Raw genomic sequence first — 57671 nt, forward strand, 5'->3', positions numbered from 1 at the left:
CGCGGCGCGCAGCTCGGTGCTCGAGCCGACGATCCGGCCGAACCGGAACAGTTCGTCCTCGACGTTGTCGAGTAGGCTCCGGCCCCGCACCACCCTTCCCGCTCCGGAGACCCCATGCGCACCCGCCCCCTGCTCCACGGACTGCTGCTCGGCGTACTGTTCCTGCTCGCCGCCGCGCTCATACCGGCCACCGACGCGCGGGCCGCCGACAACGGCAGCTGGGGCGTCTTCCCGACGCCGCCCGCGGGGGCGCAGATGCCCGACCGCGCCTACTTCTTCCACCAGGGCGCGGCCGGCACCACCGTCAGCGACAGCGTGACCGTGCACAACGCCTCCGACGAGGAACTGACCTTCAAGGTCTTCGCCACCGACGCCGTGAACACCCCGGTGGGCGGGGCCTTCGCACTGCTGCCGGTGGAGACGCGGCCGAAGGACCTCGGCACGTGGATCACCCTGGGACCGGAGGCCGCCGGCACGGTCACCGTCCCGGCCAAGGGCCGCAAGGACATCCCCTTCACCATGAAGGTTCCCGAGGACGCGACTCCCGGCGACCACGTGGGCGGGATCGTGGCCCTGGGCACCGCGGTGGAAGGGGTGCAGCAGGACAGCAAGGTGCAGGTGGGGGTGCGGCGCTCGGTCGGCGCCCGCATCTACTTCCGGGTGCCGGGCCCGGTGACGCCGGGGCTGAGCGTGGAGAACGTGACGGTGAAGCGGACCGCCCCGGTGGTTCCCTGGACCGGCAAGGCCCCCGCCACCCTCTCGTACTCGCTGGTCAACCGGGGCAACGTGGTGCTCTCGCCGCAGCTGTCGGTGCGGGCCGAGGGCCTGTTCGGACGTACGGTGCTGAACCGCCCGGCCCGCGACCTGAAGCTGGTCCTGCTCCCGGGCCGGCGGATCGACCTGACCGAACCGTGGCCGGACTCCCCCCAACTGGACCGGGTGACCGTCACCCTCACCGCAACCGCCGCCGACCACCCGGACCTCCGCTCCCAGGGCGGAGCCGCCTTCACGGCAGTCCCCTGGCCGGCAGCAGGCGCGACCCTCCTCCTGCTGGCCGCCGCCGCGACGGCGTGGTGGCTGCGGCGCCGCCGCGACCACCCCTCGCCCCCGGAACCGCAGCCCGCGGAACCCCACTTGACCGAAACCCGCTGAACACCGGAACCCGCTGAACGCGGACTCGCCCCCGCGTGAGGGTTGCGGGGGCGAGCGGTCCGGCGGGCGGGCAGGCGTCAGTGGTTGCGGGGGAAGCCCAGGTCGACGCCGAGGTGGCCCTCGGAGGGGTCCGGCCAGCGGGTGGTGACGACCTTGCCGCGGGTGTAGAAGTGGATGCCGTCGTTGCCGTAGATGTGGTGGTCGCCGAAGAGCGAGTCCTTCCAGCCGCCGAAGGAGTGGTAGCCCACCGGCACCGGGATCGGCACGTTCACGCCGACCATGCCCGCCTGGACCTCCAGCTGGAAGCGGCGCGCGGCACCGCCGTCGCGGGTGAAGATCGCCGTGCCGTTGCCGAACGGCGAGGCGTTGATCAGGGCCACGCCCTCCTCGTAGGTCTCCGTGCGCAGCACGCACAGGACCGGGCCGAAGATCTCGTCGCGGTAGGCGTCGGAGTCGGTCTTGACGTGGTCGAGGAGGGACAGGCCGATCCAGTGGCCGGCCTCGAAGCCGTCGACGGTGTAGCCGGTTCCGTCCAGGACGACGTCCGCGCCCTGGTCCGCCGCGCCCTTCACGTACGAGGCGACCTTGTCCCGGTGGGCGGCGGTGATCAGCGGGCCCATCTCGGAGGCCGGGTCGTTGCCGGGACCGATCTTGATCTTCTCGGCGCGCTCGCGGATCTTCTCGACCAGCTCGTCGGCGATGGAGCCGACCGCGACCACCGCGGAGATGGCCATGCAGCGCTCGCCGGCGCTGCCGTACGCGGCGGACACTGCGGCGTCGGCGGCCGCGTCGAGGTCCGCGTCCGGGAGGACCAGCATGTGGTTCTTGGCGCCGCCCAGCGCCTGGACCCGCTTGCCGTTGGCGGAGGCGGTGGTGTGGATGTGGCGGGCGATCGGGGTGGAGCCCACGAAGGAGACGGCGGAGATGTCCGGGTGCGCGAGCAGCGCGTCCACGGCGACCTTGTCACCGTGCACCACGTTCAGCACGCCGTCCGGCAGACCGGCCTCGCTCGCCAGCTCGGCCAGCTTGTTGGCGGCCGACGGGTCCTTCTCGCTCGGCTTGAGGATGAAGGTGTTTCCGCAGGCCACGGCCAGCGGGAACATCCACATCGGGACCATAGCCGGGAAGTTGAAGGGGGTGATGCCCGCGACGACGCCCAGCGGCTGGCGGATGGCGGCGACGTCCACGCGGTTCGACACGGAGGTGGACAGCTCGCCCTTGAGCTGGGTGGTGATCCCACAGGCCAGCTCGACGATCTCCAGGCCGCGGGCGACCTCGCCCAGCGCGTCCGAGTGCACCTTGCCGTGCTCGGCGGTGATCAGTTCGGCGATGGCGTCGCGGTTGGCGTCCAGCAGGGCGCGGTAGGCGAACAGCACCTTGGTGCGGGCGGCGAGCGAGGACTGGCCCCACGTCTCGAAGGCCTCCTTCGCGACCTGTACCGCCGCGTCGACCTCCGCGGCGGAGGCGAGCGCGACCTGCGTGGTGACCTCGCCGGTCGCCGGGTCGGTGACCGGGCCGTAGTTGCCCGACGCGCCCTCGACGGTCTTGCCACCGATCCAGTGGTTGACGGTCTTCATTGCTACTCCTTCAGCCTTCTGCCTTCACAGGTGGCGACGTCGATCAGCGGCTTGCCGGTCGTACTCTTCTCGGGCCTCGATCGCCGACGTGCGGGTCGCGGTCTCGGCCACAGGAACATCCCACCACGCCTGTGCAGGGGGTGGGCCCGACACAGTGTCGGGCGTTCGGGTCCGTGTGTAGACACATGTGGGACGGTCCGCTTCCCGCGCCTGTGCGAGGGCTTCCCGCAGGTCACGGACGGTGTGGGCGCGGATGACGGTCATCCCGAGGGAGGCCGCGTTTGCCGCCAGGTCGACCTCCGGCCAGCCGGGACGGCCGCCGTTCCGGAAGTCGGTGCCGAGGCGTTCGCCGCCCACCGCCTGGGACAGCCCCCCGATGGAGGCGTACCCCTGATTGTCCACGATGACCAGTTTGAGCGGGATGCCTTCCTGGACGGCGGTGACCAGCTCGGTGGGGTTCATCAGGTACGTGCCGTCGCCGACCAGCGCCCACACCGGCCGGCCGGGGTCGGCGAGGGCCACGCCGATCGCGGCCGGGATCTCGTATCCCATGCAGGAGTAGCCGTACTCCACGTGGTACTGGAGCGGCGACCTGGCCCGCCACAGCTTGTGCAGGTCCCCCGGAAGCGATCCGGCCGCGTTGATCAGTACGTCGTCCCCGGTCACCACCGCGTCGAGGGCACCCAGCAGCTGCGCCTGAGTGGGCGCGGCGTCCGGGTCGGCGGCGTGGAAGGCCAGGTCGACCTGCCGCTCCCAGTCCTCCTTTGCGCTCCGGTACGCGGCCGCGTACCCGGCGTCGACCCGATGCCCGGAGAGCAGCGCGGCCAGCTCCCGCAGCCCCTCGCGGGCGTCCGCGACCAGGGGCCGGGCGGCGAGCTTGTGGGCGTCGAAGGGGTCGAGGTTGAGGCCGGTGAACCGTACGTGCGGGTGCCGGAACAGGGTGGCGGAGGCGGTGGTGAAGTCGGTCAGCCGGGTCCCGGCGGCGATCACCAGGTCGGCGGTGCGGGCCAGCTCGTTGGCGGCGGCCGTCCCGGTGTGGCCGATGGCGCCGACGTCGGCGGGGTGGCCGTACGGCAGGGTGCCCTTGCCGGCCTGGGTGGCGGCCACCGGAATGCCGGTGGCCTCGGCGAACCCGGCGAGCTCGGCCTCGGCCGCGCTGTGCCGGATCCCGCCGCCGGCGATGATCAGCGGCCGGGCCGCCGCCCGTACGGCCCGCGCCGCCGCCTCCAGCTCCGCGTGGTCGGGGCGGGGCCTGCGCACCGTCCACACCCGCTCGGCGAAGAACTCCTCCGGCCAGTCGTACGCCTCGGCCTGCACGTCCTGCGGCAGTGCCAGGGTGACGGCGCCGGTCTGCACCGGGTCGGTGAGCACCCGCATGGCCTGGAGGGCGGCGGGGATCAGCGCCTCGGGGCGGGTGATCCGGTCGAAGTAGCGGGACACCGGGCGCAGGGTGTCGTTGACGGACACGTCGCCCGCGTAGGGGAGTTCGAGCTGTTGCAGCACCGGGTCGGCGGGCCGGGTCGCGAAGGTGTCGCCGGGCAGCAGGAGCACGGGCAGCCGGTTGACCGTGGCGAGGGCGGCGCCGGTGACGAGGTTGGTGGCACCGGGCCCGATGGAGGTGGTCACGGCGTGCGCGGACAGCCGCCCGGACTGCCGGGCGTACCCGACGGCGGCGTGCACCATCGCCTGCTCGTTCCGGCCCTGCAGGAAGGGCATCCGCTTGCCGCCGGTCTCCAGCAGGGCCTGCCCGATGCCGGCGACGTTGCCGTGCCCGAAGATCCCCCAGGTGGCGGCGATCAACCGGCGCCGGCGGCCGTCCCGCTCGGTGAACTGGCGGGCGAGGAAGCCGATCAGGGCCTGCGCGGTGGTGAGTCTCATCGGGGGGCGTCCTCCGCACGGTAGAAGGGCAGCCGGGGGTCGGTCTGCTGCGCCGGCCAGGTGTCCCGGATCCAGGCGTGGTCGGGATGGTCCCTGATCAGCCACTCCCGGGGGCCGTCCGGCCCGGCCATCACGTTCAGGTAGTACATGTCGTGGCCGGGGGCGGCGATGGAGGGCCCGTGCCAGCCGTCGGGAATGAGCACCGCGTCCCCGCTGCGGACCTCCGTGAGGACGTCCGTCTTCCCTGCCGGGGAGGGGGTGACCCGCTGGTAGCCGAGCCCGGGGGTGTCCCCGTGCGGGGCGATCTCGTAGTAGTAGATCTCCTCCAGCCGGGACTCCTCGCCCGGGTGGTGCTCGTCGTGCTTGTGCGGCGGGTACGAGGACCAGTTCCCGCCCGGGGTGAGCACCTCGACGGCGATCAGCCGATCGCACTCGAAGGCGTCGGCGGCGGCGAAGTTGTTGACCTGCCGCGAGCAGCTCCCGCTGCCACGCAACTCCACGGGCACATCCGCGGCCGCCCCGTACCGCGCGGTCAACCGCCGCTCACACCGCGCCCCGACGAGCGCGAACCGGCCCCCCTCGTCCGAGCTCACCTCGGCCCGCCCGTCCCGCGGCAGGTAGACGAAGTCGGTGACCCCGCCGAACACACTCACACGCCCCCGCAGAACCACCTCGTCCCCACCGCCGTTCGGGGCACTCCCGGCCCCGCCGGCGTTCGAGGCGCGGGGGTCCGGGGGCGGAGCCCCCCACGCGGCGGAGCCGCAGATCGGCACTGCGGGAAGGGGCGGGGTGGGGGAAGGCTCCGCGCAGCGGACCCGGCACCCCCCCTCCAGCGGCAGCACGATCCACTCGCAGTCCCCGCACTCGAACCCGTACGACTCCCCCGCCCCCAGCTCCAGCACCCTGAGCCGGGTCAACCCCATCCCCCACTCGCCGACGACCCCCATCAGGCCAGCACCTCCTCCACCTCGTCGGCGAACGGCATCGCACTGGAGCACGCCAACCGCGAAGCCACGATCGCCCCGGCCGCATTCGCGAACCGCATCACCCGCTCCAGCTCCCACCCCGCCAGCAGCCCGTGGCACAGCGCACCGCCGAACGCATCGCCCGCCCCCAGCCCGTTGACCACCTCGATCTTCACCGGCGGGACTTCCGCCACCGTGCCGTCCCGGTGGACGGCAAGTACCCCTTCGGGCCCCCGTTTCACCACCGCCAGCTCCACCCCGGCCGCCAGCAGGGCGCGGGCCGCCGCGTACGGTTCGCGCTCGCCCGTGGCGATCTCGCACTCCTCCGCGTTGCCGACGGCCACGGTCGCCAGCGCCAGAGCCCGGGCGTAGGCCTCGGCCGGGTCCGCCGACCACAGCACGGACCGCCAGTCCAGGTCGAACACGGTGGTCCCGCACTTCGCCCGCGCCTCCAGCGCGGCCAGGGTCGCGCCCCGGCTGGGTTCCGCGCTCAGCCCGGTGCCGGTCATCCAGAACACCCGGGCGGCCCGGACCGCTTCGAGGTCCAGCTCCTCCGGGTGGATCTCCAGGTCCGGGGCCTTGGGTTCGCGCCGGAAGTGGATCGGGAAGTGGTCCGGCGGGAAGATCTCGCAGAAGGTCAGCGGGGTGGGGTAGGCCGCGACCTCGCCCACCCACCGGTCGTCGACCCCGAATCCGCGCAGCTCGGCCCGCAGGTACACGCCGAACGGATCCGCTCCGGTCCGGGTGATCACCGCGGCACGCCGTCCGAGCCGGGCTGCCGCGACGGCCACATTGGCCGGCGAGCCGCCGAGGAACCGGCCGAAGGTGTCCGCTTCGGCGAGCGGTACTCCGCTGCGGAGCGGGTAGAGATCCACCCCGATACGGCCCATGGTGATCAGGTCGAACGGGTCCGCCGGGTCGGTCGTCACTGTCAAGTCCTCCAGTCTCCACGAGCGATGCAGCCTAAGGTGGCCGTTATGACGTCCTCCCCGCCCGCGTTGACCCGTATCCGTGTCGGTTCGGCACCGGACTCCTGGGGGGTGTGGTTTCCGGACGATCCGCAGCAGACCGGCTGGGCGCGCTTTCTCGACGAGGTTGCCGACGCCGGTTACGAGTGGATCGAGCTCGGCCCGTACGGCTATCTCCCCACCGAACCGGCCCGGCTGGTGGAGGAGACGGCGAAGCGCGGGCTGAAGGTGTCGGCCGGCACCGTCTTCACCGGACTCCATCACGGTCCCGCCGTCTGGGAGCAGACCTGGGAGCACGTGTCGCGTGTGGCGGCCCTCACCCGGGCGGCGGGTGCGGGTCATCTGGTGGTGATCCCGTCGTTCTGGCGGGACGACAAGACCGGCGCGGTGCTGGAGGACCGCGAGCTGACCGCGGATCAGTGGCGTGAACTGACCCGGCAGACCGAGCGGCTGGGCCGGGAGGTGCAGGACCGCTACGGGCTGCGGATCGTGGTCCATCCGCATGCGGACACGCATGTCGACACCCCCGCGAACGTGACCCGGTTCCTGGACGGGACCGATCCGGAGCTGGTCTCGCTCTGCCTGGACACCGGCCACTACGCCTACTGCGGCGGGGACAGCGTGGAGCTGATCGAGACGTTCGGGGAGCGGATCGGCTACCTGCACCTCAAGCAGGTGGATCCGCGGATCCTGGCCGAGGTCGTGGCGGAGCAGCTGCCCTTCGGTCCGGCGGTGGCCCGCGGGGTGATGTGCGAGCCGCCCGCCGGGGTGCCGGCGCTGGAGCCCGTGCTGGCCGCCGCCCAGAAGCTGGGCACCGAGCTGTTCGCGATCGTGGAGCAGGACATGTATCCCTGCCCGCCGGACCGGCCGCTGCCCATTGCCCGGCGCACCCGCGCCTATCTGCGCTCCTGTGGCGCCCGTTGAGGAGGATTCGGTGGTGACCAGCACACTCGGCATAGCCGTGATCGGTACCGGGCGGATGGGCGCCGATCATGTGCGGCGGATCGGGCATACGGTCGGCGGGGCCCGGGTGGTGGCCGTGGCCGACCCGGACGGCGACCGGGTCAAGGAGGTCGCCCGGGGCCTGGAGGGTGTGAGCGCCCATACCGATCCGGCGGCCGCGCTGGCCGCGCCCGGGGTGCAGGCCGTACTGATCGCGTCTCCGGGGCCGGCTCACGAGGAAGCCCTCCTGGCGGCGCTGGAGCGGGATCTTCCGGTGCTGTGCGAGAAGCCGCTGACCCCGGATGCGGCGGGCGCGCTGCGGATCCTGGAGGCGGAGCAGCGGCTGGGCCGGCGACGGATCCAGGTGGGGTTCATGCGCCGGTTCGACGCCGAGTACGAGCGGCTGAAGGAGCTGTTGGACGCGGGCGGGATCGGGCGGCCGCTGTTCCTGCACTGCCGTCACCGCAACGTCTCCACCCCGTCGTTCTTCACCAGCGACATGCTGATCAGCGACTCGGTGGTGCACGAGGTGGATGCGGCCCGCTGGCTGCTCGGGCAGGAGATCACGGCGGTGTCCGTGCTGTCTCCGGCCCCGTCCTCGGCCGCCCCCGAGGGGCTGGGCGATCCGCAGTTGGTGCTGCTGGAGACTTCCGGCGGTGCCGTGGTCGATGTGGAGATCTTCGTCAACTGCGGGTTCGGCTACCAGGTTCAGTGCGAGGCGGTCGGCGAGGCGGGCAGCGCCCGGATCGGTGACGGGCACGCGATGGTCGTGCAGTCCGCGGGCCGCCGGTACGGGGAGATCGCCCAGGACTTCACGGTGCGCTTCGCCGACGCCTACGACCGCCAGTTGCGGCGGTGGGTGGCCGCGGCCGCCCGGGGGGAGGTGGCGGGCCCGGACGCCTGGGACGGTTACGCGGCGGCGGCCGTGTCCGAGGCGGGCCTGACGGCCCGGCGGACCGGCACCCGCACCCCGGTGGACCTGGCCGAACGGCCCCCGCTGTACCGCTGAGGCCCCGCCCGGCTCCTGTGCCGCTTCTGTCACAGGGGTCGGGTATTCGTCACGCTTGTCCGCATGACGCGGGTCTTCCGTCACAGACGTTCGACAGCCCCTCCCCTGCCTTCACCGAGGGTCGTTCTCCGGGCAACAACTCGAGTGATCGTCAGCGTCCGCGCTCCGGCTCCCCCGACGGCCTCCCGGCCGCCCCTGGGGCGTGGACCAGGAGGTGTGCCATGACCGACCGGAAGCTGTGGTCGTACAAGGAGATCGCCGCCCACATCCGGGTCCAGCCCGACACCGTGCGTTCCTACCGCAAGCACGGGCTGCTGCCGCCGCCGGACCATGTGGAGGGCGGCAAGCCCTACTGGTACGCCGACACGATCCGCGCCTGGGTGGCGCGGCGGCCCGGCAACCGGGGCCGCCGCGAGGACTGACCCGGTCGGCCGGGCTGCGGCCGGACCTCGGCCCCTCGGCCCCCGGACCCTCCGGCCCCCGCCTGGCCCGCCCCCCCGGCCGGCGGGCCGCGCTCCCGGCTAGCCGACCCCGGCCGGGACCCGCTCCGGCTCCGCGGGTGCCGCCGCCGGTTCGCCCTCGCTCAGTCCGAAGCGTTCGTGCAGCCGGCGCAGCGGCCCCGGGGCCCACCAGGTGGCCCGCCCGGTCAGCTTCATCACGGCCGGCACCAGCAGGCTGCGGACCACCATCGCGTCCATGAGGACGGCCAACGCGATGCCGAGCCCCAGCATCTTGGTGTTGGTCACCCGCGAGGTGCCGATGGCCACCATCACCACCGCCAGGATCACGGCGGCCGCGGTGATCAGCCCGCCCGTCCGGGCCAGTCCGGTCCGGACCGCGCCCTCGTGGTCGCCGGTGCGGTCGTACTCCTCCTTGATCCGGGATATGAGGAACACCCCGTAGTCCATGGAGAGTCCGAACGCGATGCAGAACATCAGCACCGGCAGGGTGGTCTCTATGTCTCCGGTGGCGGTGAAGGCGAGGAGGCCGGAGAGATTGCCCTCCTGGAAGACCCACACCACCGCACCGAACATCGCGGTCAGGCTGAGTGCGTTCAGCAGCACCGCCTGGAGGGGTATGAGCACGCTCCCGGTGAGCAGGAAGACCAGCAGCAGGGTGGCGGCCACGATCAGGGCGAGCGCCCACGGCAGCTTCTCCGCTATGGCGTCCTGGGCGTCGACCAGGACGGCCGCCTGCCCGGTGACCGCGGTCTCGAAGGGCGCGTCCACCCCGCGGACCTCGCCCACGAGGTCCTGGGCCTGCTGCCCGACGGCCTCGCCCTTGCCGAGGACGGTGAAGTACGCGTACTCCCCCGAGGTCACCGGCCCTTCGGCCCGGGCCGCGCCCGGCAGGTCCTCCAGGGTCGCCCGGTACCGCTCGTAGTCGGAGGGGCTCGCCGGGCCCTCCGCGAGGACCACCAGTCCGGCCCCGGGACTGCCGGGGAAGCCGTCCCGGATCTCCTGCTGCACGAGGTGCGATTCGGCGGTCCTGGGCAGCTGCCGGTCGTCGACGGTGCCGAACTTCACGCCGAGGAAGGGCAGTCCGAGGAGCAGCAGCCCGGCGGTGGTGGCCACGGCGAACACCGGGGCCCGGCGCATCACCAGCGCCGCCGACCGCGCCCAGCCGCCCCCACCGCTGCCGCTGCCGCCGTCACTGCCCTCGGTCCCGTCCGAGCCGCCGGCCGTTGCGCCGGCCGCTCCGCGGCGCCGCCACAGCCGCCGCAGGTCCAGGGAGTTGACCCGCTCCCCCAGCAGCACCAGCGCGGCCGGCAGCAGGACCAGCGCGGCCGCGGCCGCGATCAGCACCACCGCGATCCCGGCGTAGGCGAAGGAGCGCAGGAAGTACATCGGGAAGAGGAGCATCGCCGAGAGTGCGACCGCGACGGTGAGCGCCGAGAAGAGGACCGTGCGGCCGGCCGTCCGCAGGGTGGCTCCGACGGCCGCCACCGGCTCCCGGCCGGCCGCCAGCTCCTCGCGGAACCTGCGCACGATGAACAGGGCGTAGTCGATGGCGAGGCCGAGGCCGAGCGCCGTGGTGAGGTTCATGGCGAACACCGAGACCTCGGTGAACTCGGTGAGTCCGCGCAGGACCGCGTTGGTGCCCAGGATGGCGATGATGCCGACGCCGAGCGGCAGCAGGGCGGCGATGGCGCTGCCGAAGACCAGGACGAGCAGTACGAGGGTCACCGGCAGGGCGATCAGCTCGGCGCGCAGCAGGTCCTCCTGGATGGTGGCGGTGACCTCGCGCTGGACGGCCACCGGTCCGCCGAGGGACACCTCGACCGGCCCGTGGGTGCCCCGCAGCTCGGGGGCGATCCGGTCGAGGACCCGGGTGGTGGTCTTCTCGTCCCCCTGGACCCGGGCGGCGATCAGCGCCTGCCGCCCGTCCTCTGAGCGCAGCGCCGGGAGTCTGGTCTGCCAGTACGAACCGACTCCGGTGACCCCCTCTTCGGCGGCGAGCCGCGCGGCGAGCCGGCCGGCCTCGGCGGCGACGGCCGGATCGTCGACCCCGGCCGGGCCCACCTCCGGTCCGGCCTGGACGAGCAGCAGCAGGTTGGGCTGGGAGGCCGGGAATTCGCGTTCCAGCGCCTCGGCCGCATAGCTCGACCGGGCGTCGGGGTCCTCCCAGCCGCCGCTGCCCATCCGGTCGGCGACTCCGCTGCCCGCCAGCACGGCCAGGGCCGTGACCAGCAGGGCGAGCAGCAGTGACAGGCGCGGCCGGGCGGTCACGAACCGGGTGAAGGCGCCCTCCCCCGACCCCCTCGGCGTCTTCTTGACTTCGGGCATGGCTCGGTGTCCCCTTCACCGTGATTGCCAGACGATAGACTGGCAAACACGAGCAGTCGCTCGCGTTTTCCAAGAATGCGAGCGACCTCTCGTGTTTGTCAATCACCCTTGGGATGGAAGGGATCCGCCGTGCCCCAGGACAAGCCGGCCGCCAAGAAGCCCGCAGCCCCGCGCCGCCAGGCCCGCGGGGAGCGCCGGATCGCCCAGCTCCTGGAGGCCGCGGCCGGGGTGTTCTGCAGGAACGGCTACGCCGCCGCCAGCACCAACTCGATCGCCAAGGAGGCCGGGGTCTCGCCCGGCACGCTCTACCAGTTCTTCCCGAACAAGGAGGCCATCGCGATGGAGCTGGGCGGGCACCTGCTCCAGCGGGCCCGCGAGATGCACGGCCAGGCCTTCCTGCCGGAGAACCTGCAGAAGCCCCTGCCCGAGCTGCTGGACGCCGTGCTCGACCCGGTGATCGCCTTCTGCTGCGAGAACCCGGCGTTCTGGGCCCTGATGCACGGCTCCGGAGTCCCCGGCATCTCCCAGGGCCACGAGGCCCTGATGGCCGACCTGCTGACCCGGGTCCAGGGCGTACTGCGGACCTTCTGCCCCGACTCCACGCCGGCCGAGCTGGACCTGGTCGCCCACATGATCCTGGGCATCTTCAAGTCCTCGCTGGACCTGATCCTGGCCACCGAGGGGGCCGAGCGCGCGGCGTACGTGGCCGAGCTCAAGACCGTCCTGCTCCGCTACCTGGAGCCGGCCTTCACCGCGACCCCCACGACTCCGGCCACCCACTGAAGGCCGCCCTCACTCGGACATCGCTCGACGCCCACAAGAAGGCGCCGAAGACACCCGCATTCATACCCCCTAGGGGTATAGTCTGTAGAGACGGGAGGGACCGTGGAGCACGCGCGGCCCCGCCCACCCACGACGGACGCCCCGAAGAGGAGAACGACATGACCGCCGAGACGGACACCCAGACCACCACCGTCTACCGGGTGACCGGCATGACCTGTGGGCACTGCGAGGGCGCGGTGACCGCCGAGATCTCCGCCCTCGCCGGCGTCAGCTCGGTCAAGGCCGTCGCCGCGACCGGCGAGGTCACCGTGGTCTCCGACGCACCGCTCGCCGAGGACGACGTACGCGCGGCCGTCGACGAGGCCGGCTACGAGCTCGCCGCCGGCTGAACCCCTCCTCTTCCGCAGTACCCCGCCGGGCCGTGCCGGCCAGATGACACTGGTCCCGCACGGCCCGGCCCTCTCCCTGGAGCCGGACCATGAGCAGCACCCTCGAGGTGGAACTGACCATCGGCGGGATGACCTGCGCCTCGTGCGCGGCCCGCATCGAGAAGAAACTCAACCGGATGGACGGAGTCACCGCCTCGGTGAACTACGCCACCGAGAAGGCGAAGGTCTCCGCGACGGGGGGCGTACAGGTCGCCGACCTGATCGCCACCGTGGTGAAGACCGGCTACACGGCCGAGGAGCCCCCACCCCCGGCCGCCGAACCGGAACCGGCTGCCCCGGAGGGCACCGGCACGGACCGGACCGATCCGGAACTCGCCGCGCTGCGGGGCCGGCTCCTGGTCTCCGCCCTGCTCGCGGCGCCCGTCGTGCTGCTCGCGATGGTGCCGGCCCTGCAGTTCGACAACTGGCAGTGGCTCTCGCTCACCCTGGCCGCCCCCGTGGTGGTGTGGGGCGGCCTGCCCTTCCACCGGGCCGCCTGGACCAACGCCAGGCACGGCGCCGCCACCATGGACACCCTGGTCTCGATCGGCACGCTGGCCGCCTTCGCCTGGTCCCTGTGGGCGCTGTTCTTCGGCCACGCCGGAATGCCCGGCATGCGGCACGGCTTCGACTTCACCGCCACCCGGGCGGACGGCGCCGACGCCATCTACCTGGAGGTCGCGGCCGGGGTCGTCGTCTTCATCCTGCTCGGCCGCTACCTGGAGGCCCGCTCCAAGCGGAAGGCCGGCGCGGCCCTCAAGGCCCTGCTCGAACTGGGCGCCAAGGACGTCGCGGTGCTGCGCAACGGCACCGAGGTGCGGATAGCCGTGACCGCCCTCGCGGTCGGCGACCGGTTCGTCGTACGCCCGGGCGAGAAGATCGCCACCGACGGCACCGTCGTCGAGGGCGCCTCCGCGGTGGACGTCTCCCTCCTCACCGGCGAGTCCGCCCCGGTCGAGGTCACCCCCGGCGACCCGGTCACCGGCGCCACCGTCAACGCCTCCGGCCGGCTGGTCGTCGAGGCGACCCGGGTCGGCGCCGACACCCAGCTGGCCCGGATGGCCAAGATGGTGGAGGACGCCCAGAACGGCAAGGCCGAGGTGCAGCGGCTCGCCGACCGGATCTCCGCCGTGTTCGTGCCCGTGGTGCTGCTCATCGCCCTCGGCACCTGGGTGGGCTGGCTGCTCGCCACCGAGGACCCGGCCGCCGCCTTCACCGCCGCCGTGGCCGTCCTCATCATCGCCTGCCCCTGCGCCCTGGGCCTTGCCACCCCGACCGCCCTGCTGGTCGGCACCGGCCGCGGTGCCCAGCTCGGCATCCTGATCAAGGGCCCGGAGGTGCTGGAGTCCACCCGGCGCGTGGACACGGTGGTCCTGGACAAGACCGGAACCGTCACCACCGGCCGGATGACCCTGCTCGCCGTGCACACCGCCGAAGGCGCCGACGAGACCCGCGTCCTGCGCCTCGCGGGCGCCCTGGAACACGCCTCCGAGCACCCCGTCGCCCGCGCCATCGCCGCCGGCGCCGCCGAGCGGGTGGGCGGTCTGCCGGCCGCGGAGGACTTCGCCGCCCTCCCCGGGCTCGGCGTACGCGGCCGGGTCGACGGCCACGAGGTGCTGGCCGGACGGGCGCGGCTGCTCGCCGACCGCTCCATCGCCCTCCCGCCGGAGCTCGAGGGGGCCCGGCAGGCCGCCGAGGCGGACGGTGCCACGGCCGTCCTGGTCGCCTGGGACGGCACCGCACAGGGCGTCCTGACGGTGGCCGACGCGATCAAGGAGACCAGCGCCGAGGCGGTGGCACAGCTGCGCGGGCTCGGCCTCACCCCGGTCCTGCTGACCGGCGACAACCAGGCCGTCGCCGAGACCGTGGCCCGGGCCGTAGGCATCGACGAGGTCATCGCCGAAGTGCTCCCGCAGGACAAGGTGGACGTGGTCGAACGGCTCCAGGCGGAAGGCCGTACGGTCGCCATGGTCGGCGACGGCGTCAACGACGCGGCCGCCCTGGCCCGGGCCGATCTGGGGCTCGCGATGGGCACCGGCACCGACGCGGCCATCGAGGCCGCCGACCTGACCCTGGTCCGCGGCGACCTGCGGGTGGCCGCGGACGCGATCCGGCTGTCCCGGCGGACCCTGGCCACCATCAAGGGCAACCTGTTCTGGGCCTTCGGCTACAACGTGGCGGCCCTTCCGCTGGCCGCCGCGGGACTGCTCAATCCGATGATCGCGGGGGCCGCGATGGCCTTCTCCTCGGTCTTCGTGGTGACCAACAGCCTGCGGCTGCGCTCGTTCCGCTAGTGGATCACCTTCGCCGGTCCCACACACATCCTTCACGGGAGACGCAGATCACAGTGATGGCAACGTAACCATCCGGGGTGGTCGCGGGTCTAATGGGGCGATGCCAGGAACGTCTTGGGGGACGTTTGCGGAGGTCTTGGGGGACATCCGGGCATCAGCCGGCCGGGACACGTGCCCACGGGGAGCCTTGAGCGGCCCTCCCGACCCGTTACGGGTCCCGGCAGACCACTGAGCGCCTCGGCTCGGGTCCCGTGGGGGGAATCCGACCGGGGAACGGAAAGCGCCCCGCTCGTCGACCCGTGGGGGGATCGACGGCGGGGCGCTTTTCTCTGCCTGCGGGGCCTGGCGGCCTGCGCGGTCTGCGAGACCTGCCGGACCTGCCGGACCTGCGCGCGGTACGAGACGTCCGAGACCTAGCGGGCCTCGACCGGGACGAAGTCGCGCAGGACCTCGCCGGTGTAGATCTGGCGCGGACGGCCGATGCGGGAACCCGGCTCCTTGATCATCTCGTGCCACTGGGCGATCCAGCCGGGCAGCCGGCCGAGCGCGAAGAGCACGGTGAACATCTCGGTCGGGAAGCCCATCGCCCGGTAGATCAGACCGGTGTAGAAGTCCACGTTCGGGTAGAGGTTGCGCTCGACGAAGTACTCGTCGGCCAGCGCGTGCTCCTCCAGCTTGAGGGCGATGTCGAGCAGCTCGTCGGACTTGCCGAGCGCCGAGAGGACATCGTGCGCCGCCGCCTTGATGATCTTCGCCCGGGGGTCGAAGCTCTTGTAGACGCGGTGCCCGAAGCCCATCAGGCGGACGCCGTCCTCCTTGTTCTTCACCTTGCGGATGAAGGCGTCGACGTCGCCGCCGTCGTTCTTGATGCCCTCGAGCATCTCCAGGACCGACTGGTTGGCGCCACCGTGCAGCGGACCCCACAGGGCCGAGATGCCGGCCGAGATCGAGGCGAACATGTTCGCCTGCGAGGAGCCGACGAGGCGGACCGTGGAGGTCGAGCAGTTCTGCTCGTGGTCCGCGTGCAGGATCAGGAGCTTGTCGAGCGCGTTGACCACGACCGGGTCCAGGTCGTACTCCTGGGCCGGCACCGAGAAGGTCATGCGCAGGAAGTTCTCGACGTAGCCGAGGTCGTTGCGCGGGTAGACCACCGGGTGGCCGACCGACTTCTTGTACGCGTAGGCCGCGATGGTCGGAAGCTTGGCCAGCAGCCGGATCGTCGAGAGGTGGCGCTGCTTCTCGTCGAAGGGGTTGTGGCTGTCCTGGTAGAACGTCGACAGCGCGCTGACCACGGAGGACAGCATCGCCATCGGATGCGCGTCCCGCGGGAAGCCGTCGTAGAAGCGCTTCACGTCCTCGTGCAGCAGCGTGTGCTGGGTGATCTCGTTGCGGAACGACGCGAGCTGGTCGACGGTCGGCAGCTCACCGTTGATCAGCAGGTACGCGACCTCGATGAAGGTCGACCGCTCGGCCAGCTGCTCGATCGGGTAGCCGCGGTAGCGCAGGATGCCCTGCTCACCGTCGAGGTAGGTAATCGCGGACTTGTAGGCGGCGGTGTTGCCGTAGCCGCTGTCCAAGGTGACGAGCCCGGTCTGGGCCCGCAGCTTCGAGATGTCGAAGCCCTGGTCACCGACGGTGCTCTCGACCACCGGGTAGGTGTATTCACCGTCCGCGTACCGGAGTACTACAGAGTTGTCGCTCACGTCATCCCTCACCGACGTAGTGCCTCTTCTTCGAGGTGCCCTGACTGCCTCTACCTTCCCCCATTTGGCGCAGGAGAGTGCACTCGGGGTCGGCCTTTGGTTGTTTCAACGGCACTGAGTGCCGCCAACCTGCACATCCTGCCCCCTCCGCGCCGCTGCGGAAACCCCAGATGATCGATCATTTAGGTGATGTTTCCCACCGGTATGCGGCCGGACAGCCTGTGAGCCACCGCCGTATGCCTCCTGCCTGCGGAAACCGTACGCACCGCCTGGCCGAGGGCCTTGCGGGACCCGACGAGGACGACCAGTTTCTTCGCCCTGGTCACCGCCGTGTACAGCAGGTTTCGCTGGAGCATCATCCAAGCCCCGGTGGTGACCGGGATCACCACGGCCGGATATTCACTCCCCTGGGAACGGTGGATGGTGACGGCGTAGGCGTGCGCCAGCTCGTCCAGCTCGGTGAACTCGTACGGCACCTCCTCGTCCTCGTCGGTACGCACGGTCAGCCGCTGCTCGTCCAGGTCAAGGCCGGTGACCACCCCCACGGTGCCGTTGAAGACCCCGTTGGCGCCCTTCTCGTAGTTGTTCCGGATCTGGGTGACCTTGTCCCCGACCCGGAACACCCGCCCGCCGAACCGCTTCTCGGCCAGCTGGGGCCGGGCCGGGGTGATGGCCTGCTGGAGCAGGCCGTTGAGGGTGCCGGCGCCGGCCGGGCCGCGGTGCATGGGTGCCAGCACCTGGATGTCCCGGCGCGGGTCGAGGCCGAATCTGGCCGGAATGCGACGGGCGGCCACGTCCACGGTGAGCCGGCCGGCCTCCTCGGTGTCCTCCTCGGCGAACAGGAAGAAGTCCGGCAGGCCTTCGGTCAGCGGGGGCAGTCCGGTGTTGATCCGGTGCGCGTTGGTCACCACTCCGGACTGCTGGGCCTGCCGGAAGATCCGGGTGAGCCGGACCGCCGGCACCGGCCCGCCCTCGGCCAGGAGGTCCCGCAGCACCTCCCCGGCACCCACCGAAGGCAGCTGGTCCACATCCCCCACCAGCAGCAGATGGGCACCCGGGGCCACCGCCTTGACCAGTTTGTTGGCCAGCAGCAGGTCCAGCATGGAGGCCTCGTCGACCACCACCAGGTCGGCGTCCAGCGGCCGGTCCCGGTCGTACGCCGCATCGCCGCCCGGTTTGAGTTCCAGCAGCCGGTGCACGGTCGAGGCCTCGGCCCCGGTCAGCTCGGAGAGCCGCTTGGCGGCCCGGCCGGTGGGCGCGGCGAGCACCACCTTGGCCTTCTTGGCCCGGGCGAGCTCCACGATCGAGCGGACGGTAAAGGACTTGCCGCAGCCCGGCCCGCCGGTGAGCACCGCCACCCGCCGGGTCAGCGCCAGCTTCACCGCGTCCCGCTGTTCCGGCGCGAGTTCGGCCCCGGTCCGCCCGGCGAGCCAGCCGAGCGCCTTCTCCCAGTCCACCTCCCGGAAGGCCGGCATCCGGTCCTCCTCGGCGTTCAGCAGCCGCCGCAGCTGCCCGGTGAGGGAGAGCTCGGCCCGGTGGAAGGGCACCAGGTAGACGGCGGTGAGCGGCGGTCCGCCCTCCGGGGCGGGCACGGACTCCCGGACCACGCCCTCCTCGTCGGCGGCGAGTTCGGCCAGGCATTCGATGACCAGTCCGGTGTCCACCTGGAGCAGCTTGACCCCGTCCGCGATGAGGCGTTCCTCGGGCAGGAAGCAGTGGCCCTGGTCGGTGGACTGGGACAGGGCGTACTGCAGGCCGGCCTTGACCCGCTCCGGGCTGTCGTGCGGGATCCCGACGGCCTGGGCGATCCGGTCGGCGGTGAGGAAGCCGATGCCCCAGACGTCGGCGGCGAGCCGGTAGGGCTGGTTCTTCACCACCGAGATGGAGGCGTCCCCGTACTTCTTGTAGATACGGACCGCGATGGAGGTGGAGACGCCGACGCCCTGCAGGAAGACCATGACCTCCTTGATGGCCTTCTGCTCCTCCCAGGCGGCGCCGATGAGCCTGGTCCGTTTGGGTCCGAGGCCGGGCACCTCGATGAGCCGCTTGGGCTCGGTCTCGATGACGTCCAGGGTGTCGGTGCCGAAGTGGTCGACGATCCGCTCGGCGATCTTCGGGCCGATGCCCTTGATCAGGCCGGAGCCCAGGTACCGGCGTATGCCCTGAACCGTCGCCGGGAGGACCGTCCGGTAGTTCTCCACCGTGAACTGCTTGCCGTACTGCGGGTGGGAGCCCCAGCGGCCCTCCATCCGCAAAGATTCGCCGGGCTGCGCGCCGAGCAGCGATCCGACCACCGTGAGGAGGTCGCCCCCGCCGCGGCCGGTGTCGACCCGGGCGACGGTGTAGCCGCTCTCCTCATTGGCGTACGTGATCCGCTCGAGTACCCCTTCGACCACCGCCATGTTCGACATGGCACGAAGCTACCGTCCGGCGCCGACACCGCGTTCGGCCTGTGGACAACCCGGCTGTGGACAACCGGCTGAAGACAACCAAGGGGGCCCGGCCTGACGGCCGGACCCCCTCACGGTTACCCCTCCCGTGTCGGACTTCCCGATCCCCCCAGATCCCTCCCCGGAAGTGCCGACGTCATGTACGACCCCCGACTCCCGCAGACGGTTGCACACGAGGACACGTCTTTATGTTTCTGTTACCCAAGGGGCCGCCGAAACAGAACAGAAGGGGCGTTTCGTCGAGCTGCTCAACCCGACAGCCCGTTCGGGGGGCCCGGGCAACGCCCGGGCCCCTAGAGTTGCCCCATGGCTGAGAAGGTGCGGCTGCGGGACCCGGAGCCCGGCGACCTGGGCTGGATCGTCCAGCGGCACGGCGCGCTGTACGCCGCCGAGTACGGCTGGAACACCGAGTTCGAGGGCCTGGTCGCCCGGATCGTCGCCGACTTCGCCCAGGACCACGACCCGTACCTGGAGCGGGTGTGGATCGCCGAGCTGGACGGCCGCCCGGTCGGCTCCGTGATGTGCGTCCGGGAGGACGGCGCGCCCGGCACCGCACGCCTGCGGCTGCTGCTGGTGGAACCCGAGGGCCGCGGCCACGGCATCGGCAGCCTCCTGGTGGACACCGTCGTCGCCTTCGCCCGCTCCGTCGGCTACCGCGAACTGGTCCTGTGGACCAACGACGTCCTGGAGTCCGCCCGCTCCCTCTACCAGCGGGCCGGCTTCGTCCTCACCGCCGAGAAGCCGCACCGCTCGTACGGAGTGGACCTGACCGGCCAGGACTGGCGGCTGCCGCTTCAGGAGGACTCCCCGCACTAACGGCCGGCCGCGCCGGTGCCAGCGAGGTCAGCGCGACCCCGCCGACCAGCAGCAGCGCCGCCACCCAGCGCAGCCCGGACACCCCCTCCCCCAGCACCAGGGCCGCCGAGGACATCCCGAAGACCGGCACCAGCAGCGAGAACGGCGCCACCGACGTGGCCGGGTAGCGGCGCAGCAGATAGCCCCACGCGCCGAACCCGAACACCGTGGAGATCCAGGCCACGTACGCGATGACACCCGCCCCGGACCAGTCCAGGGCGCGGAGCGCCGCCAGGTCCCGGTCCGGCCCCTCCAGCAGCAGCGAGAGCGCCAGCAGCGGCAGTACCGGCACGGTGCACACCCAGACCATGAAGTTCAGCGCGTCGGGCGGGGAGGCCTTGCGGGTCAGTACGTTCGACACGCCCCAGCAGACGGCGGCGCCGACCACCAGCGTGAAGCCCAGCACCGGCCCGGAAGCCCCCTCGTCCACGGCGGCCACCCCGATCCCGGCCAGCGCCACGGCCATACCCAGCAGCCGCACCCGGCCGGGCCGCTCCCCCAGCGCCACGGCCGCGAACACCGCGGTGAACACGGCCTGGATCTGGAGGACCAGGGAGGACAGGCCGGCCGGCATCCCGGCGTCCATGCCCGTGAAGAGCAGCCCGAACTTGGCGACGCCCAGGGCCAGGCCGACGCCCAGCACCCACCTCCAGGCCACCTTGGGGCGGCCCACGAAGAACACCGCCGGGAGGGCGGCGACCAGGAAGCGGAGGGCGGACAGCAGCAGCGGCGGGAAGTGGTCGAGCCCGATCTCGATGACGACGAAGTTGAAGCCCCAGACGGCGGCGACGAGTACGGCGAGTGCGGTGTGTACGGGACGCATGTACCGAGCATCGGACCGGCAACCATGTAGCACCAGCGCGGATCTCTTCCCGGTTGGATGTAGCACTGCTTACGATTTGCCGCATGCTCGATCTCTCCCGGCTGCGCGCCCTGCACGCCGTCGCCCTGCACGGTTCGGTCGCGGGCGCGGCGGCCGCCCTCGGCTACACCCCGTCCGCCGTCTCCCAGCAGATCGCCAAACTGGAGCGGGAGACCCGGACCACGCTGCTGGAGCGGCGCGGGCGCGGCATCGCACTCACCGAGGAGGCCCAGCATCTGGCGGCGACCGCGCAGGAGTTGCTGGCGATCGTCGAGCGGGCCGAGACCACCCTGGAGGAGCGGCGCGGGCAGCCGGGCGGGCTGCTGCGGGTGGCCGCCTTCGCCTCCGCCGCGCGCGGCCTGCTGCCGGGCGTCCTGGCCGAACTGGCCGTACGGCATCCCGCCCTGGACGTCCGTCTGACGGAGGTCGACCCGCACCTGTCGGTGGATCTGGTGGCGCGCGGGGTCACCGACCTGGCCGTGGCACACGACTGGGACATCGCCCCGCTGCCGGCACCGGAAGGGGTGGAGCAGGCGTTCATCGGGGACGAGCGGTGCGATCTGATCGTGCCGCAGGGGCACGGGTTCGCCGGCCGGGCGGTGGTCCGCCGGGAGGAGCTCGGCGGGCAGCGGTGGGTCTGCCAGCCGCCCGGGCGGGTCTGCCACGACTGGCTGGTACGGACGCTGCGGTCGGTCGGGTTCGAGCCGGAGCTGGTGCATGTGGCGGAGGAGAACCACACGCTGATCGCGCTGGTGGCGGCCGGGTTGGGGGTGGCGGTGGTGCCCCGGCTGGGGACCGGGGCGCTGCCGGCGGGGGCGGTGGCCGTGCCGCTCGAACCGGCGCCGGTGCGTCGGCTCTCCGCGCTGTGGCGGAGCGGGGCGTCGCGGCGGCCGGCGATCACGGAGACGGTCCGCGTCCTCCAGTCCCACTGGCCCCCGCCGGGCTGCTGAGCCCAACAGGCCGTGCCGCTGCGTAGCGCGTACGGGGGATCCGCGGGGTGTCCCCGGGGCGGGCAGGCGGGCTCGCAGTAGCGTGCCGCGGGTGCCGTATCACGCGTCCCGTCGCAGCCTGCTGACCGCTGCCGCCGCCATGGCCGCAGGTGCGGCGGCCGTCGGAGTCACCTCCGCCTTTTCCCGGCCCGGTCCGGGACCGGCCGACGACGGGCGGAACCCGGACGCGGCACGGCTGCGTCGGCTCGTCGCCCGGATGAGCCTGGCCGAGAAGGTCGGGCAGCTGTTCGTCAGCCGGGCGTACGGGCATTCGGCGACCGAGCCGGACCCGGCCGACGCCGAGGCCAACACGACCCACTTCGGCGTGCGCACCGCCGCCGAGCTGGTCGCCCGCTACCACCTCGGCGGGGTCATCTATTTCGCCTGGGCCCACAACACCCGCGCCCCGGCGCAGATCGCCGAGCTGTCCAACGGCCTGCAGCGCGCCGCGCTGTCCGGCCCCGCCCGGATCCCGCTGCTGGTCTCCACCGACCAGGAGCACGGGATCATCGCCCGGATCGGCCGGCCGGCCACCCTGCTGCCGGGGGCGATGGCCCTGGGTGCCGCGGGTTCCGAGTCCTCCGCCCGGACGGCCGCCCGGATCGCCGGGGCCGAACTGGCCGCGCTCGGCATCCGCCAGGACTACGCGCCGGTCGCGGACGTCAACGTCAACCCGGCCAACCCGGTCATCGGCGTCCGTTCCTTCGGCGCGGACCCGCTCGCCGTGGCCCGGCTGGCCGCCGCGCAGGTGCGCGGCTACCAGGGGGCCGGTATCGCGGCCACTGCCAAGCACTTCCCGGGGCACGGGGACACGGCCACCGACAGCCATGTCGGCCTGCCCGTCATGCAGCACACCCGGGCCCAGTGGGAGGAGCTGGACGAGCCGCCGTTCCGGGCGGCCGTGGAGGCGGGCGTGGACGTCGTCATGACCGCCCACATCGTCGTCCCGGCACTGGATCCCTCCGGGGACCCGGCGACCCTCTCCCGGCCCATCCTGACCGGCATCCTGCGTGAACGCCTCGGCTTCCGGGGGGTCGTGGTCACCGATGCGCTCGACATGGCGGGCGTACGCCAGAAGTACGGGGACGACCGGGTTCCGGTGCTGGCCCTGAAGGCGGGCTGCGACCAGCTGCTGAACCCGCCGGACCTGCCGCTGGCGCACAGCAGCGTGCTGGCGGCGGTGCGGTCCGGGGAGCTGAGCGAGGAGCGGATCGAGGAGTCGGTGCTGCGGATCCTGGAACTCAAGGCCCGTCGGGGCCTGTTCGACGACCCGTACACCTCGCCGGAGCGGGTGGCGGCCACGGTCGGCGCCCCGGCGCACCTGGTCGCCGCCGACGAGATCGCGGCCCGGACGACCACCTTGCTGGCCAACCCCGAGGGTCTGCTGCCGCTGGACCCGGGCAAGCGGCCCCGGCTGCTGGTGACCGGTACCGATCCGGCTTCCCCCAGCGGTACCACCGGCCCGCCGACGGCCGTGCTGGCCCGCGAACTGTCCGGGCTGGGCTTCTCCGCGACCGCGGTGGCAGCCGACCGGGCGGCCGCCTCGGCTCGGGGGCACGATGCCGTCCTGGTGTGCACGTACAACGTTCCGGAGGGGGCGAGCCCGCAGCGCACCCTGGTGGCGGAGCTGATCGCGACGGGGGTGCCGGTGGTGGCGGTGGCGATCCGGAACCCGTACGACGTGGCCCGGCTGCCGGAGTGCGCCGCGAGCGTGGCCACGTACTCCTGGACCGATGTGGAGGTCCGGGCGGCCGCCCGCGTCCTGGCGGGCGCGGTACGGCCGTCCGGGCGGCTCCCGGTCCCGGTCCCGGGCCGGTACCCGCTGGGCCACGGGCTGACGTACACGTAAACCGCGTACGCCTCCCGTGGCCCCGCGGGCCCTACCGGGGAGTTACGGCCGCAGCTGCGGCTCGCGCTCCAGGTCCTGCCGGTCGAGCACCGCGTCGGCCTTGGCCAGCGGCTTCGCCGTGCGCTGGTCCGCCTGGACGGTGGCGGGGGCGACCCCGGCCCACTCGAGGATCTTCGCGGTGGCGAGGGTCTTCTCGCCCTCCTGCAGCTTGGCGACGTTCGCCCCGTGGTTGGCGCCGGGGGCGGTCATCACGTAGCTGTCGCGCGCGCCGTAGCCCAGCCGGAACGGCTCGGCGCCCCACGGGTCGTTCTGCCCGTAGACGAAGAGCATCCGGTGGGCGTTGTTCTGCACCCAGGTGTCCACGTCGCGCATCGCCCACGGCTGGAACGTCATGGGGATGTCGCGCGGCACGAAGTTCCGCGGCGGCTGGTAGCCGTAGCGGCTCAGGCTGCCCAGGTGGGGCTGCTTGATGTCGGGCGAGCCGAGCTGGGTGCCGGCCTGGTAGTAGTACGGCGTGTACGTGTTCAGGCCCTGGTCGGAGTAGGCCGAGAAGCCGGAGATGGCGTCCACGGTGTCCCAGATCTCCTGGTCGGAGGCGGTGGCCGCGACCGGGACCGAGGCGCAGTCCGACTCCAGGCTGTACTGCCAGAAGGCCCACACGTAGTCGAGGACGACGGCTTCGAAGGCCTTGTCGAGGTCTCCGACGGTGGTGAAGGTCCAGCCGTTCTCGGCGGCCGCCGCCGCGTACTTGGCCTCCAGCGGCTCACGGCGCAGCAGCGCCTCGCGCTGGACGTTGTTCAGGCGGTCGCGGCACTCCTTGCTGCCGACCTTGGCGAAGAACCGGTCGTAGGCCGAGTCCTCCTGGTTGACCACGTCGTTGGGCGCGACGTACGCGACGACACCGTCCATGTCGCGCGGGTAGAAGCGCTCGTAGTACGTGGCGGTCATGCCGCCCTTGCTGCCGCCGGTGGACAGCCAGTTCTTCTTGTAGATCTTCTTCAGGGCGCCGAAGATGCGGTGCTGGTCGCTGGCGGCCTGCCAGATGTCCAGCTTGCCCCAGTCGGCCGGGTCGGCGGGCCGGGACGGCGTGAAGAAGCGGTACTCCATCGACACCTGGTTGCCGTCGACGATGGCCGTCGGCTCGCTGCGGCGCGGGTTGGTGTTGACGTTGTAGCCGGAGGTGAAGAAGACGGTCGGGCGGTTGGTGTCCTTGTGCAGCAGGGTGATCCGCTGCTTGAAGGTGCCCTGCCACGGCTTCCGGTGGTCCACCGGCTGCTCGTAGTTGAGTACGAAGAAGCGGTAGCCGGGGTACGGCTTCTCCTCTATGAGGCTCATCCCCGGTATCGCGAGGACCTGGTCCTTGATGTCCGGGCCGGCGGCCGGCCCGGCGGCGGTGGCCGCCGAGGCCGTGAAGCCGGCCGCGCCCGTGGTGCCGATCAGCAACACGAGCGACAACAGCCATCTGAGCGCCTTGCGCATTCACCCTCCCCTTGAGTTCACTGCGGTCGCCGTGAACCTAGCGGGGTCAACACGCCGGTGACCAGACCCGGTTGGGACGGGGAGGCCGGTTCAGCAGAGAATCCAGCCAGAGGAGACCGAACCGGACCCGACCTCGCCGCGCACGTACACGCAGCGGCTCAGCGCGTACACGGAGACGGGGCCGGCGAACCGGCTGAACCGGCCGCTGTCGCGGACCGGCACGCCGCCGCGCGGCTGGATGCTGACGGACATGTGCTGCCATACGCCGCTGCGGTAGGGCAGGGTGACGGCGCAGGCGTGGGTGCGGGTCTTGTAGACCCGCACCTCGCCGGTCGAGAACGGCAGTGTCTTGACGAGCCGTCCGGCGCAGCCGCCGGTGGCGGCCTGCGCGGGCGTCGCGGTGAACAGCCCTGCCGCGGCGAGGCCCACGCCCGCCGCGCACACACCCAGGGCCTTGGTCAGCCGGCCCGTCCTGCCCCACCCGTGGAACACGCTTCCCCCAGTCGGTCGTACGTATCACGTACGGACGTACGACGCAGGGGCCGACGGGATGGTTGCATTAGGGGGTGTCCGGCGGATCAGGGTCGGATAGCCCGGGTCGTCTGGTGCCGTGGATTGCAAGGCGGAGGAGGGAGCCCATGCGGAGCATCGGCGACCGACGACAACGCGGCAAGCCGCGGTGCCAGGCGGCCCGGGCCCGGCCATGATCCGCCGGACACCCCCCTAGGCCGCGGCGGGCTCGTCCTCGCCGACGAAGGTCCGCCACAGGTCGGCGTACCGGCCGCCGCGGGCCAGGAGTTCGGTGTGCGTGCCGTCCTCGACCACCCGGCCGCGGTCCATCACCACGACCCGGTCGGCGCGGGCGGCGGTGGTGAGCCGGTGGGCCACGACCAGGGTGGTCCGCTTGCCGGCGAGCCGGTCGGTGGCCTGGTTGACGAGTGCCTCGCTCGCCAGGTCCAGGGCGGCGGTGGCCTCGTCGAGCAGCAGCACGTCGGGGTCGACGAGTTCGGCCCGGGCCAGCGCGATCAGCTGACGCTGCCCGGCCGACAGGTTGCGGCCGCGTTCGGCGACGGTGTGCAGGTAGCCGCCGTCCAGGGTGGCGATCATGTCGTGGGCGCCGACCGCGCGGGCGGCCGCCTCCACTTCGGCGTCGCTCGCGTCGGGCCGCCCGTACGCGATGGCGTCCCGGACCGTCCCCGGGAAGAGGTACGACTCCTGGGGGACCACGCCCAGCCGGTGCCGGTACTCCGTCAGGTCGAGCTCGCGCAGGTCGGTGCCGTCGGCGGTGACCCGGCCGGAGGTCGGGTCGTAGAACCGGGCGACGAGCTTGACCAGGGTGGACTTTCCGGCTCCGGTCTCGCCGACGAAGGCGACGGTCTGGCCGGCGGGGATCCGCAGGTCGATTCCGGCCAGGGCGTCCCCCTTCTCCCCGCGCTCCTCGGCGGTGCCGTACTGGAACCGGACCCCCTCGAAGGCGATCTCCCCGCGGAGCGCGGCCACTTCGCGCGGGGCGGCGGGCAGCGGGGTGGTGGTGGGTTCCCGCAGCAGGCCCTGGATGCGGCCCAGCGAGACCGTGGCCTGCTGGTATCCGTCGAAGACCTGGGAGAGCTGCTGGACCGGGGCGAAGAACAGGTCGATGTAGAGCAGGTAGGCGACGAGCGCGCCGGTGGTCAGGGTGCCGGCTTCGACCCGGCCCGCGCCGACGATCAGCACGGCGGCCGCGGCGACCGAGGACAGCAGCTGAACGAACGGGAAGTAGACGGATATCAGCCACTGGCCGCGGACCCGGGCCTGGCGGTAGGAGTCGCTGCGCTCGGCGAACCGGGCGGCGCCGGAACGCTCGCGGCCGAAGGCCTGGACGATCCGCAGCCCGGAGACGGACTCCTGGAGGTCGGCGTTGACCAGGCTGACCCGGTCGCGGGCCAGCTCGTACGCCTTGACGGACCGGCGGCGGAACACGATCGTCCCGACCACCAGCAGCGGCAGGGTCGCGAAGACGATCAGAGCCAGCTCCACGTCGAGGACGAGCAGCGCGATCAGGATCCCGAAGAAGGTGAACACCGAGACGACGGCGGTGACCAGGCCGGTCTGCAGGAAGGTGGACAGGGCGTCCACGTCGGTGGTCATCCGGGTCATGATCTTGCCGGTGAGTTCGCGCTCGTAGTAGTCGAGGCCGAGCCGCTGGAGTTGCGCGAAGATCTTGACGCGGAGGGAGTAGAGCACCCGCTCGCCGGTCCGGCCGGTCATCCGGATCTCGGCGATCTGGGCCGCCCACTGGGCGAGGACGACGGCCAGCGCGAGCCCGGCGGCCACCCACACCGCACCGAGGGCGAGCTGTTCGACGCCCTCGTCGATGCCGTGCCGGATCAGGATGGGCAGCAGCAGGCCGGCGCCCGCGTCCACGGCGACCAGGCCGAGGCTGATGGCGAGCGGCGCCCAGAAGCCGCCGAGCAGCCGGCGCAGGCCGTAGCTGTCCTCGGGGGCGACGGCCCGCTGCTCGTCGATGTCGGGGGTGTCGGTGGCCGGCGGGAGCGCGGCGACCTGGGCGAGGAGTTCGGGGGTGGCGGGCATGCCGGCGACGGCACCGGCCATGGAGTGGCCGGGGCCGGGCGCGCCGGTGGCGGCGGCCGGGGCGGCGGCGGGGCCGGACTCGGCGTCGCGGCCGGACTCGCGGCCGGAGTCGGAGCCGCTGTCGCGGCGGCGCCACAGTTCGGGGGTGACGCCGTCCACCAGCCGGCGCTTGGCGCTGACCGGCTCGGAGTCGATCTCCGCCTCGATCTCCAGATCGCGTTCGAGGAGATCGCGCTCCATGCCCGCGAGGACCATGTCGGCGCTCTCGGGGGTGCGCGGGGACCCGCCGGCGAGCGCGTCGGGGTCGGTCAGGAGCCGGCGGAACAGCGCGGAGCCGCGTTCCAGTTCCTCGTAGGTGCCGAGGGCCGCGAGCCGGCCGTGGTCGAGGACGGCGATCCGGTCGGCGAGGGCGAGGGTGGAGCGGCGGTGGGCGATGAGGAGGGTGGTGCGGCCCGCCATGACGGAGCGCAGGGCCTCGTGGATCTCGTGTTCGATGCGGGCGTCGACGGCGGAGGTGGCGTCGTCGAGGAGCAGCAGCCGGGGGTCGGTCAGGATGGCGCGGGCCAGCGCGACGCGCTGGCGCTGGCCGCCGGAGAGGGTGAGGCCGTGTTCGCCGACCTTGGTGTCGTAGCCGGCGGGGAGGGCCTCGATGAAGCCGTCGGCCTGGGCGGCGCGGGCGGCGGCGCGGACCTCCTCCTCGGTGGCGTCGGGGCGCCCGTAGGCGATGTTGGCGCGTACCGAGTCGGAGAACAGGAACGAGTCCTCGGGCACGAGGCCGATCGCGGCGCGCAGCGAGTCGTGGGTGAGCTCGCGGACGTCGTGGCCGCCGATCCGGACGGTGCCGCGGGTGGCGTCGTAGAAGCGGGGCAGGAGCAGGGAGACGGTGGACTTGCCGCTGCCGGAGGCGCCGACGACGGCGACGGTCTCGCCGGGGGCGATGCGGAGCGAGAAGCCGTCGAGGACGGGCCGGTCGGGGTCGTAGCCGAAGGACACGTCCTCGAACTCGACGGTGGCGGGGGCGTCGGCGGGGAGTTCGACGGTGCCGTCCTGCATGGTCGGCTCGGTGTCGATGAGCTCCAGGACCCGCTCGACGCCGGCCCGGGCCTGCTGCCCGACGGTGAGGACCATGGCGAGCATGCGGACCGGGCCGACGAGCTGCGCGAGGTAGGTGGAGAAGGCGACGAAGGTGCCGAGGGTGACCTGTCCGCGGGTGGCCATCCAGCCGCCGAGGGCGAGGATGGCGACCTGGCCGAGGCCGGGTACGGCCTGCAGGGCGGGGGTGTAGCGGGAGTTCAGCCGGATGGAGCGCAGCCGCCCGGCGAAGAGCCGGCGTCCGGCCTCGCGCAGCTTGCCGGTCTCCTGCTCCTCCTGCCCGAAGCCCTTGACGACGCGGACGCCGGTGACGGCCCCGTCGACGACGCCGGCGACGGCGGCGGCCTGGCCCTGGGCGTACCAGGTGGCGGGGAAGAGCTTCTTGCGGCTGCGCTTGGCGATGAACCACAGGGCGGGGGCCATCAGCAGGGCGACGAGGGTCAGCAGCGGCGAGAGCCACAGCATGATCCCCAGGGATATCCCGAAGAGCAGGAAGTTGCCGATGGTCATCGGCAGCATGAAGAGCAGACCCTGGATGAGCTGGAGGTCGCTGGTGGCTCGGCCGACGACCTGTCCGGTGGAGAGCTCGTCCTGCCGGCGCCCGTCGAGCCGGGTGATGGTCGCGTACATCTCGGTGCGCAGGTCGTGCTGGACGTCGAGGGCGAGCCGGCCGCCGTAGTACCTGCGTATGTAGGTCAGTACGTAGACGGCTACCGCGGCGCCTATGAGCATCCCGGCCCACGGGCCCATGGGCCGGCTCCGGTCCCCGATCACGTCGTCGATGATCACCTTGGTGACCAGCGGTACGAGGGCCATGACGGCCATCCCGGCCAGTGAGGACCCGAGCGCGAGCAGCACGTTCGCCTTGTACCGCCAGGTGTAGGCGGCCAGCCGCCGCCCCCACCCCTGCTCTGTCCCGGCTGTCTCTGCGGCCGCCACGTGATGCCTCCCCGTCCGTCCTGCTCTACCGGAAGCCCAAACACAGTCGGACCCGGATTTCATCCCGCTGCAACAGTGGGGCGGCCATCCGGAGGAGGAGTGGAGCGTCAGAGGTGCGTGGGGGCGAACATCCGGAGGGTGGCCGGGAGGACCAGGACCGAGGGGCCCGGGGTGCTGAGGGACTGCTTGAGGTCGGCGGTGAGGGAGGCCGGGGTGGTGGTGGCGGCCGGGATGCCGAAGGAGGCCGCGAGGGCGACGAAGTCCGGGCGGGTGAGTTCGGTCGCGGTGGGGCGGCCGTACGCGTCGGTCATGTACTCGCGCAGGATGCCGTAGCCGCCGTCGTCCACGATCAGCCAGGTCACGTCCAGGTCGTGCTGCCGTGCCGTGGCGAGTTCGGCGATCGAGTACATCGCGCCGCCGTCGCCGGACACGGCCAGGACCGGGGTGTCCGGTTCGGCCACGCAGGCTCCGAGGGCGGCGGGGAAGGCGTAGCCGAGGCCGCCGGCGCCCTGGGCCGAGTGCATGGTGTTGGGGTGGCGGGCGTCGAAGGCCGACCAGGCCCAGTACGACAGGATCGTCATGTCCCAGAAGGACGGGGAGCGGGGCGACAGCGCCGACCGGATCGAGGTCAGGAGCTGCTGCTCCAGCCCGAGGTCCTGGGCGGCGAGGCGGCCCCCGATCTCGGCCAGGACCAGCTGGACCCGGGTCGCGGCGTGCGGGTCCTCCCGCCGGTCCACCGTTTCGAGCAGGGCCTGCAGGGCGAGGCGGGCGTCGGCGTGGATGCCGAGGGCGGGGTGGTTGGACTCCAGTTTGCCGAGGTCGGCTTCGATCTGGACGACCCGGCCGCCGGGGAAGAAGGTGTGGTAGTTCGAGGACAGCTCGCCCAGGCCGGAGCCGACCACCAGGAGGACGTCCGCGTCCTCCAGGAAGTCGGTCATGTGGCGGTCCTCCAGCCAGGACTGGAGGGACAGCGGGTGCGTCCAGGGGAAGGCGCCCTTGCCGCCGAAGGTGGTGACCACGGGGGCGTCGAGCCGTTCCGCCAGTTGCCTGAGCTTGCCCGCGGCGTCGGAGCGGATCACCCCGCCGCCCGCGATGATCACGGGGCGGGAGGCGTTCTGCAGCCAGTGCGCCGCCAGGGCGGTCAGCTCGGGCCTCGGCGCGAGCTCGTGCGGGGTCGCGTCCACGCCCGTGACCTGCGGGAGGACGGTCTCGGCCCGGAGGACGTCCTCGGGGATCTCCACCCAGACCGGGCCGTGCGGGGCGGTCAGCGCGGACTCCCAGGCCTCGGCGATGACCGAGGGGATCTGGGACTGGGTGCGGGCGGTGTGCACCGACTTGACCACGTCGCGGAAGGACGCGGCCTGGTCCCGCAGCTCGTGCAGGTGGCCGCGGCGGCCGCCGCCGAGGCCGGCGCTGGGCACCTGGGAGGAGATGGCCAGCACGGGCGCCGAGGCGGCCGCGGCCTCCGCGAGGGCCGGCAGCGCGGTCAGCGCGCCCGGCCCGGTGGACAGCAGCAGCGGGGTGGCCTCGCCGGTGAGGCGGCCGTACGCGTCGGCCGCGAACCCGGCGTTGTTCTCCACCCGGAGGGTGATCAGCCGCAGGTCGGAGCGGCCGACGGCGTCGAAGACGGCGAGCGCGTGCTGCCCGGGGATGCCGAACACGGTGGTCGCGCCCAGGCTGCGCAGCGTTTCCACGACCAGGTCCCCGCCGGTCCGGCCGGGCGGCGGCGCGAGGGCGGCCGCCATTTGCGCCTCGGTGGGACGGAGTACCAGGTCGTGGTCGTGCGTCACGCTTGACTAGCCCTTCGAAGCCGCGATCTGGCGGCTCATGATCGTGGTGAGCTCGTACGCGGTGTGCGAGGCCGCGACCGAGGTGATTTCTGCGTGATCGTACGCCGGGGCGACCTCGACGACATCGGCGGAAACCAGGTTGCAGGAGGACAGGCCCCGGATGATCTCCAGCAGCTCGCGGGAGGTCATGCCGCCGGCCTCCGGCGTGCCGGTGCCGGGCGCGTGGGCCGGGTCGAGCACGTCGATGTCGATGGAGATGTACAGCGGGCGGTCGCCGATGCGCTGGCGCAGCTGGTCGGCGACCTCGTCGGCGCCGCGGCGGTAGACGTCGGCGGAGGTGACGATGCCGAAGCCCATCTTGGCGTCGTCGTCGAGGTCCTGCTTGCCGTAGAGCGGGCCGCGGGTACCGACGTGGGAGAGCGCCTCGGTGTCGAGGATGCCCTCCTCGACGGCGCGGCGGAACGGCGTGCCGTGGGTGTACTCGGCGCCGAAGTAGGTGTCCCAGGTGTCCAGGTGCGCGTCGAAGTGGAGGAGCGCGACCGGGCCGTGCTTCTTGGCGACGGAGCGGAGCAGGGGGAGGGCGATGGTGTGGTCGCCGCCGAGGGTCATCAGGCGGGAGCCGGCGCCCAGCAGCTCGTCGGCCGCGGCCTCGACCGTCTCGACGGCTTCGTTGATGTTGAAGGGGTTCACCGCGATGTCGCCGGCGTCGGCGACCTGGGCGAGGGCGAAGGGGGAGGCGTCCTGGGCCGGGTTGTACGGGCGCAGCAGGCGGGAGGCCTCACGGATGGCGTTGCCGCCGAAGCGGGCGCCGGGGCGGTAGGACACACCGGAGTCGAAGGGCACGCCGACGACGGCGACGTCGGCGGAGCCGACCTCGTCGAGCCGGGGCAGCCGGGCGAAGGTGGCCGGGCCGGCGTAGCGCGGGATGCGGGAGGAGTCGACGGGTCCGCGCGGCTGCTGCGTGCTGTGCGTACTCATGGCGGGTGGCCCTTCATCGATAACGGTGCGGTGCTTCGAGCGTAAGCGGCGGGCCCCCCACCACGAAGTGTACGTTTCATCCACTGTGCCGGTCCGATATGTACGGAGCATCCATGCCAGAGCATCCCCCTACACCGGCGGTGGGGCTGGCCGCCCTGGGGCTGCGCCGCCTCGCCGGGCCCGCCGAGGCGGAGATCCACGGCGTCCACGCCTCCGAGATGGCCGACCCCACCCCCTATCTGCTGGGCGGCGAGCTGCTGCTCACGGCGGGGGCCTGGCAGGCGGACCCGGCGGAGTACGTGGCCCGGCTGGTCCGGGCCGGGGTGGCGGTGCTCGGGTTCGGGGTGACGCCCGTGCACGAGCGGGTCCCCCAGGCGCTGGTCGAGGCCTGCGCGGCGGAGGGGCTGCCGCTGGTGGAGGTGGAGCCCGGCACGCCGTTCACCGCGGTGGCCCGCACGGTGTGGCGGCTGATGGCGGAGTCCCGTACCCGGGAGCTCCGCCGGGTCACCGAGGCCCAGCAGTCCCTCGCGGCCGCGGCGGCCCGGCCCGACCCGGTCCCGGCGGTCCTGGGCCGCCTGGCGGCGGCGGTGGGCGGCCGGGCGGAGCTGACCTCCCCGGACGGGCCGGCCCGTACGGCGGGCCGCCCGGCGTCGCCCGAGGTCGCGGCAGCGCTGACGGCCCTGGCCCGGCGGGTGGGTACGGGCGGCCCGGCCACCGCCTCGGACGAGCACTCGGGCTGGACCCTGACCGCGTACGCGCTGGGGCGGGCCGGCCGGGGCGGCGGCGAGCACCGGCCGGCCCTGGGCGTGGCCGCCCCGCAGCGCGCCCCGGGCGACCACACCATCGCCGGCATCGCGGCGGTGCTGCTGACCCTGCTGACCGCGCCCCGCCCGGGCGGGGCGGAGGCCGCCGCCCTGACCCGCCTCCTCCTGGACGGCTCCCCCACCGAGGCCGCGGCGCTGCTCGGGCCGGGCCCGTGGACGGTGGTCCACGCGCAGGGCTCCGGCGACCCGGCCGGCCTGGCGGCCGCGCTGGGCACCTCGCTCGTGGACGCGGCGGCGGACGGGGTACGCCTGATCACCGCGCGGGACCCGGAGCCGCAGCCCGGCTGGACCCTCGGCGCGAGCGCCCCCGCCGGGGCGGAGCAGCTGGCGGCGGCCGACGGCCAGGCGGCCCGCGCCCTGCGCCGGGCCCGCGGCGCCCGCGCACCCCTGGCGCGGCACAGCGAGGCCGGGCTCGACGCCCTGGTCTCCGAGGAGGAGGCCCGGGCACACGCGCGGGCCGTGCTGGCGCCGCTGGGCCCCGTACTCGCGGACACCCTGCGCGGCTGGCTGGCCCAGCACGGCAGCTGGGACCGCACGGCGGCGGCCCTGGGCATCCACCGCAACACGGTCCGCCAGCGCATCGCCCGTTGCGCGGCGCTGCTGGGCCGGGACCTGGACGACCCCGACGTGCGCATGGAGCTGTGGTTCGCCCTCCGACACAGCGAACAGCCGTGACGGAACAGCTCACTCCGAAAGAATCATCTGCCAACACGGCCAAAATACAACGCGTTTGGCGTCCGGATTTGGCACAGTCGATAGGCAGGCACTTCACACCCGCACACAAGGGGGAAGCGGAAAGTGAAATCGATCATGCGATTAAGGTCCGTGACCGTGGGCGTCCTGGCCGGCGCCCTGTCGGTGGTTCTGCTCCCGGCGGCGGGGGCGAGCGCCGCGACCGCAGCCGACCCGGCGGCGGTCCGCGACCGCACCGTCGACGCGGCGACCACCAAGGACTTCGCCGCCCTCGCCGATGCCGTACTCACCAAGCGCACCTCGGCCCTGCTGGACGGCGCCCGCCCGGACGCCTACGCGGCGACGCCCCCGTCGGGTGCCGTACGCGTCGCGAGCAGCCTGGCCCGCGCCGAGGACGCGGCCGTCACCGGCCTGGTCCAGCGCAAGGCGCGGCTCGCCGCGCTGAAGGAGGCGTACACGGCGGCAAAACTCGACGTCGACATCGACAGCGTGCAGATCAACGGCGACCGCGCGAAGGTGCGAGTCACCGAGACCACGGAACTCACCTACAAGCGGATCCACGGCGACGAGCCGCCGACGACCGGCTTCCAGGCGCGGCACGAACTCGCCTTCACCGCCGGCCGGGACGGATCGTGGCAGCTCACCGCCGTCTCCCCGCTCGACCGGGACGGACCGGCCGCGATCAACGCACCGGACACCACCGTCGTGGACGAGGGCGGCGTGGCGGTCCCCGGGGCCGAACCCGCCGGCACCGCCGTACCCGCGCAGCCGCAGTCGAAGCTCTCGGTGCGGGCCGGGTACGACTACGGCGCGATGGCCAGGTACGCCGAGAAGTACTGGAAGAACTACAACCCGGCGTACCGGAAGTTCAACGACGTCGGCGGAGACTGCACCAACTTCATCAGCCAGTCCCTGCGGGCGGGCGGCTGGAAGAACGACACCGGCTGGTACAAGAGCTACAAGAACTGGTGGTACAACTCCGCGAACCAGACCACGTCCTGGGTGAACGTGAACTACTGGGCGTCGTTCGCGCTGTACAGCAAGCGGACGTACAACCTTTCGAACGTGTACCACCTGGGCGTCGGGGACATCCTCCAGATGGACTTCAGCGGCAACGGGTCCAAGGACCACTCGATGATCACCACGTACCGCAGCTCGCGTGGTGTTCCCTACCTCACGTACCACTCCAACAACACCTACCGGAAGTCGGTGTCGAGCATTGTGGCGCAAAACCCGGGGGCCAAGTACTACGCCTTCCGCACCTGACCGAGGCGGCCGCCGCCTGTCCTCCCGGATCGCGGCCGGGGTCGCCGCCTCGCTCTGCGCCGCCCTGATCGCCGCATGCGGCGGGGGTGGCGACGAGAAGGCGGACCTGGCCGACCAGGACCGCTTCCTCCGGTCGTACGTGGCGCTGCTCAACCGGTCGGACGAGGCCGGCCTGGCCGACCTCCTCGACGACCATCCGTACGGCAAGGCCGACGCCTCCGCCCGGATCAAGAAGTACGGAGGCCAGGACTGGGACGTCGCCTGGACCCGGACCTCGGAGTTCCCCGATGTCTGGACCGTACGGCTGACCGGCACCGCCAAGGCCGCGCAGCGTCCCGTCGAGGTGAGCGAGACCGTCAGCTGGGAGGACGAGCACTGGCTGCTCACCCCGCTGGAGGGCGTGGTGCCGAAGCCGTCCGGCGCGGCGGACACCACCCCGCCACCCTGACGGCCCCACCGTCCCGACCCGCTCGGGCCCGCGTCCCCGTGAAGGGGCCGCGGGTCCGGGCAGGGCCGACCCGCGTCACGGGTTGGCGGTCACCTCGAAGCCGGCGCCGAAGACGTCGGCGGGGTCGGCGGTGTCCCGGGCGCGCAGGTCGGCCAGGATGTTCGCCGAGCTGGTGTACACGTACCAGGGGTACGAGATGATCATCCCCTTGGTGATGCCGGCCCAGGGCCCCTCGGCCCGGTAGCCGTTGGCCTCCGAGGGGTAGGCCGTCCCCGGCACGTGCCAGATGGTCGGCCCGCCGGAGTCGCCCGCCTGGTGCTGGGGATGGGCCTGGTACACGCCCTGGGCGTTGTTGGTGATCCGCCCGTACCAGATGCCCAGCTGTCCGGAGACGACCAGCTCGTTGTTGTTGAACCAGGCCGCGCCGAGCAGCCGCTCGCTGTTCAGGGCCGGGCTGAGGGCGTTGGGGCTGGGGGTCCCGCCGGGCACCTCCAGCACGCCGGTCTGCTTCAGGGTCGGCCCCTGGGAGGACAGGGTGACCTCCGGGACCAGCTCGATGACCATGTAGTCCTTGGTGACGTGGCCGGTCATGGACCCCTCGGGGTCCTTGAAGTAGCGCACCCAGCCGATGGGGCCCCAGCCGATGTCCTGCCGGTGGTAGACGGGGAGGATGTTGTCGCGCAGCTCACGGTCGGCGTGCTGGTAGTAGCCGTTGCCGCAGTGCCCGGCGGAGATGGCTATCCTCCGCCCGTAGTCGTCGTTGCCGACGGCCCCGATGGTGCAGAAGCTGTTCGGGGTGGAGGCGTTGAACACGATCTGCATCGCGTTGTGGACGCGCTTCGCCGCCCGGGGCTCCTCCGCGCTCGCGGCCTGGGCCGTACCCAGGCCGAGCGTCACGGTGGCCGCCATGGCTGCCGCAAGGCTGATCAGCCGCCTGAACATAGGGGTTCCTGTTCTGTCGAGGACAAGATCGACCCCTGAGTCAACCGGCGGCACCCGCCCCGACAGAAGGGGAATTCCGGACACGCCCCCTCGGCGCCCGGCGAGCCGGGGTCGAGAGGGTGTGAGGGGAACGACATATGGACAGCGAGGACAACCCGCCGGTAACTTAGTCTGAGCAAGCGCTTAGGCATAAGCGGCGGACCGCCGCCACCGAAGGGAGCCGGCCGTGCGCCGTACCGTATTCAACGAGGACCACGAGGCGTTCCGGGAGACCATCCGGGCCTTCATCGAGGCTGAGGTCGTCCCCGTCTACGACGAGTGGTTCGCGGCCGGCCAGGCGCCGCGCGACTTCTACTACAAGCTCGGCGAGCTGGGCGTCTTCGGCATCAACGTCCCCGAGGAGTTCGGCGGCGCGGGCCTGGACACCCACAAGTTCGAGGCCGTCCTGTACGAGGAGACCTCGCGCGCGGGCGTGAACTTCGGCGGCTCCGGCGTGCACGTGCTGCTCGCCCTCCCGTACATCAAGATGCTCGCCACCGACGAGCAGAAGAAGCGCTACCTCCCGAAGTTCGTCTCCGGCGAGGAGATGTGGGCGCTGGCGATGACCGAGCCGGGCACCGGCTCCGACGTCGCGGGCATGAAGACCACCGCCAAGCTCTCCGAGGACGGCACCCACTACGTCCTCAACGGCGCCAAGACCTTCATCACCGGCGGCGTGCACGCCGACCGCGTGATCGTCTGCGCCCGCACCTCCGCCCCCAGCGAGCAGGACCGCCGCTTCGGCATCTCCCTCTTCGCCGTGGACACCAAGTCGGAGGGCTACTCCATCGGCCGCAAGCTGGACAAGCTCGGCCTGCGCACCTCCGACACCGCCGAGCTGGCGTTCGTCGACGTGAAGGTCCCGGTCGAGGACCTGCTCGGCGAGGAGAACAAGGGCTTCTACTACCTCGGCGCCAACCTGCCCTCCGAGCGCTGGGGCATCGCCTTCGGCGCGTACGCGCAGGCCAAGGCCGCCGTCCGGTTCGCCCAGCAGTACGTGACGGAGCGCACCGTCTTCGGCAAGCCGGTCGCGCACTTCCAGAACACCAAGTTCGAACTGGCCTCCTGCCAGGCCGAGGTGGACGCCGCCGAGGCGGTCGCCGACCGCGCCCTGGAGGCCCTGGACGCCGGCGAGCTGACCGCCGCCGAGGCCGCCTCCGCGAAGCTGTTCTGCACCGAGGTAGCGCACCGCGTCATCGACAAGTGCCTCCAGCTGCACGGCGGCTACGGCTACATGAACGAGTACCCGATCGCCCGCCTCTACGCCGACAACCGCGTGAACCGCATCTACGGCGGCACCAGCGAGGTCATGAAGTCCATCATCGCCAAGTCGATGGGCCTGTAAGTCCCCTTGGCTGAGCTCGACAAGAACGTGGCACTGGCGTCCCTCCTCGATCTGCTCGACCTGGAGCAGATCGAGGAGGACATCTTCCGCGGCACCAGCCGTGAGTCGGTGGTGCCGCGCGTGTTCGGCGGACAGGTCGCGGCCCAGGCACTGGTCGCGGCCGGCCGCACCGTGCCCGGGGACCGGGCGGCGCACTCCCTGCACTCGTACTTCCTGCGGGCCGGGGACGCGGGTGCGCCGATCGTCTACTCGGTCGACCGGATCCGCGACGGGCGGTCCTTCACCACCCGCCGGGTGGTCGCCGTCCAGCACGGCCAGCCGATCTTCCACCTCTCCGCGTCCTTCCAGACGTACGAGGACGGCCTCGACCACCAGGCCCCCATGCCGCCCGCACCGGACCCGGAGTCCCTGCCGACGGCCGCCGAGTCCCTGCCCCGCTACCGGGAGATCTTCCGCGATCCGGGCACGGTGGAACGGCTGGTCGAGGCGCGGGGCGCGGTGGACCTGCGGTACGCCACCACCCCACCGTGGGGCAGCGTCGGCGAGCCGGTGGAACCCCGCTCGCAGGTGTGGTTCCGTACGGCCGGAAAGCTCGCGGACGACCCGCTGCTGCACGTCTGCCTGGCCACCTACGTCTCCGACATGACCCTGCTCGACTCGGTGCTGCTTGCACACGGGCGGGGCGGCTGGGCGGTCGGCGACGTGGTCGGCGCCTCCCTGGACCACGCGATGTGGTTCCACCGGCCGTTCCGGGCCGACGAATGGCTGCTGTACGACCAGGAGTCGCCCTCCGCGCACGGCGGCCGGGGCCTGGGGCAGGCCCGGATCTACACCCAGGACGGGCGGCTGGCGATCACCGTCATCCAGGAGGGTGTCGTACGCGTCCCTCGCGCCTGAGCCCCGCCCCCGCGGTGGTGGGGGCGGGCGCCGGGCCCGGCCGGTCTCCCGGTCAGTCCCACCAGAACGTCCACTCCCGGGAGCCCGGCAGCTCCTGCGCGTACTCCCGGAGGGAGCCGGCGCCCTGCCAGACGTTGTCGGGGGCGAAGGCGAAGTGTTCGGCGGCCACCGCGAGGGACTCGGCGGAGGTGCGGGGCGGGGCGGCCACCGACAGGTCGAGCAGGTCGTAGCCGAGCGCGACCACACGGGCGCCGTACCGCTCCTCCCAGGAGCGCAGCACCGCGCCGAGCCGCGCCGTGTCGTCCTCGTGGTTCGTGGGACCGGTCCAGCCGATGGCGGAGGGTATGTCCGCCCTGCGGCGGGCCGGGACCAGCGCGAGCCGGGGGTTGCGGAGCCGTCCGCTCGCGAGGAGCGCCTCGGCCGTACGGGCCGCCTCGGCCTCCGGGTCGGCTCCGTCCCCGCCGGGCGTGGCCAGACCCGCCCAGGTGCGGCCGAACGGCGCGATCAGCTCCGCGCCCTCCCCCTCCGGGTCCGCGTCCTCCTCCTCGTCCGGGACGACGGCCTCCCAGTACTCGCGCAGCACCACCTCGACGTGGTGGTCGTCGGGGTCGGACATCCGGCCGGGGAGCAGCCGGTCCGCCCACCACGCCTTCGGCCCGTGGGTGTCGTGGAGCAGTACGGGCAGCAGCCCGGCGGATTCCGCCGCCGATCGGTACTGCGCCCAACTGCCGGGCTCCGCCGCCTCGTCGGCCAGCCACAGCAACGGCGCGCCGCCCTGCGCGATCACCGACCCGGCCGGCAGGCCGAGTCCGTCGGGCAGGGCTGACAGGGGGTGCGAAGGCGTCGTCATGGGGCCGACCGTACCGACGGGCACTGACATCGCCGGGGCGGCACTCACAGGGGCAGCGCCCGCCGGAGCACCGCCCGCCGGACGCCCGCCGGGGCAGCACCCGCCGGACGCCCGCCGGAGCAGCGCCCGCCGGAGCAGCGCCCGCCGGAGCAGCGCCCGCCGGGCAGCGCCGGATGCCGGGCCGGCCGGGGGCCTCAGGCCTCGTCTGCGGCGGCGCCCGTCTCCGAGAGCCCGGCCGTGCCCAGCAGGTACGCCACCAGGGGGTCGTAGTAGCGGGGGTCGCGGACGTGGTCGTCCAGCGGGACGGCGACCTGGAGGGTGCCTTCCGCCTCGCCGAGGAACAGGGCGGGGTCGTTGCAGTCCGCGTAGCCGACCGCGTCGAGGCCGCGCTGGGCCGCGCAGCCCGCCCAGCCGTGGTCGGCGACGACCAGGTCGGGCTGGGGGCGGCCGGCCGCGGCCAGGCCGTCGAGGATCGCGGCCATCGGTTCCGGCGAATGGGTGTGCCACAGGGTGGCGCCGCGCTCCAGGACCGCCACGTCCGCGAACTGCCACACCGAGCCCTCGTCCGCGGTCAGCCCGGCCGGGATGACGACGATCTCGCAGCCCGCCGCGCGCAGGGCGGCCGCCGTGGCCCGGTGGACGTCCAGCAGGCCGCCCGGGTGGCCGGTGGCCAGCAGGACGCTGTGCCGGTCCAGCGCCGCCTTGTGCAGCCGGGCCGCCATCCGGTCCAGCGCGTCCACGGTCAGCTCGGGGTCGATGGTGTCCTGGCCGTAGCGGTGTGCCGGATCGTCGACCACGCCGCAGCGTTCGGCCATCACCGCGAGGACGTCCTGCTCGTCGGCCCAGCGGTCGCCCAGCTCCAGGCCCAGCCAGTAGTGGCGGTCGCCGTTGGCGAGCTTGCGGTAGTGGGAGAGGTTGTTCTCCCGGGGCGTCGCCACGTGGCCCGCGATACGGGTCCGGACGAGGTGGTCGATGAGTTCCGCGCGGCTGGGTATCGGCATGCGGCCCATTCTGCCGCCGCCCGGCCGGAGGCGTCGGCTCCGTCCCGCCACGCGGGACACCGGGCCACCGGCCGCGACTACGGCCGCGGCTACTCCGACAGGGCGGCGAAGGCGCCGTTCACGAGGCGGCGCAGCAGCGATTCGGTGGCCTCCCGGCCCAGCGAGCCGAGGTGCGGGGTGGAGTTCAGCAGGCCGAAGACGGCGTGCACGGCCACCCGGGCCTCCGCCTCGGGGGCGGCCGGGTGCAGTTCCCGTACGACCTCGACCCACAGCTCGACGTACTGCCGCTGGAGCTGCCGGACCAGCTTGCGGTCCTCGTCGCGCAGCCGGTCCAGCTCGCGGTCGTGGAGGGTGATCAGCGCCCGGTCGTCGAGGGCGAAGTCGATGTGGCCGTCGATGAGGGAGGCGAGGACCGCCGCCGGGTGCCCGGCCGCCTCGGCGACCCGGTGCCGGCCGCCGGTGAGCAGCCGCTCGCTGATGCCGACCAGCAGCTCGGCCAGCATGGCGTCCTTGCCGGCGAAGTGGCGGTAGAGGCCGGGGCCGCTGATGCCCACGGCCGCGCCTATCTCGTCGACTCCGACGCCGTGGAATCCGCGCTCGGCGAAGAGACGAGCGGCCTCACTGAGGATCTGCTCGCGACGGGTGGGGGCGGCCGCTCTGGTGGTCATGGGAATCCATTCTAGACAGGGCCGTTAGCGGTCGTTAACCTGAGCGGGTCAAGCGTTAACGCTCATTAACCGAGGGCAAGGGGGCTCACGGGATGCAGCAGGCACCGGTGCTTCAGAGTGCCGCCGATCCGGCGTCCGAAGCCTGGCGGTCCAACGAGGCCGCCCACCGCGAGCTCGCCGAGGGGCTCCGGGCCCGCCTGGAGACCGCCCGGCTCGGCGGCGGTGAGAAGGCCCGCGCCCGGCACACCGCCCGCGGGAAGCTGCTGCCGCGTGACCGGGTGGACACCCTCCTCGACCCGGGCTCCCCCTTCCTGGAGCTGGCCCCGCTGGCCGCCGAGGGCATGTACGGGGGCGCGGCCCCGGCCGCCGGGGTGATCGCGGGCATCGGGCGGGTCAGCGGCCGCGAGTGCGTGATCGTCGCCAACGACGCCACCGTCAAGGGCGGCACGTACTACCCGATGACCGTGAAGAAGCACCTGCGGGCCCAGGAGGTGGCGCTGGAGAATCGTCTCCCCTGCCTCTACCTCGTCGACTCGGGCGGCGCATTCCTCCCCATGCAGGACGAGGTGTTCCCGGACCGCGAGCACTTCGGCCGGATCTTCTACAACCAGGCCCGGATGTCCGGCGCCGGCATCCCGCAGATCGCCGCCGTCCTCGGCTCCTGCACGGCCGGCGGCGCGTACGTCCCGGCGATGAGCGACGAGGCGGTCATCGTCCGCAACCAGGGCACGATCTTCCTGGGCGGTCCGCCGCTGGTGAAGGCGGCGACCGGCGAGGTGGTCACGGCCGAGGAGCTGGGCGGCGGCGAGGTCCACTCGCGCGTGTCCGGCGTGACCGACCACCTCGCGGAGGACGACGCGCACGCGCTGCGGATCGTACGGAACATCGTCGCCACGCTCCCGCAGCGCGGCCCGCTGCCCTGGCCGGTGGAGCCGGCCGAGGAGCCGAAGGTGGACCCGTACGGCCTGTACGGCGCGGTGCCCGTCGACTCCCGCACCCCCTACGACGCCCGCGAGATCATCGCGCGGATCGCGGACGGCTCCCGCTTCCAGGAGTTCAAGGCCGAGTTCGGGACCACGCTGGTCACCGGATTCGCCCGGATCCACGGCCACCCGGTCGGGATCGTCGCCAACAACGGCATCCTGTTCGCGGAATCCGCCCAGAAGGGCGCCCACTTCATCGAGCTCTGCGACCAGCGAGGCATCCCGCTGCTGTTCCTGCAGAACATCTCCGGGTTCATGGTCGGCCGCGACTACGAGGCGGGCGGCATCGCCAAGCACGGCGCCAAGATGGTCACCGCGGTGGCCTGCACCCGGGTGCCCAAGCTGACGGTGGTCGTGGGCGGTTCGTACGGCGCGGGCAACTACTCGATGTGCGGACGGGCCTACTCCCCCCGCTTCCTGTGGATGTGGCCCAACGCCAAGATCTCCGTGATGGGCGGCGAGCAGGCCGCGTCCGTGCTGGCCACCGTCAAGCGGGACCAGATCGAGGGCGCGGGCCAGGAGTGGCCGGCCGAGGACGAGGACGCCTTCAAGGCGCCGATCCGCGCGCAGTACGAGGAGCAGGGCAACGCGTACTACGCCACCGCCCGGCTCTGGGACGACGGGGTCATCGACCCGCTGGAGACCCGGCAGGTGCTGGGACTCGCCCTGACCGCGTGTGCCAACGCCCCGCTGGGCGAGCCCGGCTTCGGCATCTTCCGAATGTGAGGACTTCTTCCATGTTCAGCACGGTCCTTGTGGCGAACCGGGGCGAGATCGCGGTCCGCGTCATCCGCACCCTGCGGGAGCTGGGCGTGCGGTCGGTGGCCGTCTTCAGCGACGCGGATGCCGACGCCCGCCATGTACGGGAGGCCGACACGGCCGTCCGGATCGGCCCGGCGGCGGCCGCCGAGAGCTATCTGTCGGTGCCGAAGCTGATCGACGCCGCCCGGCGCACCGGCGCGGAGGCGATCCACCCCGGCTACGGCTTCCTGGCGGAGAACGCCGCGTTCGCGGCGGCCTGCGCGGAGGCGGGGCTGGTCTTCATCGGGCCGCCCGCCTCGGCGATCTCCCTGATGGGCGACAAGATCCGGGCCAAGGAGACGGTCCGGGCCGCCGGCGTGCCGGTCGTCCCCGGCTCCTCGGGCTCCGGCCTCTCGGACGCCGAACTGACCGCGGCGGCCCGCGAGATCGGCATGCCGGTGCTGCTCAAGCCCTCGGCGGGCGGCGGCGGCAAGGGCATGCGGCTGGTCCGTGACGAGGCCGTCCTCGGGGACGAGATCGCCGCGGCCCGCCGCGAGGCCCGCTCCTCCTTCGGGGACGACACCCTGCTGGTGGAGCGGTGGATCGACCGCCCCCGGCACATCGAGATCCAGGTGCTGGCGGACGGCCACGGCAACGTGGTCCACCTGGGCGAGCGCGAGTGCTCGCTGCAGCGCCGCCACCAGAAGATCATCGAGGAGGCCCCGTCCGTCCTGCTGGACGAGAAGACCCGGGCCGCGATGGGCGAGGCCGCGGTGAACGCGGCCCGCTCCTGCGGGTACGTGGGCGCGGGGACGGTGGAGTTCATCGTCCCCGGCGGGGACCCCTCCGCCTACTACTTCATGGAGATGAACACCCGGCTCCAGGTGGAGCACCCGGTGACCGAGCTGATCACCGGCCTCGACCTGGTGGAGCAGCAGCTGCGCGTCGCCTCCGGCGAGGCCCTGGCCTTCGACCAGTCCGAGGTCACGCTGACCGGCCACGCGGTGGAGGCGCGGGTCTGCGCCGAGGACCCGGCGCGCGGGTTCCTGCCCTCGGGCGGCACCGTGCTGGCCCTGTCGGAGCCCTCGTCGCCGTCCGTGCGGACCGACTCCGGGCTGACCACGGGGGTGCCGGTGGGCAGCACCTACGACCCGATGCTGTCGAAGGTGATCGCGTACGGTCCGGACCGGGCGTCGGCGCTGCGGACGCTGCGGGCGGCGCTCGCCGACACGGTGATCCTGGGCGTCCAGACCAACGCGGGGTTCCTGCGGCGGCTGCTGGCCCACCCGTCCGTTGTCACGGGTGACCTGGACACCGGGCTGGTGGAGCGGGACCTCGCCTCCCTCCTCCCCGAGGGCGTCCCGGCGGAGGTGTACGCGGCGGCGGCGCTGCTGGCGGCCGAGGGCTCTTTCCCCCACCCCGCCCCTTCCCGTAACCGGGGGCTCCGCCCCCAGCCCCCCGCGCCTCAAACGCCCGGGGGGCTGGATGGCGGCGGCTGGGTCGACCCCTTCGGGGTGGCCGACGGCTGGCGCCTGGGCGGGACTCCCGCCTGGACGGTCCACCACTTCCGCCTCCCGGGCCAGGACCCGGTCGAGGTCCGCACCCGCGCCCGCGGCACCTCGTACGAGCTCCTGCTCGAAGCACCCCCGGCCCGTCCGGCCCTCTCAGCCCCGCCGGCGTTCGAGGCGCGGGGTCTGGGGCAGAGCCCCAGCACACCGGCCGCGGGCCGGATCGTGACCCGCACCCCCGACCGCCTCACCGTCGAACTGGACGGCCTCACGCACACCTTCGCGTACGCCTCCTCCCCGGACGGGGTATGGCTCGGGCGGGACGGGGACAGCTGGCACGTCCAGTCGCACGACCCGGTCGAGGCGAGCCTCACCGGCGCCGGCCGGGGAGGCGCCGACACCCTCGCCGCCCCCATGCCCGGCACCGTCACCGTCGTCAAGGTGGCGGTCGGCGACACGGTGGCCGCCGGCCAGAGGCTGCTCGTCGTCGAGGCGATGAAGATGGAGCACGTCATCTCCGCCCCGCACGCCGGCACCGTCACCGAGCTCGACGTGAGCCCCGGCAGCACCGTCGCCATGGACCAGGTACTCGCCGTCATCACCCCGGACGCGGAGGAGGAGCCCTCGTGAACGGCCTGCCCATGACCGTGCCCGCCGCCGGGCTGCCGGCCCGCGTGCGGATCCACGAGGTCGGCGCCCGCGACGGGCTGCAGAACGAGAAGACGGCGGTTCCCACCGCCGTCAAGGCGGAGTTCGTGCACCGCCTGGCCGCGGCCGGGCTGACCACCATCGAGGCGACCAGCTTCGTCCACCCCAAGTGGGTGCCGCAGCTGGCCGACGCCGAGCAGCTGTTCCCGCTGCTGGGCGACGTACCCGCCGAGCTCCCGGTGCTCGTGCCGAACGAGCGCGGACTCGACCGGGCGCTGGAACTCGGCGCCCGCCGGATCGCCGTCTTCGGCTCCGCCACCGAGACCTTCGCCGCCCGCAACCTCAACCGCACCGTCGCCGAGTCCCTCGCCATGTTCGAGCCCGTCGTGGCCCGCGCCAAGCAGGGCGGGGTGCACGTCCGCGGCTATCTCTCGATGTGCTTCGGCGACCCCTGGGAGGGCCCGGTCCCGGTCCGCCAGGTGGTCGGCGTCGCCAAGGCGCTGCTCGACCTCGGCTGTGACGAGCTGAGCCTGGGCGACACCATCGGCGTCGCCACCCCCGGGCACGTCCGGGAGCTGCTCGGCAGCCTCAACGAGGAAGGCGTCGGCACCGACCGCATCGGTGTGCACTTCCACGACACCTACGGCCAGGCCCTGTCCAACACCCTGGCCGCGCTCCAGCACGGGGTCACCACCGTCGACGCCTCCGCGGGCGGCCTCGGCGGCTGCCCGTACGCGAAGAGCGCCACCGGCAACCTCGCCACCGAGGACCTGGTGTGGATGCTCGACGGCCTCGGTATCGAGACCGGTGTCGACCTGGCCGCCCTCACCGCCACAAGCGTGTGGATGGCCGAACAGCTGGGCCGGCCCAGCCCCTCCCGTACCGTCCGCGCCCTCTCCCACAAGGAGTGACCACAGTCATGTCCCTCGACCACCGGCTCACCCCCGAGCACGAGGAACTCCGCCGCACGGTGGAGGAGTTCGCCCACGACGTCGTCGCGCCGAAGATCGGCGACTTCTACGAGCGGCACGAGTTCCCCTACGAGATCGTCCGCGAGATGGGCCGGATGGGCCTGTTCGGCCTGCCGTTCCCCGAGGAGTACGGCGGCATGGGCGGTGACTACCTCGCCCTCGGCATCGCGCTGGAGGAGCTGGCCCGGGTCGACTCCTCGGTGGCCATCACCCTGGAGGCGGGGGTCTCGCTCGGCGCGATGCCGATCTACCGGTTCGGCAACGAGGAGCAGAAGCGGGAGTGGCTGCCGAAGATGTGCTCCGGCGAGGTGCTGGGCGCGTTCGGCCTGACCGAGCCGGGCGCCGGCAGTGACGCGGGCGGCACCCGCACCACCGCGGTCCGCGACGGCGACGAGTGGGTCATCAACGGCTCCAAGTGCTTCATCACCAACTCCGGTACGGACATCACCGGTCTGGTCACCGTCACCGCGGTCACCGGCCGCAAGGAGGACGGCCGTCCGGAGATCTCCTCCATCATCGTGCCGTCCGGGACCCCCGGGTTCACGGTGGCGGCCCCCTACTCCAAGGTCGGCTGGAACGCCTCGGACACCCGCGAACTGTCCTTCGACGGCGTCCGGGTCCCGCTCGCCAACCTGGTGGGCGAGGAGGGCCGCGGCTACGCCCAGTTCCTGCGGATCCTCGACGAGGGCCGGATCGCGATCGCCGCGCTGGCCACCGGGCTGGCCCAGGGCTGTGTGGACGAGTCGGTGAAGTACGCGAAGGAGCGCAGCGCGTTCGGGCGGCCGATCGGCGACAACCAGGCCATCCAGTTCAAGCTGGCGGACATGGAGATGCGGGCGCACATGGCCCGGATCGGCTGGCGTGACGCGGCCTCCCGGCTGGTGGCCGGCGAGCCGTTCAAGAAGGAGGCTGCGATCGCGAAGCTGTACTCCTCGACGGTGGCCGTGGACAACGCCCGCGAGGCCACGCAGATCCACGGCGGGTACGGGTTCATGAACGAGTACCCGGTGGCCCGGATGTGGCGGGACTCCAAGATCCTTGAGATCGGCGAGGGCACCAGCGAGGTACAGCGCATGCTGATCGCCCGCGAGCTGGGGTTCTCCGGCTGAGGCAGGCCTGACAGCGGGGCAGGTCTGACTGCGAGGCAGCTCTGACCGGCCGTCTGCCGCCGAGCCATGGGGGACTACTTAGGGCCCCCTTACCCATCGGGACTGAGGTTAGGCTAACCTCAGTCCCGATGCGGTCTTGAGGCCGCTCGGCACGCACGTACGCACGAAAGCAGACACCGCCATGCCCAAGTCCCGCGCCGCCCTCGTCACCCGCCGCGGCGTGCTCGCCGCCGGCAGCGCCCTCTGCCTCGGCGCCGTCCTGGTCGGGTGCGGCTCGGGCGGATCCTCGGGCGAGGGCGGGGCCTGGTCCTTCACGGACGACCGCAAGCAGACCGCCAACGCCAAGGGCACCCCCAGGAACATCGTCGCCTTCACCGGCACCGCAGCCGCCCTCCACGACTTCGGCGTCGAGGTCAAGGGCGTGTTCGGTCCGACCAAGACCGCCGACGGCAAGCCCGACGTCCAGGCCGGCTCGCTCGACGTCAACAAGGTCGAGATCATCGGCAACACCTACGGCGAGTTCAACATCGAGAAGTACGCGGCCCTCAAGCCCGACCTGCTCGTCTCCAACGTGTGGGAGAAGGACGTCCTCTGGTACGTGCCGGAGGAGTCCAAGGACAAGATCGCCAAGGTGGCTCCGAGCGTCGGCCTGTTCGCCGGCCCCGACACCACCATGCCGAAGGCCATCGCCCGCAACGCCGAGCTCGCCGAGTCGCTGGGCGCCGATCTGAAGACCGGGAAGACCACCGACGCCAAGGCCCGCTTCGAGAAGGCCGCCGAGCGGGTGCGCCAGGCCGCCAAGGCCAACCCGGGCATCAAGGTCCTGATCGGCTCCGGCTCCGCCGAGCAGTTCTACGTCTCGCTCCCGGACAAGTCCGCGGACACCCGGTACTTCAAGGAGCTCGGCGTCGAGTTCGTCGAGCCGAAGAACCCCGACGCGGCCGGCTTCTTCGAGCCGCTGTCCTGGGAGAACGCCGGCAAGTACCAGGCCGACCTGATCATCATGGACAACCGCTCCGGCATGCTGCAGGACAAGGAGCTGCGCGCGTCCAAGCCCACCTGGGCGGGCCTGCCCGCGGTCAAGGCCGGCCAGGTCGCCCCGCGCGTCACCGAGCCGATCTTCTCCTACGACGCCTGCGCGAAGGTCCTCGACGGCCTCGCCGCCGCCCTCGAGAAGGCCAAGAAGGTCAGCTGATGACCGACACGGGCGAGGCTGCCGAGGCTGTCGAGGCTTTGGCTGTCGAGGCCGCCGGAGAGTCCGGCGCACCGGCCGTGGCCCCCTTCCGGTTCTTCGCCCTCGACGTGCTCCGCACCCGCCGCCTCGGGCACTCCTTCCTGCGGGTCACCTTCGGCGGCGAGTCCCTCGCGGACTTCCGCTCGGGCGGCTTCGACCAGAGCCTCTCGCTCTTCCTGCCGCCCGCGCACCGGGACCACACCGTCCTCCCCGACACCGGTGAGGACACCTGGTTCGCGGCCTGGCGGGGCATGCCGGACGGGGAACGGCCGGTGATGCGCTCGTACACGGTGCGCGGCCGGCGCCGCACCGCCGCGGGCGTGGACGAGGTCGACATCGACTTCGTCCTGCACGGGGATGCCTCCCCGGCCTCGTACTGGGCGGGACGGGCGGTGACCGGCCGCCGGATCCTCGCCATCGGTCCGGCGGTCGCCGAGAACAAGTCGGTCCGCTTCCGGCCGCCGACCGGTACGGACGCGATCTGGATGTACGCCGACGAGACCGCGCTGCCCGCCGCCGCGGCGATCCTGGAGGCCCTGCCCGCGGACCTGCCCGTCGCGGCCTTCCTCGAGGTGCCGCACGCCGACGACCGGATCGCACTCGCCGCCCCGGCGGACGCCCGCATCACCTGGATCGTCCGGGACGGCGCAGGACCGGAGCGCACCGAGCAGGTCCTCGGCGTTCTGCGGCCGGCCGCGCTCCCCGAGGCGAAAGCCCCGTACGCGTGGATCGCTGGCGAGGCGGGCACCGTCCGAGCGGTCCGCCGCCACCTGGTGCAGGAACGCTCCCTCGACCGGCGCGCGGTGCGGTTCACCGGCTACTGGCGGCTCGGCAGCAGCGAGGAGCAGCTGCTGGCCGAGGCGTACGCCGGGCAGGCTCCCGGCGAGGAACCCGAAGCGGCTCTGTAGCCGCCGGGACGGACACCCACCGGCCTCCGGGCGCGCGCCGATACGGTCCCTCGGCGCGCGCCCGGACCCCTCGTCAGGGCGGGGGATGTCGTCTCGTTACGACCAGGGGACGTCCGGGGCCCGGAAGTAGCCGATGTCCTGGGCGTCCAGGCGGGGGCCGTGGGCGGCCAGCCGCCGGCTGTACCCGGTCCAGTCCAGCGCGGACGCCGGGGACCAGCCGAGTTCCGCCAGGCTCAGCACCCGCGGGAAGGCCATGAGTTCCAGTTCGGCCCGGGTGGCGATGGTCTCGGTCCACAGCGGGGCCTCCACCCCCAGCACCGCGGATTCCGGCACACCGGCGAGATGGGTGCCCGGGTCCCAGGTGTAGGAGCGCTTCACCGGGACGTATCCGGCCCAGGCCAGGCCGAGCGCGGTGTCCTTGTCGTACTTCATGTCCAGGTACGCGCGGTCGGCCGGGGAGAGGATCAGCGGGTGGCCCGCCTTCGCGGCCGCCGCCACCCGGCCCCGCTCGGCCGCCGGGGTCCCGTCGTGGCCCCACCACTGGAGCACCGCGCCCGGCGCCGGCGTGGCGGCCGCCAGCTGGTGCCAGGCGACCACCGTCTTGCCCTGGTCGGCCACCGCCTGCTGGGCCCGCTCCATGAAGGCCGCGTAGTCCGCCGCGGGCGTGGCGTGCGCTTCGTCGCCGCCGATGTGCAGGTACCGGCCCGGAGTCAGGTCGGCGAGCTCGCGCAGGACGTCCTCGACGAACTCGTAGGTGATCTCCTTGGAGACGCACAGGGAGCTGAAGCCGACCTTGGTGCCGGTGTACCGCTGGGGCGCCTTGCCGTTGCAGTTCAGTTCCGCGTAGGAGGCGAGGGCGGCGTTGGTGTGGCCGGGCATGTCGATCTCCGGGACCACCTCCACGTACCGCTCGGCCGCGTACCGGACGAGCTCGCGGTAGTCGTCCTTGGACCAGTGGCCGCCGGGGCCGCCGCCGACCCCGCCCACTCCGCCGTACTCGGCGAGCCGCGGCCAGGAGTCGATGTCCAGCCGCCAGCCCTGGTCGTCGGTCAGGTGCACGTGCAGCTTGTTGATCTTGTACTGGGCGAGCTGGTCGACGTACCGCTTCACCTGCGGGACCGTGAAGTAGTGCCGGGCGATGTCGATCATCGCCCCGCGGTACCGGAACCGCGGGGAGTCCTCGACCGTGCCGCCGGGGATCTCCCCCGCGCCGGTGGCCGGCACCAGCTGGCGCAGGGTCTGGCCCGCGTAGAAGAGGCCGGCCGGGGTCCGGGCGGTCAGCGTCACGGCCGATGCGGTGGACTCCAGGCGGTACCCCTCCTCCTTCAGCTCCGCCGCGGACTCGTCCAGCCGCAGCAGGATGCCGTCGCCGGCGCCGCCGTCGACCACCGGCAGCGGCAGCCCGCTGGGGCCGCGCAGCTGCTCGGCGAGCCGCTCGCCGATCTGCCGCACCTCCTCGGTTCCGGCGCCGGTACGGATCACCGTGCCCGCAGCGAGGAAGTAGCCGCGGCCGCCGGGGCGTGCGGCGGCGGGGGCGGGCAGGATCCGCTCGTACGGAGGAAGGTCCGCGGCGCGGAGGAGGTCGCCGGGTTTCCCGTCGTCGGCGCGGCCGGCCTCCGTGCAGGAGACCGCCGCCGTGAGGATCAGCAGGACACCGAGTGTGCGCAGGACCCGTCTCATGCGCCTAGGTATAGGCCAACTCCCTTGTACTGTCCGGTGCAAGAATCGACGGATGGCAGAAATCATCCAAAAGGACGGCACGTGGACCTTCGACGGGGACGCGGTGCGCATCGTGCCGGGCCGCGACAAGGGGACCGGGCTGCTGCGGCAGACGCTCGGCGAGGTGACCGTGCCGCTGCAGGCGCTGGCGGGCATCAGTTACGAGCCCGGCCGCAAGGCGGGCCGGCTGCGGCTACGGCTCCGGGACGGCGCCGATCCGCTGCTCCAGGTGACGGCCGGGCGGCTGCCCGAGGGGTCCGACCCGTACCGGCTGGCGGTGGAGCCGGACCGGTCCGGGGTCGCCGAGTACTTCGTGGACGAGGTGCGCAACGCGCTGCTGCTGGACCAGGTCGACCCCGGGCCGGCCTCCGGGTACCTGATGCCGGGCCCGGCCGTGCCGATCACGGTGGGGGCGGGTGACGGGACGGTCTCCTTCGACGGGGACCGGGTGTCCCTGGAGTGGAACTGGAAGACGGAGGAGGCCAAGGCCTCGGGCGGCCCCCGCTCCTTCCGGGTGGCGGATGTCCGGGCGGTGGAGTGGTACCCGGCGGGCGGACTGGACAACGGCTGGCTCCGCTTCACCGTGGCCGGGAGCACGGCCAAGGCTCCCGCGCCCAAGTACGACCCGCACACGGTGGAGCTCTTCGGCTTCAAGAAGGACCCGCTGATGGCGCTGGTCGGGGCCGCCGTACTGGTCCGGATGCCGCACCCGGCCGCCCCCCGGGAGACCGGCGTGGATCCGGCTCCGGCCGGGGCGGCCGCGTCGGCCGCTCCGGCCCTGGACGGGCGGCCCGCCCCGGCCTCCCTGCCGCAGCAGGCCGGCGAGGATCACGACGCCCTGCTGCGGCGGCTGCGCGAGCTGGGCGAGCTGCACCAGTCCGGGATCCTCACGGCCGAGGAGTTCGCGGCGACCAAGGCGGCGGTGCTCCGGCGCTTCTAAGCGCTTCCAGGCGCTTCCAGGCGCTTTCCAGGCGCGTCTCTCGACCTTTCCAGGCCGCGACAGGTCTGGACCTTTGAGATCCTGCCCGATATCGGGCAGGATCTTTGCGTTCCGCTGCCCGACCCGTCAGTATCTACGGGTGCTCGACCGCCGCCCGTCGCATGACGACCTCATCGACCACCTGGTGCGCAGCACCGCGCTGCAGCGCGGTGAAGCCGCCCGGGTGGTACTCGACGTGCTGGCGTACTTCGACGAGACGACCGAGGAATTCGTCCGCCGGCGCCACCGCGAGCTCCAGTCCGGTGGCGCGGTGAACACGGAGATCTTCGAGCGGATCGCGGCCGAACTGCCGCACCGCGCCGTGGCACCCCCGGAGCTCTCGCTCCGGCAGCTGCGCCGCATCGTCTACGGCTGAACCGGGCACACCACCGAACCTTCAGGAGGGGTAGAACCATATGTGCGGAATCGTCGGATACATCGGTAAGCGTGACGTCGCGCCGCTGCTGCTGGAAGGCCTGCAGCGGCTGGAGTACCGCGGATACGACTCCGCCGGAATCGTCGTCAACACCCCGAAGTCCGGCGCGCTGAAGATGGTCAAGGCCAAGGGCCGGGTCCGGGATCTGGAGGCGCGCGTACCGAAGCGGTTCGCCGGCACCACCGGCATCGCCCACACCCGCTGGGCCACCCACGGCGCCCCGAGCGACATCAACTCGCACCCGCACCTCGACCCGGAGAACAAGGTCGCGGTCGTCCACAACGGCATCGTCGACAACGCCTCCGAGCTGCGCGCCAAGCTGGAGGCCGACGGCGTGGTCTTCGCGTCGGAGACCGACACCGAGGTCATCACCCACCTGATCGCCCGCTCCCAGGCCGCCACCCTGGAGGAGAAGGTCCGCGAGGCGCTCAAGGTGATCGAGGGCACCTACGGCATCGCCGTCATGCACGCCGAGTTCGCCGACCGCATCGTGGTCGCCCGCAACGGCTCCCCCGTGGTCCTGGGCATCGGCGAGAAGGAGATGTTCGTCGCCTCCGACGTCGCCGCCCTGATCACCCACACCCGCCAGGTCGTCACCCTCGACGACGGCGAGATGGCCACCCTCAAGGCCGACGAGTTCCGCACCTACACCACGAGCGGCACGACGACCACCGCCACGCCCGAGACCGTGGAGTGGGAGGCCGCCTCCTACGACATGGGCGGCCACGACACCTACATGCACAAGGAGATCTCCGAGCAGCCCGACGCGGTCGACCGCGTGCTGCGCGGCCGGATCGACGACCGCTTCAACACCGTGCACCTGGGCGGCCTGAACCTGGACCCGCGCGAGGCGCGCGGCATCCGCCGGGTCAAGATCCTGGGCTGCGGCACCTCCTACCACGCGGGCCTCATCGGCGCCGGCCTCATCGAGGGCATGGCCCGGATCCCCGCCGACGCCGAGCCGGCCTCGGAGTTCCGCTACCGCAACCCGGTGGTGGACCCCGACACCCTGTACATCGCGGTCTCCCAGTCCGGTGAGACGTACGACGTGCTGGCGGCGGTGCAGGAGCTCAAGCGCAAGGGCGCGCGGGTCCTCGGTGTGGTCAACGTGGTCGGCTCGGCGATCGCCCGCGAGGCCGACGGCGGCGTGTACGTGCACGCCGGCCCGGAGGTCTGCGTGGTCTCCACCAAGTGCTTCACCAACACGGTGGTGGCCTTCGCGCTGCTCGCGGTGCACCTCGGCCGGATCCGCGACCTGTCGGTCACCGACGGCAAGCGGATCATCGAGGGCCTGCGGAAGCTGCCCGCGCAGATCCAGGAGATCCTCGCGCAGGAGGAGGACATCAAGAAGCTGGCGGCCGAATACGCGGACGCCAAGTCGATGATGTTCATCGGCCGGGTGCGCGGCTACCCGGTGGCCCTGGAGGCCTCCCTCAAGCTGAAGGAGATCTCCTACATCCACGCCGAGGCCTACCCGGCCTCCGAGCTCAAGCACGGCCCCCTCGCCCTGATCGAGCCCTCGCTGCCGACCGTCGCGATCGTCCCGGACGACGACCTGCTGGAGAAGAACCGCGCGGCGCTGGAGGAGATCAAGGCCCGCAGCGGCCGGATCCTGGCGGTGGCCCACCGCGAGCAGGAGAAGGCGGACCACACGATCGTGGTGCCGAAGAACGAGGACGAGCTGGACCCGATCCTGATGGGCATCCCGCTCCAGCTGCTGGCGTACCACACGGCCCTGGCCCTGGGCCGCGACATCGACAAGCCGCGCAACCTGGCCAAGTCCGTCACGGTCGAATAGCCCTCCCGGCGGGCCCGGCCCCGCTCGCGGGCCCGGACAGAACACAGCCCCCCGTGCGTATCGCGCACGGGGGGCTGTGGCGTACTGCCGGACAGGACGTCAGCTCGCGGCGACCGCGCCGCGGCGCGATTTGCCCAGGGCCATGGGCCAGTTGGCCAGGGCGGCGGTGGCGCCGTACCAGGCGAGCAGGCCGGAGACGGCGGCGACCCAGCCGCCCGCCTTGGCGAGGCCGCCGCTGTCCGCGAACGCGCCTATCGCCAGGAGGAGCAGGGAAAGGGTCAGCAGGGCGTACACGCCCTGGCCGAAGAGGCCGCTCGCGGCGGCGACCGTGAGGCTCAGCGCGAGCAGCGCGAAGAGCACCAGAAACGTTCCGGCGGCTTCGTCGGAGACCGAGGCTCCGGCGCCCTTGGCCCAGGTGAACCAGAAGATGCCGAGGCCCGCGAAGGCCGTGCCGTTGAATCCGTTGCCGCCGCGGTACTCGAGGAGTCCGAGGAGGAAGAGGGCGGCGCCGCCGACGTACATGGCGAGGAGGACGGAGTTGGCCGCGGAAACACCGTCGATCACACCGGTGTGGCCGATTCCGAAGGCGAGAAGGGTGAGACCCAGAGCCAGATGCCCCAGGGTCGAGGTGGTGGCCGTGCTTCCCGCAGAGACGTCGTTGTCCACGGCGGGGCTCCCTTCGATCTGCAGTTGTGCTGCTACCCAGCGAGTTTTATGTACCCTTCACAAGGGGTCACAACCGCACAATGCGCAGTCAAGCCGTCACAGAGCGATTACGGAATGACAACGACGGGCCGCTGCGCGCGCTTGGCCAGCCGGCCGGCCACGGAGCCGAAGATGCGCCCCACGATCCCGTGCGTGGAACCCACCACGATCGCGTCGGCCGAGTACTCCCGGCCGACCTCCTCGAGTTCGTGGCAGATGTCCCCGCCCCGCTCGACCAGGATCCACGGCACCTCGGCCAGGTAGTCGGCGCAGGCCAGTTCCAGACCCAGCACTTCGGTGCGGTGGTCGGGCACGTCGACGAAGACCGGCGGCTCGCAGCCGGCCCACACGGTGGTGGGGAGACGGTTGGCCACATGCACGATGATCAGACCGGAGCCGGAGCGGCGGGCCATCCCGATCGCGTACGCGAGGGCCCGTTCACTGGAGGTGGAGCCGTCGAATCCCACCACGACGCCGTGCCGGAAGGCCGGATCGCAGGGGTGGGGGCGGGTGTCTTCCGCAGGGCGCGGGTCTGCCGACGCGGCGTCGGCGACGCGCTTGCGCTTGCGGTCCGCGGGTTCGGGGAATTCGTGACCGGCCATGAATGTCTCGGCGTTTGGATCCTCGGGAATCAACGGGCGGATTGGCGACGCTGGGTGACGGAGCTCTGTCCGGGAAGCATGTTCCCAAGCCCTTACCCACCAGGGTACGGCGACACTCCTGTCCTGCACAGGGCTTGCCGCCCTTGGAGAGCGTCCCAGGGAGCATGCCGGAGCGGGCCCTCCTTGGCAATGGCGGATGCCCCCTACAGCCAGTGACGAGCCACCCGTGCGCGCAGTGACCGAGCCCGGGGGCGGGGCGTTGGACAAGAGTCCGACGCCGAAGGAAGAGCCCGCAGGGAGTACTGCCGTGTCAGGCCAACCGGTTCACCCCGTCCAGCCCGTCCAGCCGGCCCAGCCCGCCCGCGAGGACCCCGCGGGAGAGGTGGTGCGCTGGGCGGCCTTCAGCTGTCTGCTCGTACCGGTGGTCCTCGTCGTCTACGGGACCTCGTTCGGCGGGGCGGCGGTGGCGACCCTCGGACTGGCCGCCGTCACGGCGGCGTGCCGGGTGATGCTGCGCCACGCGGAGAAGAACGAGCGGGCGGCGGCACGGGTGCCGGCGGAATCGCCGGCGCCGTCCGCGCACCGCGGCCGGCACTCGCGGACGGGAGCGGGCGCGCACCGCGGCTGTCATGCTGCGGGCGGGATCTCCCCCCAGGACTGACCGGTTCGCACACCCGCGCCCGCATGTTTTCAGCCAACTTCGCATGTGGGCGCATCTCTTGCCGGAATGTCCCCCCGCCCCCCTCACCATCAGCGAAGACTGACTGCGGGGGGCGTGGAGACCCTATGGGTACTGGCCACGGGCGGACGCCGATCTTCCCCCCAAGGTCGCGGAGTGGAACGCTTCCTGATCGAATGCTTTTCGCCAAGTTGCCAAGTCGACATAGCGCTGCGTGCTGAACTTGTCACGCCGACACCACGGAACGCAGTAGATTCGATCATGTATTTACGGCGGGGGACACGTGCAAGGCCGAGGGGAAACGTGCAGGTGCGACCAGACCAAGGAGTCGCGACACCCAAGGGGGGCTTAGCGCCATGAGCCAGGACTCCACCGCCGTCGTCACGGACGCCGGCCGGAAGCTCGCGGGGCGCCGCCGCAGGGAAATCGTCGCGGTGCTGCTCTTCAGCGGCGGTCCGATCTTCGAGAGTTCCATTCCACTCTCCGTGTTCGGCATTGACCGGCAGGACGCGGGAGTACCACGCTATCGACTGCTCGTGTGCGCCGGGGAGGACGGTCCGCTGCGGACCACCGGCGGACTCGAACTGACCGCGCCATACGGGTTGGAGGCGATCGCCCGGGCAGGCACGGTCGTCGTCCCGGCCTGGCGGTCCATCACTTCACCACCACCTCCGGAGGCGCTCGACGCTCTGCGTCTGGCGCACGAGGAGGGAGCCCGGATCGTCGGACTGTGCACGGGAGCCTTCGTGCTCGCCGCCGCCGGTCTGCTGGACGGCCGGCCCGCGACGACGCACTGGATGTACGCGCCGACGCTGGCCAAGCGGTACCCGTCCGTCCATGTCGATCCGCGCGAGCTGTTCGTCGACGACGGCGATGTGCTGACGTCCGCGGGCACCGCGGCCGGAATCGACCTGTGCCTCCACATCGTGCGCACGGACCACGGCAGTGAGGCGGCCGGGGCACTGGCCCGTCGGCTGGTCGTACCGCCGCGGCGCACCGGCGGCCAGGAGCGCTATCTCGACCGGTCGCTGCCGGAGGAGATCGGCGCGGACCCGCTGGCCGAGGTCGTGGCCTGGGCACTGGAGCACCTCCACGAGCAGTTCGACGTGGAGACGCTCGCCGCCCGGGCGTACATGAGCCGTCGTACGTTCGACCGCCGGTTCCGGTCGCTGACCGGCAGCGCGCCGCTGCAGTGGCTGATCACCCAGCGGGTGCTTCAGGCCCAGCGGCTGCTGGAGACCTCCGACTACTCGGTCGACGAGGTCGCCGGACGCTGCGGGTTCCGCTCGCCGGTCGCGCTGCGCGGGCACTTCCGGCGGCAGCTGGGGTCCTCCCCGGC

Annotated in this window: 45 protein-coding genes and 1 pseudogene (1 of these 46 running past the window's edge); 26 read left to right on the top strand and 20 right to left on the bottom strand. The window is 72.3% G+C overall.

Features of this window, described 5'->3' with window-relative positions; translation table 11 throughout:
• Window positions 1-114 precede the first annotated feature (114 nt).
• On the top strand, window positions 115-1152 hold the full coding sequence (locus AB0447_RS25705; protein WP_366479121.1) for a DUF916 domain-containing protein: 1038 nt from the start codon (window positions 115-117) through the stop codon (window positions 1150-1152).
• A 77-nt stretch (window positions 1153-1229) separates the two neighbouring features.
• Here AB0447_RS25705 and AB0447_RS25710 read toward each other — a convergent pair whose 3' ends face one another.
• From AB0447_RS25710 to iolC, 4 genes are read right to left on the bottom strand one after another with little or no spacing between them, the layout of a single operon-like run.
• The gene (locus tag AB0447_RS25710) at window positions 1230-2729 is read right to left on the bottom strand and encodes a CoA-acylating methylmalonate-semialdehyde dehydrogenase (RefSeq protein ID WP_366479122.1); all 1500 of its coding nucleotides are present in this window, start codon (window positions 2727-2729) and stop codon (window positions 1230-1232) included.
• 24 nt (window positions 2730-2753) lie between these two features.
• The gene (gene iolD, locus AB0447_RS25715) at window positions 2754-4607 is read right to left on the bottom strand and encodes a 3D-(3,5/4)-trihydroxycyclohexane-1,2-dione acylhydrolase (decyclizing) (protein ID WP_366479123.1); all 1854 of its coding nucleotides are present in this window, start codon (window positions 4605-4607) and stop codon (window positions 2754-2756) included.
• Window positions 4604-5554, bottom strand: coding sequence for a 5-deoxy-glucuronate isomerase (gene iolB, locus AB0447_RS25720; protein WP_366479124.1), 951 nt, complete (start codon window positions 5552-5554; stop codon window positions 4604-4606). The genes iolD and iolB overlap by 4 nt, the downstream gene beginning before the upstream one ends.
• Window positions 5554-6501 (bottom strand): 5-dehydro-2-deoxygluconokinase, encoded by a 948-nt coding sequence (gene iolC, locus AB0447_RS25725; RefSeq protein WP_366479198.1) that lies wholly within the window; start codon window positions 6499-6501, stop codon window positions 5554-5556. Before iolC ends, iolB begins: the two co-directional genes overlap by 1 nt.
• 48 nt (window positions 6502-6549) lie before the next feature.
• Between iolC and AB0447_RS25730 the strand changes: the two genes are divergently transcribed.
• The 3 genes from AB0447_RS25730 (at window position 6550) to AB0447_RS25740 (ending at window position 8913) form a co-directional block, all read left to right on the top strand.
• Window positions 6550-7464: a sugar phosphate isomerase/epimerase gene (locus AB0447_RS25730; protein WP_366479125.1), complete on the top strand. Its 915-nt coding sequence runs from the start codon at window positions 6550-6552 to the stop codon at window positions 7462-7464.
• A 13-nt stretch (window positions 7465-7477) separates the two neighbouring features.
• Window positions 7478-8491 (top strand): Gfo/Idh/MocA family oxidoreductase, encoded by a 1014-nt coding sequence (locus tag AB0447_RS25735; RefSeq protein ID WP_366479126.1) that lies wholly within the window; start codon window positions 7478-7480, stop codon window positions 8489-8491.
• A gap of 221 nt (window positions 8492-8712) precedes the next feature.
• Complete coding sequence (locus AB0447_RS25740) at window positions 8713-8913, top strand: MerR family transcriptional regulator (RefSeq protein WP_366479127.1); 201 nt, start codon at window positions 8713-8715, stop codon at window positions 8911-8913.
• 99 nt (window positions 8914-9012) lie between these two features.
• On the opposite strand, the gene AB0447_RS25745 is transcribed toward AB0447_RS25740, so the two are convergent.
• A complete protein-coding gene (locus AB0447_RS25745) occupies window positions 9013-11277 on the bottom strand; it encodes an MMPL family transporter (RefSeq protein ID WP_366479128.1) in 2265 nt (754 codons plus the stop codon).
• Between the two features lie 129 nt (window positions 11278-11406).
• Between AB0447_RS25745 and AB0447_RS25750 the strand changes: the two genes are divergently transcribed.
• The 3 genes from AB0447_RS25750 to AB0447_RS25760 all read left to right on the top strand — a co-directional run bounded on the left by AB0447_RS25750 (window position 11407) and on the right by AB0447_RS25760 (window position 14782).
• Entirely contained in the window at window positions 11407-12060 is a 654-nt protein-coding gene (locus AB0447_RS25750; RefSeq protein ID WP_366479129.1) for a TetR/AcrR family transcriptional regulator, read from the top strand.
• 158 nt (window positions 12061-12218) lie between these two features.
• Entirely contained in the window at window positions 12219-12449 is a 231-nt protein-coding gene (locus tag AB0447_RS25755) for a cation transporter (RefSeq protein ID WP_351312900.1), read from the top strand.
• A gap of 89 nt (window positions 12450-12538) precedes the next feature.
• Window positions 12539-14782, top strand: coding sequence for a heavy metal translocating P-type ATPase (locus AB0447_RS25760; protein ID WP_366479130.1), 2244 nt, complete (start codon window positions 12539-12541; stop codon window positions 14780-14782).
• Window positions 14783-15195: 413 nt separating this feature from the next.
• Here the strand turns inward: AB0447_RS25760 and AB0447_RS25765 are convergent, their stop codons facing one another.
• Window positions 15196-16485 (bottom strand): citrate synthase, encoded by a 1290-nt coding sequence (locus tag AB0447_RS25765; protein WP_366479131.1) that lies wholly within the window; start codon window positions 16483-16485, stop codon window positions 15196-15198.
• Window positions 16486-16667: 182 nt separating this feature from the next.
• The gene (locus tag AB0447_RS25770; RefSeq protein ID WP_366479132.1) at window positions 16668-18896 is read right to left on the bottom strand and encodes an ATP-dependent RecD-like DNA helicase; all 2229 of its coding nucleotides are present in this window, start codon (window positions 18894-18896) and stop codon (window positions 16668-16670) included.
• Between the two features lie 363 nt (window positions 18897-19259).
• Between AB0447_RS25770 and AB0447_RS25775 the strand changes: the two are divergent.
• A pseudogene (locus AB0447_RS25775) lies at window positions 19260-19751 on the top strand (GNAT family N-acetyltransferase); the annotation flags it as partial.
• Here the strand turns inward: AB0447_RS25775 and AB0447_RS25780 are convergent.
• Window positions 19663-20613 carry an EamA family transporter gene (locus tag AB0447_RS25780; protein ID WP_366479133.1) on the bottom strand — a complete coding sequence of 317 codons (951 nt, stop codon included), beginning with the start codon at window positions 20611-20613 and terminating at the stop codon, window positions 19663-19665. The pseudogene AB0447_RS25775 and the gene AB0447_RS25780 overlap by 89 nt on opposite strands.
• An 83-nt stretch (window positions 20614-20696) precedes the next feature.
• Here AB0447_RS25780 and AB0447_RS25785 point away from each other — a divergent pair, with 83 nt between their 5' ends.
• Both AB0447_RS25785 and AB0447_RS25790 read left to right on the top strand, forming a co-directional pair.
• A complete protein-coding gene (locus AB0447_RS25785) occupies window positions 20697-21602 on the top strand; it encodes a LysR family transcriptional regulator (protein WP_366479134.1) in 906 nt (301 codons plus the stop codon).
• Window positions 21603-21693: 91 nt separating this feature from the next.
• Window positions 21694-23490, top strand: coding sequence for a glycoside hydrolase family 3 protein (locus AB0447_RS25790; protein WP_366479135.1), 1797 nt, complete (start codon window positions 21694-21696; stop codon window positions 23488-23490).
• A gap of 42 nt (window positions 23491-23532) precedes the next feature.
• On the opposite strand, the gene AB0447_RS25795 is transcribed toward AB0447_RS25790, so the two are convergent.
• The 5 genes from AB0447_RS25795 to speB form a co-directional block, all read right to left on the bottom strand.
• On the bottom strand, window positions 23533-24969 hold the full coding sequence (locus AB0447_RS25795) for an aminopeptidase (RefSeq protein WP_366479136.1): 1437 nt from the start codon (window positions 24967-24969) through the stop codon (window positions 23533-23535).
• A gap of 90 nt (window positions 24970-25059) precedes the next feature.
• Complete coding sequence (locus AB0447_RS25800; RefSeq protein WP_366479137.1) at window positions 25060-25461, bottom strand: hypothetical protein; 402 nt, start codon at window positions 25459-25461, stop codon at window positions 25060-25062.
• Window positions 25462-25692: 231 nt separating this feature from the next.
• Window positions 25693-29571: an ABC transporter ATP-binding protein gene (locus AB0447_RS25805; RefSeq protein ID WP_366479138.1), complete on the bottom strand. Its 3879-nt coding sequence runs from the start codon at window positions 29569-29571 to the stop codon at window positions 25693-25695.
• Window positions 29572-29678: 107 nt separating this feature from the next.
• Window positions 29679-31361 carry a thiamine pyrophosphate-binding protein gene (locus AB0447_RS25810; RefSeq protein WP_366479139.1) on the bottom strand — a complete coding sequence of 561 codons (1683 nt, stop codon included), beginning with the start codon at window positions 31359-31361 and terminating at the stop codon, window positions 29679-29681.
• Window positions 31362-31367: 6 nt separating this feature from the next.
• Window positions 31368-32339 (bottom strand): agmatinase, encoded by a 972-nt coding sequence (gene speB, locus AB0447_RS25815; protein ID WP_366479140.1) that lies wholly within the window; start codon window positions 32337-32339, stop codon window positions 31368-31370.
• 113 nt (window positions 32340-32452) lie between these two features.
• On the opposite strand from speB, the gene AB0447_RS25820 reads away from it, so the two are divergent.
• From AB0447_RS25820 to AB0447_RS25830, 3 genes are all read left to right on the top strand, one after another.
• Window positions 32453-33838: a PucR family transcriptional regulator gene (locus AB0447_RS25820; RefSeq protein ID WP_366479142.1), complete on the top strand. Its 1386-nt coding sequence runs from the start codon at window positions 32453-32455 to the stop codon at window positions 33836-33838.
• Between the two features lie 150 nt (window positions 33839-33988).
• Entirely contained in the window at window positions 33989-35122 is a 1134-nt protein-coding gene (locus tag AB0447_RS25825; protein WP_366479143.1) for an amidase domain-containing protein, read from the top strand.
• Complete coding sequence (locus AB0447_RS25830; RefSeq protein WP_366479145.1) at window positions 35076-35570, top strand: hypothetical protein; 495 nt, start codon at window positions 35076-35078, stop codon at window positions 35568-35570. Before AB0447_RS25825 ends, AB0447_RS25830 begins: the two co-directional genes overlap by 47 nt.
• 75 nt (window positions 35571-35645) lie before the next feature.
• Here AB0447_RS25830 and AB0447_RS25835 read toward each other — a convergent pair whose 3' ends face one another.
• A complete protein-coding gene (locus AB0447_RS25835) occupies window positions 35646-36512 on the bottom strand; it encodes a hypothetical protein (RefSeq protein WP_366479146.1) in 867 nt (288 codons plus the stop codon).
• A 226-nt stretch (window positions 36513-36738) separates the two neighbouring features.
• Between AB0447_RS25835 and AB0447_RS25840 the strand changes: the two genes are divergently transcribed.
• Window positions 36739-37896 carry an acyl-CoA dehydrogenase family protein gene (locus tag AB0447_RS25840; RefSeq protein ID WP_366479147.1) on the top strand — a complete coding sequence of 386 codons (1158 nt, stop codon included), beginning with the start codon at window positions 36739-36741 and terminating at the stop codon, window positions 37894-37896.
• Between the two features lie 6 nt (window positions 37897-37902).
• A complete protein-coding gene (tesB, locus tag AB0447_RS25845) occupies window positions 37903-38793 on the top strand; it encodes an acyl-CoA thioesterase II (protein WP_366479148.1) in 891 nt (296 codons plus the stop codon).
• Between the two features lie 52 nt (window positions 38794-38845).
• On the opposite strand, the gene AB0447_RS25850 is transcribed toward tesB, so the two are convergent.
• From AB0447_RS25850 to AB0447_RS25860, 3 genes are all read right to left on the bottom strand, one after another.
• Window positions 38846-39643: a DUF4253 domain-containing protein gene (locus tag AB0447_RS25850; protein WP_366479149.1), complete on the bottom strand. Its 798-nt coding sequence runs from the start codon at window positions 39641-39643 to the stop codon at window positions 38846-38848.
• 194 nt (window positions 39644-39837) lie between these two features.
• Complete coding sequence (locus tag AB0447_RS25855; protein ID WP_366479150.1) at window positions 39838-40644, bottom strand: phosphatase; 807 nt, start codon at window positions 40642-40644, stop codon at window positions 39838-39840.
• Window positions 40645-40733: 89 nt separating this feature from the next.
• The gene (locus AB0447_RS25860) at window positions 40734-41312 is read right to left on the bottom strand and encodes a TetR/AcrR family transcriptional regulator (protein ID WP_366479151.1); all 579 of its coding nucleotides are present in this window, start codon (window positions 41310-41312) and stop codon (window positions 40734-40736) included.
• 92 nt (window positions 41313-41404) lie between these two features.
• On the opposite strand from AB0447_RS25860, the gene AB0447_RS25865 reads away from it, so the two are divergent.
• From AB0447_RS25865 to AB0447_RS25890, 6 genes are all read left to right on the top strand, one after another.
• Window positions 41405-43021, top strand: coding sequence for a carboxyl transferase domain-containing protein (locus AB0447_RS25865; RefSeq protein WP_366479152.1), 1617 nt, complete (start codon window positions 41405-41407; stop codon window positions 43019-43021).
• An 11-nt stretch (window positions 43022-43032) separates the two neighbouring features.
• Window positions 43033-45174, top strand: coding sequence for an acetyl-CoA carboxylase biotin carboxylase subunit (locus tag AB0447_RS25870; RefSeq protein WP_366479153.1), 2142 nt, complete (start codon window positions 43033-43035; stop codon window positions 45172-45174).
• A gap of 11 nt (window positions 45175-45185) precedes the next feature.
• Window positions 45186-46103: a hydroxymethylglutaryl-CoA lyase gene (locus tag AB0447_RS25875; RefSeq protein WP_366479199.1), complete on the top strand. Its 918-nt coding sequence runs from the start codon at window positions 45186-45188 to the stop codon at window positions 46101-46103.
• Between the two features lie 8 nt (window positions 46104-46111).
• Entirely contained in the window at window positions 46112-47272 is a 1161-nt protein-coding gene (locus tag AB0447_RS25880; protein WP_366479154.1) for an acyl-CoA dehydrogenase family protein, read from the top strand.
• 181 nt (window positions 47273-47453) lie between these two features.
• Entirely contained in the window at window positions 47454-48467 is a 1014-nt protein-coding gene (locus AB0447_RS25885) for an ABC transporter substrate-binding protein (RefSeq protein ID WP_366479155.1), read from the top strand.
• The gene (locus AB0447_RS25890; protein ID WP_366479156.1) at window positions 48467-49414 is read left to right on the top strand and encodes a siderophore-interacting protein; all 948 of its coding nucleotides are present in this window, start codon (window positions 48467-48469) and stop codon (window positions 49412-49414) included. The genes AB0447_RS25885 and AB0447_RS25890 overlap by 1 nt, the downstream gene beginning before the upstream one ends.
• Before the next feature lie 96 nt (window positions 49415-49510).
• Here the strand turns inward: AB0447_RS25890 and AB0447_RS25895 are convergent, their stop codons facing one another.
• Complete coding sequence (locus AB0447_RS25895; RefSeq protein ID WP_366479157.1) at window positions 49511-51094, bottom strand: beta-N-acetylhexosaminidase; 1584 nt, start codon at window positions 51092-51094, stop codon at window positions 49511-49513.
• 52 nt (window positions 51095-51146) lie between these two features.
• Between AB0447_RS25895 and AB0447_RS25900 the strand changes: the two genes are divergently transcribed.
• The 3 genes from AB0447_RS25900 (at window position 51147) to glmS (ending at window position 54346) form a co-directional block, all read left to right on the top strand.
• Entirely contained in the window at window positions 51147-52073 is a 927-nt protein-coding gene (locus AB0447_RS25900) for a DUF4429 domain-containing protein (RefSeq protein ID WP_366479158.1), read from the top strand.
• A 139-nt stretch (window positions 52074-52212) separates the two neighbouring features.
• On the top strand, window positions 52213-52488 hold the full coding sequence (locus AB0447_RS25905; RefSeq protein WP_366479159.1) for a hypothetical protein: 276 nt from the start codon (window positions 52213-52215) through the stop codon (window positions 52486-52488).
• Between the two features lie 40 nt (window positions 52489-52528).
• Window positions 52529-54346: a glutamine--fructose-6-phosphate transaminase (isomerizing) gene (gene glmS / locus AB0447_RS25910; RefSeq protein ID WP_366479160.1), complete on the top strand. Its 1818-nt coding sequence runs from the start codon at window positions 52529-52531 to the stop codon at window positions 54344-54346.
• A 99-nt stretch (window positions 54347-54445) separates the two neighbouring features.
• On the opposite strand, the gene AB0447_RS25915 is transcribed toward glmS, so the two are convergent.
• Together AB0447_RS25915 and AB0447_RS25920 are read right to left on the bottom strand one after the other, a co-directional pair.
• Window positions 54446-55012, bottom strand: coding sequence for an acetate uptake transporter (locus tag AB0447_RS25915; RefSeq protein ID WP_366479161.1), 567 nt, complete (start codon window positions 55010-55012; stop codon window positions 54446-54448).
• Between the two features lie 107 nt (window positions 55013-55119).
• Window positions 55120-55653, bottom strand: coding sequence for a universal stress protein (locus AB0447_RS25920; protein ID WP_366479163.1), 534 nt, complete (start codon window positions 55651-55653; stop codon window positions 55120-55122).
• A 307-nt stretch (window positions 55654-55960) separates the two neighbouring features.
• Between AB0447_RS25920 and AB0447_RS25925 the strand changes: the two genes are divergently transcribed.
• Window positions 55961-56314: a hypothetical protein gene (locus AB0447_RS25925; protein WP_366479164.1), complete on the top strand. Its 354-nt coding sequence runs from the start codon at window positions 55961-55963 to the stop codon at window positions 56312-56314.
• A 374-nt stretch (window positions 56315-56688) separates the two neighbouring features.
• Window positions 56689-57671: the 5' portion of a helix-turn-helix domain-containing protein gene (locus tag AB0447_RS25930; protein WP_366479165.1), read on the top strand. It continues 190 nt past the right edge of the window; the window shows 983 of its 1173 coding nt (coding positions 1-983); its start codon is at window positions 56689-56691; its stop codon lies off the right edge, out of view.

The organism is Streptomyces sp. NPDC051211 (assembly GCF_040689505.1).
In the GTDB taxonomy this organism is placed as follows: Bacteria; Actinomycetota; Actinomycetes; order Streptomycetales; family Streptomycetaceae; genus Streptomyces.

Bases quoted from the DNA above. Each gene is read 5' to 3' on its own strand.
- AB0447_RS25860 (WP_366479151.1), bottom strand. From the start codon at position 41,312: ATGACCACCAGAGCGGCCGCCCCCACCCGTCGCGAGCAGATCCTCAGT.
- AB0447_RS25870 (WP_366479153.1), top strand. From the start codon at position 43,033: ATGTTCAGCACGGTCCTTGTGGCGAACCGGGGCGAGATCGCGGTCCGC.
- AB0447_RS25795 (WP_366479136.1), bottom strand. From the start codon at position 24,969: ATGCGCAAGGCGCTCAGATGGCTGTTGTCGCTCGTGTTGCTGATCGGC.
- AB0447_RS25760 (WP_366479130.1), top strand. From the start codon at position 12,539: ATGAGCAGCACCCTCGAGGTGGAACTGACCATCGGCGGGATGACCTGC.
- AB0447_RS25920 (WP_366479163.1), bottom strand. From the start codon at position 55,653: ATGGCCGGTCACGAATTCCCCGAACCCGCGGACCGCAAGCGCAAGCGC.
- iolB (WP_366479124.1), bottom strand. From the start codon at position 5,554: ATGGGGGTCGTCGGCGAGTGGGGGATGGGGTTGACCCGGCTCAGGGTG.
- speB (WP_366479140.1), bottom strand. From the start codon at position 32,339: ATGAGTACGCACAGCACGCAGCAGCCGCGCGGACCCGTCGACTCCTCC.
- glmS (WP_366479160.1), top strand. From the start codon at position 52,529: ATGTGCGGAATCGTCGGATACATCGGTAAGCGTGACGTCGCGCCGCTG.
- AB0447_RS25895 (WP_366479157.1), bottom strand. From the start codon at position 51,094: ATGAGACGGGTCCTGCGCACACTCGGTGTCCTGCTGATCCTCACGGCG.
- AB0447_RS25875 (WP_366479199.1), top strand. From the start codon at position 45,186: ATGACCGTGCCCGCCGCCGGGCTGCCGGCCCGCGTGCGGATCCACGAG.
- AB0447_RS25820 (WP_366479142.1), top strand. From the start codon at position 32,453: ATGCCAGAGCATCCCCCTACACCGGCGGTGGGGCTGGCCGCCCTGGGG.
- AB0447_RS25865 (WP_366479152.1), top strand. From the start codon at position 41,405: ATGCAGCAGGCACCGGTGCTTCAGAGTGCCGCCGATCCGGCGTCCGAA.
- AB0447_RS25745 (WP_366479128.1), bottom strand. From the start codon at position 11,277: ATGCCCGAAGTCAAGAAGACGCCGAGGGGGTCGGGGGAGGGCGCCTTC.
- AB0447_RS25730 (WP_366479125.1), top strand. From the start codon at position 6,550: ATGACGTCCTCCCCGCCCGCGTTGACCCGTATCCGTGTCGGTTCGGCA.
- AB0447_RS25755 (WP_351312900.1), top strand. From the start codon at position 12,219: ATGACCGCCGAGACGGACACCCAGACCACCACCGTCTACCGGGTGACC.
- AB0447_RS25890 (WP_366479156.1), top strand. From the start codon at position 48,467: ATGACCGACACGGGCGAGGCTGCCGAGGCTGTCGAGGCTTTGGCTGTC.
- AB0447_RS25885 (WP_366479155.1), top strand. From the start codon at position 47,454: ATGCCCAAGTCCCGCGCCGCCCTCGTCACCCGCCGCGGCGTGCTCGCC.
- AB0447_RS25705 (WP_366479121.1), top strand. From the start codon at position 115: ATGCGCACCCGCCCCCTGCTCCACGGACTGCTGCTCGGCGTACTGTTC.
- AB0447_RS25900 (WP_366479158.1), top strand. From the start codon at position 51,147: ATGGCAGAAATCATCCAAAAGGACGGCACGTGGACCTTCGACGGGGAC.
- AB0447_RS25740 (WP_366479127.1), top strand. From the start codon at position 8,713: ATGACCGACCGGAAGCTGTGGTCGTACAAGGAGATCGCCGCCCACATC.
- AB0447_RS25770 (WP_366479132.1), bottom strand. From the start codon at position 18,896: ATGTCGAACATGGCGGTGGTCGAAGGGGTACTCGAGCGGATCACGTAC.
- AB0447_RS25710 (WP_366479122.1), bottom strand. From the start codon at position 2,729: ATGAAGACCGTCAACCACTGGATCGGTGGCAAGACCGTCGAGGGCGCG.
- AB0447_RS25880 (WP_366479154.1), top strand. From the start codon at position 46,112: ATGTCCCTCGACCACCGGCTCACCCCCGAGCACGAGGAACTCCGCCGC.
- AB0447_RS25850 (WP_366479149.1), bottom strand. From the start codon at position 39,643: ATGACGACGCCTTCGCACCCCCTGTCAGCCCTGCCCGACGGACTCGGC.
- AB0447_RS25785 (WP_366479134.1), top strand. From the start codon at position 20,697: ATGCTCGATCTCTCCCGGCTGCGCGCCCTGCACGCCGTCGCCCTGCAC.
- AB0447_RS25835 (WP_366479146.1), bottom strand. From the start codon at position 36,512: ATGTTCAGGCGGCTGATCAGCCTTGCGGCAGCCATGGCGGCCACCGTG.
- AB0447_RS25855 (WP_366479150.1), bottom strand. From the start codon at position 40,644: ATGCCGATACCCAGCCGCGCGGAACTCATCGACCACCTCGTCCGGACC.
- iolD (WP_366479123.1), bottom strand. From the start codon at position 4,607: ATGAGACTCACCACCGCGCAGGCCCTGATCGGCTTCCTCGCCCGCCAG.
- AB0447_RS25780 (WP_366479133.1), bottom strand. From the start codon at position 20,613: ATGCGTCCCGTACACACCGCACTCGCCGTACTCGTCGCCGCCGTCTGG.